54 protein-coding genes and 1 tRNA gene (1 of these 55 running past the window's edge) are annotated in these 57,671 nt (G+C 53.3%); 39 read left to right on the plus strand and 16 right to left on the minus strand.

The features are described from left to right. The first annotated feature begins 637 nt into the window (after positions 1-637). From pstC to BMX00_RS12175, 21 genes are all read left to right on the plus strand, one after another. Positions 638-1,582 (plus strand): phosphate ABC transporter permease subunit PstC, encoded by a 945-nt coding sequence (gene pstC, locus BMX00_RS12070; RefSeq protein WP_090829277.1) that lies wholly within the window; start codon positions 638-640, stop codon positions 1,580-1,582. 98 nt (positions 1,583-1,680) lie between these two features. After that, positions 1,681-2,607, plus strand: coding sequence for a phosphate ABC transporter permease PstA (gene pstA / locus BMX00_RS12075; protein ID WP_090829278.1), 927 nt, complete (start codon positions 1,681-1,683; stop codon positions 2,605-2,607). Continuing rightward, entirely contained in the window at positions 2,601-3,413 is an 813-nt protein-coding gene (pstB, locus tag BMX00_RS12080; protein WP_090829279.1) for a phosphate ABC transporter ATP-binding protein PstB, read from the plus strand. The genes pstA and pstB overlap by 7 nt, the downstream gene beginning before the upstream one ends. Before the next feature lie 607 nt (positions 3,414-4,020). Continuing rightward, positions 4,021-4,791: a triose-phosphate isomerase gene (tpiA, locus tag BMX00_RS12090; RefSeq protein WP_090829332.1), complete on the plus strand. Its 771-nt coding sequence runs from the start codon at positions 4,021-4,023 to the stop codon at positions 4,789-4,791. A 3-nt stretch (positions 4,792-4,794) separates the two neighbouring features. Next, on the plus strand, positions 4,795-5,145 hold the full coding sequence (gene secG / locus BMX00_RS12095) for a preprotein translocase subunit SecG (RefSeq protein WP_090829281.1): 351 nt from the start codon (positions 4,795-4,797) through the stop codon (positions 5,143-5,145). An 82-nt stretch (positions 5,146-5,227) separates the two neighbouring features. Then, positions 5,228-5,312 (plus strand) — tRNA-Leu (locus BMX00_RS12100). Positions 5,313-5,397: 85 nt separating this feature from the next. Next, positions 5,398-5,754, plus strand: a complete 357-nt coding sequence (locus tag BMX00_RS12105; RefSeq protein WP_090829282.1) for an NADH-quinone oxidoreductase subunit A — start codon at positions 5,398-5,400, stop codon at positions 5,752-5,754. A gap of 4 nt (positions 5,755-5,758) precedes the next feature. After that, entirely contained in the window at positions 5,759-6,235 is a 477-nt protein-coding gene (locus BMX00_RS12110; RefSeq protein ID WP_090829283.1) for a NuoB/complex I 20 kDa subunit family protein, read from the plus strand. Between the two features lie 7 nt (positions 6,236-6,242). After that, the gene (locus BMX00_RS12115) at positions 6,243-6,860 is read left to right on the plus strand and encodes an NADH-quinone oxidoreductase subunit C (RefSeq protein WP_090829284.1); all 618 of its coding nucleotides are present in this window, start codon (positions 6,243-6,245) and stop codon (positions 6,858-6,860) included. Positions 6,861-6,947: 87 nt separating this feature from the next. Next, positions 6,948-8,201, plus strand: a complete 1,254-nt coding sequence (locus BMX00_RS12120; RefSeq protein ID WP_090829285.1) for an NADH-quinone oxidoreductase subunit D — start codon at positions 6,948-6,950, stop codon at positions 8,199-8,201. A gap of 37 nt (positions 8,202-8,238) precedes the next feature. Then, positions 8,239-8,715, plus strand: a complete 477-nt coding sequence (gene nuoE, locus BMX00_RS12125; RefSeq protein WP_090829286.1) for an NADH-quinone oxidoreductase subunit NuoE — start codon at positions 8,239-8,241, stop codon at positions 8,713-8,715. Next, positions 8,712-9,989 carry an NADH-quinone oxidoreductase subunit NuoF gene (gene nuoF / locus BMX00_RS12130; RefSeq protein ID WP_090829287.1) on the plus strand — a complete coding sequence of 426 codons (1,278 nt, stop codon included), beginning with the start codon at positions 8,712-8,714 and terminating at the stop codon, positions 9,987-9,989. Before nuoE ends, nuoF begins: the two co-directional genes overlap by 4 nt. Positions 9,990-10,052: 63 nt before the next feature. Next, positions 10,053-12,491, plus strand: a complete 2,439-nt coding sequence (gene nuoG / locus BMX00_RS12135; RefSeq protein WP_090829288.1) for an NADH-quinone oxidoreductase subunit NuoG — start codon at positions 10,053-10,055, stop codon at positions 12,489-12,491. A 19-nt stretch (positions 12,492-12,510) separates the two neighbouring features. After that, positions 12,511-13,611 carry an NADH-quinone oxidoreductase subunit NuoH gene (gene nuoH / locus BMX00_RS12140; protein WP_090829289.1) on the plus strand — a complete coding sequence of 367 codons (1,101 nt, stop codon included), beginning with the start codon at positions 12,511-12,513 and terminating at the stop codon, positions 13,609-13,611. A 28-nt stretch (positions 13,612-13,639) separates the two neighbouring features. Further along, positions 13,640-14,128 carry an NADH-quinone oxidoreductase subunit NuoI gene (gene nuoI / locus BMX00_RS12145; RefSeq protein ID WP_090829290.1) on the plus strand — a complete coding sequence of 163 codons (489 nt, stop codon included), beginning with the start codon at positions 13,640-13,642 and terminating at the stop codon, positions 14,126-14,128. 10 nt (positions 14,129-14,138) lie between these two features. Then, positions 14,139-14,744, plus strand: coding sequence for an NADH-quinone oxidoreductase subunit J (locus BMX00_RS12150; RefSeq protein ID WP_090829291.1), 606 nt, complete (start codon positions 14,139-14,141; stop codon positions 14,742-14,744). 47 nt (positions 14,745-14,791) lie between these two features. Next, positions 14,792-15,097 carry an NADH-quinone oxidoreductase subunit NuoK gene (gene nuoK, locus BMX00_RS12155; RefSeq protein WP_090829292.1) on the plus strand — a complete coding sequence of 102 codons (306 nt, stop codon included), beginning with the start codon at positions 14,792-14,794 and terminating at the stop codon, positions 15,095-15,097. Between the two features lie 78 nt (positions 15,098-15,175). Beyond that, positions 15,176-17,128 (plus strand): NADH-quinone oxidoreductase subunit L, encoded by a 1,953-nt coding sequence (nuoL, locus tag BMX00_RS12160; RefSeq protein WP_090829293.1) that lies wholly within the window; start codon positions 15,176-15,178, stop codon positions 17,126-17,128. 75 nt (positions 17,129-17,203) lie between these two features. After that, entirely contained in the window at positions 17,204-18,688 is a 1,485-nt protein-coding gene (locus tag BMX00_RS12165) for an NADH-quinone oxidoreductase subunit M (protein WP_090829294.1), read from the plus strand. 44 nt (positions 18,689-18,732) lie between these two features. Continuing rightward, positions 18,733-20,181, plus strand: coding sequence for an NADH-quinone oxidoreductase subunit NuoN (gene nuoN, locus BMX00_RS12170; RefSeq protein ID WP_090829295.1), 1,449 nt, complete (start codon positions 18,733-18,735; stop codon positions 20,179-20,181). Between the two features lie 488 nt (positions 20,182-20,669). Beyond that, entirely contained in the window at positions 20,670-21,224 is a 555-nt protein-coding gene (locus tag BMX00_RS12175; RefSeq protein WP_090829333.1) for an SRPBCC family protein, read from the plus strand. Positions 21,225-21,560: 336 nt separating this feature from the next. On the opposite strand, the gene BMX00_RS12180 is transcribed toward BMX00_RS12175, so the two are convergent. Next, complete coding sequence (locus BMX00_RS12180) at positions 21,561-22,670, minus strand: PQQ-dependent sugar dehydrogenase (protein WP_090829334.1); 1,110 nt, start codon at positions 22,668-22,670, stop codon at positions 21,561-21,563. 162 nt (positions 22,671-22,832) lie between these two features. Here BMX00_RS12180 and htpG point away from each other — a divergent pair, with 162 nt between their 5' ends. Further along, on the plus strand, positions 22,833-24,758 hold the full coding sequence (htpG, locus tag BMX00_RS12185) for a molecular chaperone HtpG (protein WP_090829296.1): 1,926 nt from the start codon (positions 22,833-22,835) through the stop codon (positions 24,756-24,758). An 84-nt stretch (positions 24,759-24,842) separates the two neighbouring features. Here htpG and nhaR read toward each other — a convergent pair whose 3' ends face one another. Further along, positions 24,843-25,751, minus strand: a complete 909-nt coding sequence (nhaR, locus tag BMX00_RS12190) for a transcriptional activator NhaR (protein ID WP_090829297.1) — start codon at positions 25,749-25,751, stop codon at positions 24,843-24,845. Positions 25,752-26,051: 300 nt separating this feature from the next. Here nhaR and BMX00_RS12195 point away from each other — a divergent pair, with 300 nt between their 5' ends. The 5 genes from BMX00_RS12195 to slmA all read left to right on the plus strand — a co-directional run bounded on the left by BMX00_RS12195 (position 26,052) and on the right by slmA (position 33,536). Beyond that, positions 26,052-27,485 (plus strand): TolC family protein, encoded by a 1,434-nt coding sequence (locus BMX00_RS12195; protein WP_090829298.1) that lies wholly within the window; start codon positions 26,052-26,054, stop codon positions 27,483-27,485. Continuing rightward, positions 27,482-28,645: an efflux RND transporter periplasmic adaptor subunit gene (locus BMX00_RS12200; protein WP_090829299.1), complete on the plus strand. Its 1,164-nt coding sequence runs from the start codon at positions 27,482-27,484 to the stop codon at positions 28,643-28,645. Before BMX00_RS12195 ends, BMX00_RS12200 begins: the two co-directional genes overlap by 4 nt. A 3-nt stretch (positions 28,646-28,648) precedes the next feature. Next, positions 28,649-31,834, plus strand: coding sequence for an efflux RND transporter permease subunit (locus BMX00_RS12205; protein ID WP_090829300.1), 3,186 nt, complete (start codon positions 28,649-28,651; stop codon positions 31,832-31,834). A gap of 95 nt (positions 31,835-31,929) precedes the next feature. Continuing rightward, positions 31,930-32,817 (plus strand): acetylglutamate kinase, encoded by an 888-nt coding sequence (gene argB / locus BMX00_RS12210; protein ID WP_090829301.1) that lies wholly within the window; start codon positions 31,930-31,932, stop codon positions 32,815-32,817. Positions 32,818-32,891: 74 nt separating this feature from the next. After that, a complete protein-coding gene (slmA, locus tag BMX00_RS12215; RefSeq protein WP_090829302.1) occupies positions 32,892-33,536 on the plus strand; it encodes a nucleoid occlusion factor SlmA in 645 nt (214 codons plus the stop codon). Here slmA and BMX00_RS12220 read toward each other — a convergent pair. From BMX00_RS12220 to gpmA, 4 genes are all read right to left on the minus strand, one after another. Continuing rightward, a complete protein-coding gene (locus BMX00_RS12220) occupies positions 33,529-34,305 on the minus strand; it encodes a HesA/MoeB/ThiF family protein (protein ID WP_090829303.1) in 777 nt (258 codons plus the stop codon). The genes slmA and BMX00_RS12220 overlap by 8 nt on opposite strands. 261 nt (positions 34,306-34,566) lie before the next feature. After that, a complete protein-coding gene (locus BMX00_RS12225) occupies positions 34,567-35,997 on the minus strand; it encodes a S41 family peptidase (protein ID WP_090829304.1) in 1,431 nt (476 codons plus the stop codon). A gap of 34 nt (positions 35,998-36,031) precedes the next feature. Beyond that, on the minus strand, positions 36,032-37,279 hold the full coding sequence (locus tag BMX00_RS12230; protein WP_245728037.1) for a murein hydrolase activator EnvC family protein: 1,248 nt from the start codon (positions 37,277-37,279) through the stop codon (positions 36,032-36,034). Positions 37,280-37,342: 63 nt separating this feature from the next. Further along, entirely contained in the window at positions 37,343-38,098 is a 756-nt protein-coding gene (gene gpmA, locus BMX00_RS12235; RefSeq protein WP_090829306.1) for a 2,3-diphosphoglycerate-dependent phosphoglycerate mutase, read from the minus strand. A 285-nt stretch (positions 38,099-38,383) separates the two neighbouring features. Between gpmA and BMX00_RS12240 the strand changes: the two genes are divergently transcribed. The 5 genes from BMX00_RS12240 to BMX00_RS12260 all read left to right on the plus strand — a co-directional run bounded on the left by BMX00_RS12240 (position 38,384) and on the right by BMX00_RS12260 (position 41,438). Further along, on the plus strand, positions 38,384-38,797 hold the full coding sequence (locus BMX00_RS12240; protein ID WP_090829307.1) for a rhodanese-like domain-containing protein: 414 nt from the start codon (positions 38,384-38,386) through the stop codon (positions 38,795-38,797). A gap of 12 nt (positions 38,798-38,809) precedes the next feature. Continuing rightward, complete coding sequence (grxC, locus tag BMX00_RS12245) at positions 38,810-39,067, plus strand: glutaredoxin 3 (RefSeq protein WP_090829308.1); 258 nt, start codon at positions 38,810-38,812, stop codon at positions 39,065-39,067. A 381-nt stretch (positions 39,068-39,448) separates the two neighbouring features. Continuing rightward, positions 39,449-39,934, plus strand: coding sequence for a protein-export chaperone SecB (secB, locus tag BMX00_RS12250; RefSeq protein ID WP_090829335.1), 486 nt, complete (start codon positions 39,449-39,451; stop codon positions 39,932-39,934). Positions 39,935-39,936: 2 nt separating this feature from the next. Beyond that, on the plus strand, positions 39,937-40,440 hold the full coding sequence (locus BMX00_RS12255) for an SH3 domain-containing protein (protein WP_090829309.1): 504 nt from the start codon (positions 39,937-39,939) through the stop codon (positions 40,438-40,440). Next, a complete protein-coding gene (locus tag BMX00_RS12260) occupies positions 40,437-41,438 on the plus strand; it encodes an NAD(P)H-dependent glycerol-3-phosphate dehydrogenase (protein WP_090829310.1) in 1,002 nt (333 codons plus the stop codon). Before BMX00_RS12255 ends, BMX00_RS12260 begins: the two co-directional genes overlap by 4 nt. 63 nt (positions 41,439-41,501) lie before the next feature. On the opposite strand, the gene BMX00_RS12265 is transcribed toward BMX00_RS12260, so the two are convergent. Both BMX00_RS12265 and BMX00_RS12270 read right to left on the minus strand, forming a co-directional pair. After that, positions 41,502-41,966 (minus strand): tRNA (cytidine(34)-2'-O)-methyltransferase, encoded by a 465-nt coding sequence (locus BMX00_RS12265; protein WP_090829336.1) that lies wholly within the window; start codon positions 41,964-41,966, stop codon positions 41,502-41,504. Between the two features lie 16 nt (positions 41,967-41,982). Further along, a complete protein-coding gene (locus BMX00_RS12270) occupies positions 41,983-42,666 on the minus strand; it encodes a ComFC family protein (RefSeq protein WP_090829311.1) in 684 nt (227 codons plus the stop codon). Positions 42,667-42,839: 173 nt separating this feature from the next. On the opposite strand from BMX00_RS12270, the gene bioB reads away from it, so the two are divergent. Genes bioB through bioD form a run of 5 tightly spaced genes read left to right on the plus strand, consistent with a single transcriptional unit; the run spans position 42,840 to position 47,445 of the window. Further along, positions 42,840-43,871 (plus strand): biotin synthase BioB, encoded by a 1,032-nt coding sequence (gene bioB / locus BMX00_RS12275; protein ID WP_245728038.1) that lies wholly within the window; start codon positions 42,840-42,842, stop codon positions 43,869-43,871. 12 nt (positions 43,872-43,883) lie between these two features. Continuing rightward, positions 43,884-45,083 carry an 8-amino-7-oxononanoate synthase gene (gene bioF / locus BMX00_RS12280; RefSeq protein WP_245728039.1) on the plus strand — a complete coding sequence of 400 codons (1,200 nt, stop codon included), beginning with the start codon at positions 43,884-43,886 and terminating at the stop codon, positions 45,081-45,083. A gap of 16 nt (positions 45,084-45,099) precedes the next feature. Then, positions 45,100-45,879, plus strand: a complete 780-nt coding sequence (bioH, locus tag BMX00_RS12285) for a pimeloyl-ACP methyl ester esterase BioH (protein ID WP_090829312.1) — start codon at positions 45,100-45,102, stop codon at positions 45,877-45,879. 8 nt (positions 45,880-45,887) lie between these two features. Then, entirely contained in the window at positions 45,888-46,763 is an 876-nt protein-coding gene (gene bioC, locus BMX00_RS12290) for a malonyl-ACP O-methyltransferase BioC (RefSeq protein ID WP_090829313.1), read from the plus strand. Positions 46,764-46,773: 10 nt separating this feature from the next. After that, positions 46,774-47,445, plus strand: coding sequence for a dethiobiotin synthase (gene bioD, locus BMX00_RS12295; protein WP_090829314.1), 672 nt, complete (start codon positions 46,774-46,776; stop codon positions 47,443-47,445). Between the two features lie 126 nt (positions 47,446-47,571). Here bioD and BMX00_RS12300 read toward each other — a convergent pair whose 3' ends face one another. Further along, positions 47,572-47,973 carry a phage holin family protein gene (locus tag BMX00_RS12300; protein ID WP_090829315.1) on the minus strand — a complete coding sequence of 134 codons (402 nt, stop codon included), beginning with the start codon at positions 47,971-47,973 and terminating at the stop codon, positions 47,572-47,574. A gap of 394 nt (positions 47,974-48,367) precedes the next feature. Here BMX00_RS12300 and BMX00_RS12305 point away from each other — a divergent pair, with 394 nt between their 5' ends. Both BMX00_RS12305 and BMX00_RS12310 read left to right on the plus strand, forming a co-directional pair. Then, complete coding sequence (locus BMX00_RS12305) at positions 48,368-50,596, plus strand: EAL domain-containing response regulator (protein ID WP_090829316.1); 2,229 nt, start codon at positions 48,368-48,370, stop codon at positions 50,594-50,596. 94 nt (positions 50,597-50,690) lie between these two features. After that, positions 50,691-51,458, plus strand: coding sequence for an MBL fold metallo-hydrolase (locus tag BMX00_RS12310; RefSeq protein WP_090829317.1), 768 nt, complete (start codon positions 50,691-50,693; stop codon positions 51,456-51,458). Positions 51,459-51,587: 129 nt separating this feature from the next. Here the strand turns inward: BMX00_RS12310 and BMX00_RS12315 are convergent, their stop codons facing one another. The 7 genes from BMX00_RS12315 to cysB form a co-directional block, all read right to left on the minus strand. Then, positions 51,588-51,797: a hypothetical protein gene (locus BMX00_RS12315; RefSeq protein ID WP_090829318.1), complete on the minus strand. Its 210-nt coding sequence runs from the start codon at positions 51,795-51,797 to the stop codon at positions 51,588-51,590. 235 nt (positions 51,798-52,032) lie between these two features. Further along, positions 52,033-52,332 carry a hypothetical protein gene (locus BMX00_RS12320; protein WP_090829319.1) on the minus strand — a complete coding sequence of 100 codons (300 nt, stop codon included), beginning with the start codon at positions 52,330-52,332 and terminating at the stop codon, positions 52,033-52,035. Positions 52,333-52,476: 144 nt separating this feature from the next. Further along, positions 52,477-52,689, minus strand: a complete 213-nt coding sequence (locus BMX00_RS12325; protein ID WP_090829320.1) for a hypothetical protein — start codon at positions 52,687-52,689, stop codon at positions 52,477-52,479. A gap of 157 nt (positions 52,690-52,846) precedes the next feature. Further along, positions 52,847-53,071 (minus strand): hypothetical protein, encoded by a 225-nt coding sequence (locus BMX00_RS12330; RefSeq protein WP_090829321.1) that lies wholly within the window; start codon positions 53,069-53,071, stop codon positions 52,847-52,849. Positions 53,072-53,516: 445 nt separating this feature from the next. Then, positions 53,517-54,656: a cupin domain-containing protein gene (locus tag BMX00_RS12335; protein WP_090829322.1), complete on the minus strand. Its 1,140-nt coding sequence runs from the start codon at positions 54,654-54,656 to the stop codon at positions 53,517-53,519. A 191-nt stretch (positions 54,657-54,847) separates the two neighbouring features. Then, positions 54,848-56,704, minus strand: coding sequence for a DNA mismatch repair endonuclease MutL (mutL, locus tag BMX00_RS12340; protein WP_090829323.1), 1,857 nt, complete (start codon positions 56,702-56,704; stop codon positions 54,848-54,850). Between the two features lie 254 nt (positions 56,705-56,958). Continuing rightward, positions 56,959-57,671, minus strand: the 3' portion of a protein-coding gene (gene cysB / locus BMX00_RS12345) for an HTH-type transcriptional regulator CysB (protein ID WP_090829324.1). 220 nt of this gene lie beyond the right edge of the window; 713 of the gene's 933 nt are visible here — the last part of the coding sequence; its start codon lies beyond the right edge, outside the window; the stop codon is at positions 56,959-56,961.

Genomic DNA, 57,671 nt, shown 5'->3' on the forward strand with positions numbered 1-57,671 from the left:
AAGGGGCCACCTGCATCGACTGCCATCAGAACCTGGTACACAAGGAAGTGGCCGAAACCGACCTCAACGAGAGCCGCAAACAGGGCAAGATGGTCATCAAACCCGAAAAGAAGTCCAAGGACGAGGACGAAGACGAGGAATAACTCAATCCGATCGCCTGATCGCCCGGTGGGCGATCGGGTTGTCGCTTTCCCAGTTGAGCAGCTATATCTAATGGATCCAGACGAACAAACGGCTTTTTGAGTTTACCCGGGATCAGGTAAACTTACGCTGATGTAACAAGCTTCGTAGTAAACTCATGTGTCAACCCATATGAGATTCCCTCCGTGTTAATGTTTTCACCAAAATGATGCAGTAGAATCGTCGTGGGTCCGCCTGGGTATTCAATAAAGGGTTCCTTGGCAAACTTTGATGGTTCACTGGTAGAACCTCAGGATCTCGAATTGAGCAGTTTAAACCGGTGACAACAAATTCAAATAATTCAAAAATGAGGCCTTGATCGTTTTCTGGTATTGGCTCGTCCGCGCCAATACTTGAACAGGAGAAGGGAACCGGTCGGTGCTGTTATTCCTCCAGTGTCACAAGACTGTAACATATCCATCATAATATTCAGCCTGCCCGGAATCCTCCTCTTAGAATGCGTTCGCCTGTGATAGCACAGCCTCCTGAAGAAGTCAGCGGGTCAAAAAGACTTGCTTATCGCTATCGCCGTCATTTAGGTGAGCGCTTCATTGAAACCTTGCTGTTTCTGATGGCGTTTGCTTCCGTTGCCATTACCATTGCTATCGTGGCAATGCTGGTAAAGGAGTCCTTTATATTTTTCGAGCATGTCTCGCTCTGGGATTTTCTAACCGATACCCAATGGACACCCCTGTTTGACGATGCACACTACGGCATACTCCCACTAGTTTCGGGTACGGTCGTGAGTTCTGCCGTGGCGTTACTGGTGGCCATTCCGCTCGGAACTATAACGGCCATATATCTCTCCGAGTTTGCGCCTTTTGGGGTGCGCGAAGCAGCCAAGCCATTTCTTGAGCTATTGGGCGGGGTGCCCACCGTCGTGTATGGGTATTTCGCATTATTGTTCGTCACACCGCTGCTACAGAAAATTCTGCCCGAATTGCCTGGTTTCAGTTTATTGTCGGCCGGGCTGGTAATGGGTATCATGATCATTCCGTACGTCAGTTCCATGGCCGAAGATGCCATGCGCGCGGTACCCATGAACCTGCGGGAGGGTTCTTATGCAATGGGCGCCACCCGATTTCAGACTGCCATACGGGTGGTGATGCCCGCCGCATTTTCCGGCATAGCTGCTGCCTATATTCTCGGCATTTCCCGTGCAGTGGGAGAAACCATGGTGGTTGCCGTAGCCGCGGGCATGCAACCTAATCTCACCTGGAACCCAATGGAACCAGCGGCTACCATCACGGCTTATATCGTTCAGGTAAGCCTGGGCGACCTTCCGCATGGTAGCATCGGTTACCAGACGATTTTTGCTGCTGGGCTCACCTTACTGCTATTGACGCTGACATTCAATATTATCGGCCATTTTTTGCGCAAGCGTTACCGCGAAGTGTATTGATCCAATCCTTGCAGTATCTGCCGCTTAAGCCAATGTATTCTCCTTGTTTTTTCAGCACAGTTTACCGATGAACAGATTCCTTTTTTGGGCAGTTGCTGATGAGAGAGGATAAGGGCCTGAGCGAGATTCGCAACATCATCGCGCGCCACAAGCTTTGGGACCTGATCTTCATGATTATTGGCGTATTGGCCCTGATGATTGCGGTACTGACCTTCATGGCGTTGTTCTCTCATATGCTTATCGAAGGATTGCCGCGCTTGTCATGGGATTTCTTTACCTCTTTTCCATCCCGCCGCCCCGGATCAGCAGGAATACTTTCCGCCTGGGTCGGTACGACGCTGGTTATGCTGGTGACAGCGGTAGCGGCTGTTCCGATGGGCATTGGCGCAGGTATTTATCTGGAAGAATACGCACCGAAAAACCTCATCACCGAGATCATCGAAATCAACGTCACCAATCTTGCCGGGGTTCCATCCATTATTTATGGATTGCTGGCATTAGGCCTTTTTGTTCATCAACTGGGATTCGGCCAGAGTATACTTTCGGCAGGCTTGGCGCTGGCGTTACTCATCTTGCCCGTTGTAATCGTAGCGACACGTGAGGCGATACGAGCCATTCCAGTAGTCATTCGCGAGGGCGCCTATGCGCTAGGCGCAACCAAATGGCAAACCGTTTCTGATCATCTACTTCCTTATTCTGCGGCCGGTATCCTGACTGGCGTTATAATTGGCCTGGCCCGCGCGATTGGAGAAACTGCGCCCATCATTACTATTGGGGCGCTGACCTTTATCGCTTTTTTACCGCCCTCTCCCGTACAACCGGAATTTCCTTTTCTGTCTTTCGAATGGCTGATGGCACCGTTTACCGTTATGCCGATCCAGATGTTCAACTGGATATCGCGGCCTGAAGAGGCCTTCCAGGTCAACGCCGCAGCGGCGGGACTCGTACTGGTAGTGATGACCCTTACCATGAATGCACTGGCCATCTATTTGCGCTACCGTATGCGCAAGAATATCAAATGGTAGAGAACCCCGATGAGGGCCACGCGCCTCTTGTGGAGGCCAACACTGCCCGGTATAAATCCGAAGTAAGAAGCTTGAGTTTCTATTATGGTGCATTCTCCGCACTGAAAAACATCAACATGAAATTGCACGAGAAGCAGGTAACCGCATTAATCGGCCCATCCGGATGTGGGAAATCCACTTTTCTGCGCTGCTTTAACCGCATGCACGACCTTTACCCCGGCAACCGGTATGTCGGCGAAATCATTCTGTATCCGGACAATGTAAATATTCTTTCGCGCGATGTCGATCCGATTGAAGTGCGGATGCGCATCAGCATGGTATTTCAGAAACCCAATCCCTTCCCAAAATCCATTTATGAAAATGTTGCGTATGGCCTGCGGGTGCGGGGGATACGCCAGCGCGCGATATTGGACGAAAAGGTGGAGGAGGCTCTGCGGGATGCGGCGTTATGGGATGAAGTGAAAGACCGTCTGAACCAGCTTGCGTTCAATCTTTCAGGGGGTCAGCAGCAACGCCTGTGCATCGCTCGTGCGCTTGCCACTGATCCCGAAATTCTGCTATTTGATGAACCCACCTCCGCGCTTGATCCCATTGCTACAGCCAGCATTGAAGAACTCATTACCGATCTGAAAGATAAAGTAACCATTCTTATCGTTACTCACAATATGCAGCAGGCGGCACGGGTGTCCGATTACACGGCCTATATGTATTTGGGCGAGTTGATCGAATTTGATGTGACTGACACCATCTTCATCAAACCCAAGAACAAACAGACGGAAGATTATATTACCGGACGTTTCGGCTAGGTTTCGACAGGTAAATATCGCCAGGCGCCAACATATCAGTTTTTTGCGTAGAGCGGAGGCTTTCAGCCTCCGAATCCAAATACGGTGGGGGATATTGCCTCACTTTTTTCCTGATAGCTGGCCCCTTTATTTAGCAATCCCCAATCAAACGCGGTCCCGGCACCTGCACTACCCGATCCCCGCTTCCCGGGCCCCTCGGGCGGCGCTTTGGGCGCGACCGCGCAGGGCGGAGCAGTGCCTTCCAAAGGAAGGTGCGACCCCGCAGCGGGATGCAGGCGCCCACAAACGCGGTCCCGGCACCCGACGCTGCCCGATCCCCGCTCCCCGGGCCCCTCGGGCGACGCTTTGGGCGCGACTGCATTGCACTCCTTGGCATCGTAGGCCGAGCTACGGCCTTCGGCCCGCGCCTTGTAATCATCGGATTTAATCCACAATGCGCTGCGGGAGGATCTGTTGAGGGTTCCTTTACTATTTTTTAGGTTCGTTTTTTTTATAGCAGAGTTATGGCAGTCGTTCGATCTCGCCTCGTGATTGACCGCGTATTCATTCACGGGTAACATTCGCAGCTTTTAAAGATTAAGAATAAGGAGCGGCAGCTCTCATGGCTATACGTTCGAAGCTGGTTGCGGGCAATTGGAAAATGCACGGCGGAACAGTGCAGAATCGAAGTCTGTTGACCGCAATTCTCGCTGAAACGGAAGGGTTGAACGGTACAGATGTGGCTGTGTGCGTGCCATATCCCTATCTGCCGCAGGCACAATCCCTATTGCAGGGCACTCATCTTTCCTGGGGTGCCCAGAACCTGAGTCAACACGAAAAAGGTGCTTACACAGGCGAAGTCTCAGCGGCTATGCTGGTGGATTTCAGCTGCCGCTATGTCATTGTCGGACATTCGGAACGGCGTGCATTATATGGAGAAGATAGCCATACCGTAGCGCTTAAGTTCAAGGCGGCTCAGGCGGCCGGTTTGATGCCCATACTGTGCATTGGCGAGACGCTCGACCAGCGCGAGGCCGGTATCACCGAGCATATTGTGGCCGAGCAGTTGGACGCGGTCACGAAATTGATGGGTGTGAATGCCTTGGTCAAGTCAGTACTGGCTTATGAGCCTGTATGGGCGATAGGAACCGGCAAGACCGCCACACCGGATCAGGCTCAGGAGGTACATGCATTTATTCGTAGCAGAATTGCTGCTTACAGCCCTGAAGTCGCTACAGGTTTAAAAATTCTTTACGGCGGCAGTGTCAAGGCAAACAACGCCGCCGAATTATTTGCGAGGCCAGATATCGATGGAGGATTGATCGGCGGTGCTTCGCTCATCGCAGATGAATTCATTGCAATCTGTTGCGCGGCAAAAAACGAGCTCATTTTGGAGTAAGCTTTGGAAACATTCGTCTGGGTATTACACGTCTTATCCGCTATCAGCGTAATTGTTCTGGTTCTGCTTCAGCACGGTAAGGGCGCGGACATGGGCGCCGCCTTTGGCAGCGGTTCGTCCGGCAGCTTATTTGGCGCGAGCGGTTCGGCCAATTTTCTCAGCAGGACGACCGGTGTCCTTGCCGCAGTTTTTTTCATTACCAGCCTCGGGCTTACCTATCTCTCAAGCCATAAAATCGAAGGTGGCGGCGTGATGGACAAGGCAATACCCACGCAGGCTCCTAAAACCGCGGAGCCGATGCCGGCAATTCCGACGGACGAAGGTGCCTCAAAGGCGACGGAAATACCGAAATAGATTTTAATGATGAGTTAATTGAACAATTCATTAAAGCCGCGTTCTAATTAACCAAGCTTCAGACTGGAACTCAAATTTAGCCGCCGACGTGGTGAAATTGGTAGACACGCCGTCTTGAGGGGGCGGTGGCGAAAGCTGTGCGAGTTCGAGTCTCGCCGTCGGCACCAGTTCTATTATAGGGCTGAGAATCAGGGTAGCAGATGCATACAGCATATGATGCCTGGTCTCTAGTCCTTTATTTTTGACTAAAAGATGCTCGAAAATTATTTTCCTATCCTTCTGTTCATTTTCGTTGGACTTGCCGTAGGGGTGGTTCCTATGGCGTTTGGATGGATGTTTGGTCCCAACCGCCCTGATAGCGAGAAACTTTCTCCCTATGAGTGCGGTTTCGAAGCTTTCGAAGATGCGCGCATGAAATTCGACGTGCGGTACTACCTGGTGGCGATCCTGTTCATCTTGTTCGATCTGGAAATTGCGTTCCTGTTTCCCTGGGCAGTGGTATTGAATGAGATCGGCTTGTTCGGTTTTATGGCGATGGTAATTTTTCTGGGCATCCTCGTCGTCGGTTTTATTTACGAATGGACAAAGGGCGCCCTGGAATGGGATTAACCTTATGAGCGCCAACGGCGGAGTGGAAAAAGGGTTTATTACGACGAGCCTGGATAACGTCATTAACTGGGGGCGGACCGGGTCCATGTGGCCTATGACATTCGGCCTGGCATGCTGTGCAGTGGAAATGATGCAGGCCGGTGCTTCACGTTATGACCTCGACCGCTTTGGCGTCGTATTCCGCCCCAGTCCGCGCCAGTCCGACGTGATGATTGTGGCTGGCACCTTGTGCAATAAAATGGCGCCTGCGCTCCGTAAGGTTTATGACCAGATGGCAGAGCCGCGCTGGGTCATCTCCATGGGATCCTGCGCCAATGGTGGGGGCTATTACCATTACTCCTACTCCGTTGTTCGCGGCTGCGATCGCATCGTTCCCGTCGATATTTATGTTCCGGGCTGTCCCCCCACGGCCGAAGCGCTGCTCTACGGTATTATCCAGTTGCAGAATAAGATCCACCGTACCAACACTATTGCGCGTTGAGCCATATATGTCGTCCTCTCGCCTGGAAACGCTCTCCTTTTATCTTCAGAATGTGTTGGCGGATAGGTTTACCAGTCTCGATGAACGGCTTGGTGAGCTCACGATCTCGCTACACCCGGCTGATATGCTTTCCTCCATGCAGATCCTGCGCGATCACCAGGATCTGCATTTTGATATTCTCATCGATTTATGCGGAGTCGATTACTCGACCTATGGCGCCGTATCTGCCTCTGAGAGTGACCGACGAGGTAAACGCTTCGCTGTCGTGTATCACCTGCTATCCGTACGCCATAACCACAGGCTGAGAGTCAGGATATTCGCGGATGATGACGAATTTCCGGTTCTTGATTCGATGATAGGAATATGGCCATCCGCAAACTGGTTCGAGCGCGAAGCATTCGACCTTTACGGCACCGTGTTTACCGGCCATCCGGATCTGCGCCGCATTCTCACGGACTACGGATTCATAGGCAACCCGTTCCGCAAGGACTTCCCGCTGAGCGGTAATGTTGAGATGCGTTATGACCCGGACCAGCAACGGGTGATCTACCAGCCGGTCAGCATCGAACCTCGCCAGATCACGCCGCGTGTCATTCGTGAAGAACATTATGGGGATAGCGAATGAAGTCGGCTTGTCATTATCGTGACTTTGCAGTTCATGCGTTCCACGGAGGGCGTATTCTGAAAGGACTTGTTCACAGGGTTCCCGAGCATGGCTGAGATACGCAACTACACCATGAACTTTGGGCCACAGCATCCGGCAGCGCATGGAGTGCTGCGCCTGGTGCTGGAGCTGGACGGTGAAGTCATTCAACGCGCCGACCCGCATATCGGGCTGCTGCATCGCGCCACCGAAAAGTTGGCAGAGTACAAGACTTACATCCAGTCGGTCCCCTACATGGACAGGCTGGATTACGTCTCGATGATGTGCAACGAACATGCTTATGTAATGGCAATCGAGAAACTGCTTCAGATCGAAGTGCCATTACGAGCCCAGTATATTCGGGTGATGTTCGATGAAATCACACGAATACTCAACCATCTCTTATGGCTGGGCGCCCACGCACTGGACGTCGGTGCGATGACGGTCTTCCTCTATGCGTTCCGGGACCGTGAAGATCTGATGGATTGTTATGAGGCAGTGTCCGGGGCCAGAATGCATGCCGCCTATTATCGTCCAGGTGGAGTTTACCGGGACCTGCCCGACACGATGCCGCAATATCAGGCATCGAAAATCCATGATGAAAAGACCACCAGGGCGCGCAATGAAAATCGCAAGGGCTCGTTGCTGGACTTTATCGAAGATTTTACCAACCGGTTCCCAACGTATGTCGATGAGTATGAGACCCTGCTCACCGATAACCGTATCTGGAAACAGCGCCTGGTGGGTATCGGCGTCGTTTCACCCGAGCGCGCCAAGGCGCTCGGCTTCACGGGTCCAATGCTGCGCGGTTCTGGTGTGGAATGGGATTTGCGGAAGAAGCAGCCTTATGAAGTGTACGACCGGATGGACTTTGATATACCAGTTGGGACCAGTGGCGATTGCTATGACCGGTATCTGGTAAGGATAGAGGAATTTCGTCAATCCAATCGCATTATCAAGCAATGCGTTGAATGGCTGCGCAAGAATCCGGGCCCTGTGATAACTGATAACCATAAGGTTGCGCCACCTGCGCGGGTTGCAATGAAACAAAACATGGAAGAGCTGATTCACCATTTCAAGCTGTTTACCGAGGGCATTCACGTTCCGCCTGGGGAAGTTTATACGGCAGTCGAGCATCCGAAGGGCGAATTTGGTATCTATCTCGTCTCGGATGGCGCCAATATGCCTTATCGGCTAAAAATCAGGGCGCCGGGCTTCGCTCATTTGGCGGCACTCGACGAAATGTCGCGAGGACACATGATTGCCGACGTTGTGGCGATAATCGGTACACAGGATATCGTGTTTGGCGAAATAGACAGATGACAGCGTGTGTTCCATTTAAAGTTAGATGTAAACCGAGATGCTAAAGGCTGAATCCTTAAAAAAAATAGATCACGAAATCGCTAAATATCCCGCGGATCAGAAACAATCCGCGGTCATGTCAGCGCTCGCCATCGCTCAGGATGAGAAAGGCTGGCTGGCGACCGAAACCATGGATTTTATCGCCCACTATCTTGAGATGCCTCCAATCGCGGTGTATGAAGTGGCGACGTTTTACAATATGTACAATCTCCAGCCTCTGGGCGAATACAAGATCACCGTTTGCACCAACCTTCCGTGCGCCCTTTCCGGGGCGAACCAGGCTGTAGCGCATATTCAGCAAAAGCTGGGCATCGGTTTCAATGAAACGACCATGGACGGCAAATTTACCTTGAAAGAAGGGGAATGCATGGGAGCATGCGGCGATGCACCGGTGCTCCTCGTCAATAACAAGCGCATGTGCAGCTTCATGTCCAGCGGCAAGATCGATCAGTTATTGGATGAGTTGAGCCAATGACCCAACCGACTCAAATACTTCTGGCTGGGGTGAACCCGGCCGATCCGGACAATTGGCGGCTCAAGAGTTATGAGCAGCGCGAAGGTTACGCCGCGCTGAGAAAAATCTTGAGTGAAAAGATCCCTCCGGAAAAAGTCATTGAGGAAGTCAAGAAGTCGGCGTTGCGTGGGCGTGGCGGCGCCGGTTTCCCGACCGGGCTGAAGTGGAGCTTCATGCCCAAGCAATATGAGGGCGATAAATACCTCGTGTGCAATTCCGATGAGGGTGAACCGGGAACGTTCAAAGACCGCGACATCATGCGCCATAACCCGCACCTTCTGATTGAGGGCATGCTTATAGGCGCCTACGCGATGGGTATCCGGACAGGCTACAACTATGTGCATGGCGAGATCTGGGATACTTACGAGCGCATGGAAGAGGCAGTGGATGAAGCCCGTGACGCGGGATACCTCGGGCCCAATATATTGGGTTCCGATTTCAGTTTCCAGTTATACAATCATCATGGTTACGGCGCTTATATATGTGGTGAGGAAACTGCGCTGCTCGAATCCCTGGAAGGCAAGAAAGGGCAACCGCGTTTCAAGCCGCCTTTCCCGGCGAGCTTCGGGCTATACGGTAAACCCACTACCATTAACAATACTGAAACATTCGCTTCCGTACCCTGGATCATTCGCCATGGTGGCGAAAAATTTCTGCAACTTGGCAAGCCCAACAATGGAGGCACCAAGCTCTTTTCTGTTTCCGGCCATGTCAACAAGCCGGGCAATTATGAAATCCCGCTGGGCACCCCTTTCGCAACATTGCTTGAAATGGCGGGGGGCATGCGGGGCGGGCGCAAGCTCAAAGGGTGTATTCCGGGTGGCTCATCCATGCCAGTATTACCCGGCGATGTCATGATGCAAACGGACATGGATTACGATTCGATCGCGAAAGCGGGATCCATGCTGGGTTCCGGCGCGGTCATCATCATGGACGATACCACCTGCATGGTGAGAGCGCTTGAACGGCTATCCTATTTTTATTTTGAAGAGTCTTGCGGCCAGTGTACACCCTGCCGGGAAGGCACAGGCTGGTTATACCGCGTCGTGCACCGGATTGAGACCGGTAAGGGACGAATGGAAGACCTGGATCTGCTCAATAACGTTGCGGACAATATTCAGGGGCGCACCATCTGTGCGCTGGGCGACGCGGCCGCCATGCCGGTACGCGCCATGATTCAGCATTTTCGCGACGAATTTGCATACCATATCGAGCATAAGAAATGTATGGTGTAAAGGAATCTCCGAAGTGCTTCCTCCTTGTCCACATCAGCCCGTTAGCCCGAGAGCGTATTACAAATGATTAATTTCGAAATCGACGGTAAAGTGGTATCCGTGCCCAAGAATGGCACCGTCATGGATGGCGCCAACCAGCTGGGTATATACATCCCGCATTTTTGCTATCACAAGAAATTATCGATTGCAGCAAATTGCCGCATGTGCCTGGTGCAAGTCGAGAAAGCGCCCAAGCCTTTACCTGCCTGCGCGACGCCCGCCATGGAAGGCATGAAAGTATTCACGCACTCCGGACAAGCCGTAACGGCGCAAAAAGGCGTGATGGAATTTCTGCTCATCAATCATCCGCTGGATTGCCCCATTTGCGATCAGGGCGGCGAATGTCAATTGCAGGACCTGGCCGTGGGCTATGGCGCGAGCTCATCACGTTATACGGAAGCCAAGCGGGTGGTTGCAAACAAGAACCTGGGTCCGCTCATTTCCACCGATATGACGCGCTGTATTCATTGCACCCGTTGCGTCCGTTTTGGCCAGGAAATCGCGGGCATCATGGAACTGGGTATGGCTGGGCGAGGCGAGCATGCTGAAATCCTCTCCTTCGTAGGGAGGACGGTGGATTCCGAACTATCCGGCAATGTGATCGATCTTTGTCCAGTAGGTGCGCTCGTCAGCAAGCCTTTCCGGTATTCAGCCCGAACATGGGAATTATCGCGCAGAAAATCCATAAGTCCCCACTGCGGTCTCGGGTCCAATCTGATTGTCCAGGTGAAGCAGAACCGTGTTATGCGTGTACTGCCGCGTGAGAACGAGGTAATAAACGAGTGCTGGTTGTCGGACAAGGATCGCTTCTCTTATGAGGGGTTGAACTCCGAAGAGCGCTTGAGCAAACCCATGATCAGGCGCGACGGCGAGTGGCAGGAATGCAATTGGCAAACAGCATTGGAATTCGTTGCCAATGGGCTGAAGGCCGTCAAGGAAAAGTACGGTGCGCAACGTATCGGCGCGCTGGCTTCTGCGCATAGCACGCTAGAAGAGCTCCATCTGCTTCAGAAATTAATGCGGGGATTTGGCAGCGCAAATGTGGATCACCGCCTGAGGCAATCCGATTTTCGCGCGGATGGGCATTTACTGGGCGTGCCGTGGCTGGGGATGAGCATTGCCGAGCTTTCCCGGCTGAGGTCCGTGCTGATCATCGGCAGTACATTGCGCAAGGATCATCCGCTCATCGCGCAGCGTTTGCGCCAGGCCGTGAAGCAGGGCGCGCAATTGAATTTGATCAATCCAGTCGATGATGACCTGCTTACCAAGGTGGCAAACCGCGCCATTGTAGCGCCCGCAGCAATGGTGTCGCTGCTGGCGCAGGTCCTGAAAGCGGCTGCCGAGTTGCGGGGTGTGGAAATTCCTGGGGCAGTGGAAGATGCGGTGAGCCAACTGGAGGTGACTGATGTTGCCCGCGCCATGGCGGCCAGCCTCATCGATATTAAGCCTTCTGCCATCCTTCTCGGCAATCTGGCGCAGCATCATCCGCGCTATGGAGACATTCATGCGCTGGCGCAGCACCTCGCGCAAATCGCCGAAGCGCAGTTTGGCGTTTTAGGCGAGGCGGCCAACAGCGTGGGCGCATATATTGCCCGGGCCATTCCGGATCCCCATATCCAGCAAGCGCCCGCCGCCAACCCATCGTCCCAGCCCGAATTAAAGGGCATGAACGCCCAGCAAATGCTCGGGATAAGCGAAACCGGGGCTGTGGCTGATCCCTGCCAGGCATATGTACTGCTGAACCTGGAACCGGAACTGGATAGCTATAATTCCCAGCAAACTGTGAAGGCATTGGATGCGGCGGAGCTGGTGGTGATGATGGGGGCATATAAAAGCCCGCATGCACTGAGTCGAAATTATGCAGACGTATTGCTGCCCATTGCGCCGTTTACGGAAACGTCCGGTACTTTCATCAATACCGAAGGCCGGGTGCAGATTTTTAATGGCGTAGTTGCACCGCTTGGGGAGACGCGTCCAGCATGGAAAGTTCTTCGGGTACTGGGGAATATGCTTGGGCTTGATGGCTTTGATTACGACGCGCCGGAGCAGGTCCGCGCAGAAATTTTTCCGGATGAAAGCGAGGTCAGCAGGTTACTGGATAACAATCTGAGGGGTTTTGCCGTAGAGAGCACCGAGGCCCCGGAGGGGACGACGAGCGGGGAAATCCAGCGCATCGGAGAGGTTCCGATTTACCAGGCCGATCCTATCGTGAGGCGTGCGGGATCGCTGCAGCGCACGCACGATGCCGCCGCACCGGTCGCATGGATGGCAGGTGCGCTGATGGACAGGCTTGGCGTAAGGCTGGGTGACAGCGTCAGGGTGAAGCAGGGAGGGGGAGTGGTGCAACTCGCGGCGGCCCGCGACGATAAGCTGCCCGCTGATTGCGCGCGCGTTGCAGCTGCGCATCCTTTGACTGCCGCACTGGGCGATATGTTCGGGCCCATTGAAATAGAAAAATTATAATGGAAGAGCAGGGTTTTTGATGGAACACGCCCAACAACTATTTGGAAATCTTTTTGGTCCTGAGTGGGGACCGGCGCTTTTCCTCGTGGCGAAGAACGTCCTGTTGATTGTCGCGATTGTATTGCCGTTGATGCTCGCCGTGGCTTATCTCACGTTTGCTGAACGCAAAATTATCGGCTATATGCAGTTGCGGGTCGGACCCAACCGCGTAACGTTCTTCGGCATTCCGTGGCTGGGTGGCTGGGGCCAACCCATCGCCGATGCGGTCAAGGCGGTGATGAAGGAAATCATCATTCCCAGCGGCGCCAATAAATTTCTGTTTGTGCTGGCGCCGGTGCTTACGTTCGCGCCTGCGCTGGCGGCATGGGCTGTCGTGCCTTTCTCCCCGGAGGTCGTGCTGGCGGATATCAATGCCGGCCTGCTCTATATTCTGGCCATGACTTCAATGGGAGTCTACGGAGTCATCATAGCGGGCTGGGCGTCCAATTCCAAATATGCGTTCCTCGGTGCGATGCGTTCCGCCGCGCAGGTGGTGTCGTATGAGCTTGCGATGGGTTTCGCATTGGTATGCGTGCTGATGATGTCGCACAGCCTGAATCTGGGGGACATCGTCAGGGGCCAGCAGGGTAGCAGCTTCATCAATTGGTATCTTATCCCGCTGTTTCCCATGTTCCTGGTGTATTTCATTTCAGGCGTAGCCGAAACCAACCGTGCTCCGTTTGATGTGGCCGAAGGTGAATCGGAGATTGTCGCCGGGTTCCACGTTGAGTATTCCGGCATGGCCTTCACGGTATTCTTCCTGGCGGAATACTCCAACATGATTCTGGTGGCCACACTGGCCAGCATCATATTCCTGGGTGGGTGGTTGCCACCGCTCGATATGGCGCCGTTTACCCTGGTCCCCGGTTTTATCTGGCTATTGCTGAAGATATCGTTTTTACTGTTTTGTTTTCTCTGGTTCCGCGCCACCTTTCCTCGCTACCGCTATGACCAGATCATGCGTCTGGGCTGGAAGGTGTTCATACCGATCACGCTTGTCTGGATACTGCTCATAGGCGTGGTAATGCAATTTCCGCCCTCGATGCGGAATGCGTTTCCATTGAGTTTGTGGTTCCACTGAGGCAGGCACTGAGAGACAGGAGAAGGCCATGAATCGTATCAAGGATTTTTTCCGTACCTTCCTGCTTTTTGAACTGGTCAAGGGGATGATGTTGACCGGCCGTTACCTGTTTGCGCGTAAAATAACGGTGCATTTCCCCGAGGAAAAAACGCCGCAGTCTCCCCGTTTCCGTGGGCTCCATGCGCTGCGCCGTTATCCCAATGGAGAAGAGCGTTGCATCGCCTGCAAACTTTGCGAAGCGGTCTGTCCCGCACTGGCGATTACCATCGAATCCGAGCAGCGCGATGACGGGACCCGCCGCACGACGCGCTACGACATTGATCTTACCAAATGCATATTTTGTGGTTTCTGCGAGGAGTCCTGTCCCGTGGACTCCATCGTCGAAACGCGCATCCTTGAATATCATGGAGAGAAACGCGGTGATCTGATCTATACCAAGCCGATGTTGCTGGCGGTGGGAGATCGGTATGAGGAACAGATAGCGAAGGACCGGGCAGCTGACGCGGGCTACCGGTGATCGAGTACACATGAGTTTCGAAGATATCATTTTTTATTTTTTTTCGGCGGTGCTGGTTTCATCGGCGCTGGGCGTCATCACTGCCCGCAACCCCGTGCATTCCGCGCTGTTATTGGTATTGGCCTTTTTTACCTCTGCGGGGCTGTGGTTACTGCTGGAAGCAGAGTTTCTCGCGATCACGCTGGTGCTGGTCTATGTCGGCGCGGTAATGGTGCTGTTCCTGTTCGTGGTCATGATGCTGGATATCAACCTTGATCAACTACGCGAGGGATTCTGGAAGTGGTTCCCGTTTGGTGCGTTTCTCGCGTTACTGATGGCGGGTGAGATGGCGATGGTGCTGATGGGTAAACAGTTTGGAGCCGACGAAATGCCAGCTCCGCCATCGCGGGGTGCAGATTACAGCAATACCAAGGAATTAGGCCGCCTGATCTACACCGAATATGTTTATGCATTCGAGCTGGCGGCCGTGATTCTGCTGGTAGCAATCGTGGCCGCCATTGCGCTGACGCTGCGGCGCCGTACCGGCATCAAATCGCCCGATGTCGCCCAGCAGGTGGCGGTCAAGCGTAAAGACCGCGTGCGGATGGTATCGATGCCATCTGAAAAGAAAGAATAAAAGCAATTACTGGTCAATTGAAATTGGCCTGAAAAGAGGGTGTTAGCTTGGTTTCATTATCCCATTACCTTGTCTTAGGGGCGATTCTGTTCGCCATCAGCATTGTCGGCATTTTCCTCAACAGGAAAAATGTGATTATCCTGTTGATGGCGATCGAGCTGATGCTGTTGGCGGTAAACATGAATTTCATCGCATTCTCTCATTATCTCCAGGACGTATCGGGGCAGATTTTCGTATTTTTCATTTTGACCGTGGCGGCGGCTGAGTCAGCCATTGGCCTGGCGATACTCGTAGTGTTATTTCGCAACCTGCGCACGATCAATGTCGACGATTTGGACAACCTGAAAGGGTAATGGGTAAATAGTGGGATAAAGCGGGTGCAAGCCCGAACGTGATAGCGAGCGGGTTAAGAAAAAGAAAAGCCGGATTTTATGACTGAGATGCAAAAACTTTATCTGTTGGTGCCGCTGGCGCCCCTGGCGGGCGCGCTTATAGCCGGATTGTTTGGCCGCCTGATCGGGCCGGCCTGGAGCCATCGCGCCACCATAGCGTTAATGCTTGTGTGCGTTGCCGCATCCGTTACCGTCTTTATGGATGTGCTGAAAGGCAATGTCTATAACGGCACCGTTTACACCTGGATGACCTCCGGCGATACTCGGTTCGAGGTTGGATTTCTGATCGATCAGCTCACGGCCACGATGATGGTAGTGGTCAGCTTCGTTTCGCTGATGGTTCATATCTACACCATCGGTTACATGCATGGTGATCCCGGCTATCAGCGTTTTTTCAGCTATATCTCGCTTTTCACCTTCTCGATGCTGATGCTGGTGATGTCCAATAACTTCCTTCAGCTTTTCTTCGGCTGGGAGGCGGTAGGGCTGGTTTCGTATCTGCTTATTGGTTTCTGGTACACCCGGCCCACCGCAATTTACGCGAACTTGAAGGCGTTCCTGGTCAATCGCGTGGGTGATTTCGGTTTTCTTCTCGGTATCGGTTTGGTACTGACGTATTTTGGCACGCTGGATTACGCGGCGGTATTCGCCCAGGCTCCACAGGCCGCAGCGCAGACCATCGAAATCATACCCGGCTCGCGGTGGGAGTTATTGTCGCCGATCTGTATCCTCCTGTTTGTTGGCGCGATGGGTAAATCCGCACAGTTTCCCCTGCACGTATGGCTGCCCGACTCGATGGAGGGGCCAACCCCCATCTCCGCCCTGATTCACGCCGCTACTATGGTAACGGCGGGAATTTTCATGGTCGCCCGCATGTCTCCATTGTTCGAGTTAAGCGAGGCGGCCCTGTCGGTGATACTCGTGATCGGCGGCATCACGACGCTATTCATGGCGCTGGTAGCGGTTGTGCAGAACGACATCAAGCGCGTCGTGGCATATTCGACGCTATCCCAGCTGGGTTACATGACGGTGGCGCTGGGCGCCTCGGCTTATTCCGCTGGCATTTTCCATCTGATGACGCATGCTTTTTTCAAGGCGGTGCTGTTTCTGGGCGCGGGCTCTGTCATTATCGCCATGCATCACGAGCAGGACATGCGGAAAATGGGCGGGCTCAAGAAATATATGCCCGTTACATACTGGACGATGTTTATCGCGGCGCTGGCAAGTGCCGGTGTTCCCGGTTTCTCCGGTTTCTTTTCCAAGGATGCCATTATTGAAGCGGTACACTTCGCTACCCTTCCCGGCGCGGGCTTTGCTTATTTCTGCGCGGTGACCACAGTCTTCGTCACCGCTTTTTACACATTCCGACTGCTGTTCATGACTTTCCATGGCAAGCCTCGAATGGATCATCATACCGAAGAGCATCTGCATGAATCGCCCTGGGTCGTGACATTGCCCCTCGTCATCCTGGCAACGGCTTCCATCGGCGCGGGCTGGCTGATCGAGCCCATGCTGTTCGGAGGCTATTTCGGTAATGCCATACACATTTTGCCCCAGCATGAGGCAATCGCAAAAATGGCGGCGGAGTTTCATGGCATAGGCGGAATGATGGCGCATGCCTTCACGACTTTGCCGTTCTGGTTCTCGGCGGGCGGCATTTTCGCCGCATGGTATTTATACATGGTTAGAACTAATTTGCCGGCGAGAATCAGGCAAGCCGCCGGCCCGCTCTATACCATCCTCGATCGCAAATATTTCATCGATGAATTGTACTCATGGCTCTTTGCGGGGGGTGCGCTCGCCGTCGGACGCGGGTTGTGGAAATACGGGGATGTGATAGTGATTGATGGATTTTTCGTCAACGGCTCGGCGCGTGTGGTGGCCGCAACCGCGATGTTGATGCGGCGCTTCCAGTCCGGCTATATCTATCACTATGCGTTTACCATGATCGTCGGCGTATTTGTATTGATGAGCGTATGGTTGTTCGTGTAAGACAACAATAAAAAGCAATATTATCGAAAGTGCGGCATTGGCGTCTTCATGCCCGAAGAATAAAACGGAATAAACATGTTGTTTGGCTTTCCCCTATTAAGTCTGGTCATCTGGTTGCCTATTCTTGCCGGTGTGGGCGTATTGGCAACCGGCGGCGATCGTAATGCCCAGACGGCACGATGGATCGCGCTTGCGGGAGCGGTAGCGGGCTTCCTGGTGGCGATTCCGCTTTACACGCGCTTCGACCCGTTGACGAACGCCATGCAGTTCGTCGAATACAGCCCTTGGATCGAGCACTTCAACATACACTACCATCTGGGCATCGATGGCATTGCCATGCCACTGATTCTGCTCAATTGCTTTACCACTCCCCTGGTTGTAATCGCCGGTTGGCAGGTGATAAGCAAGCGGGTATCCCAATATATGGGCGCGTTTCTTATTATGTCCGGGATCGTGAACGGTGTGTTCTCGTCACTCGATGCGATTCTGTTCTATATCTTCTGGGAAGCATCCCTGATCCCGATGTTCCTCATTGTCGGCGTGTGGGGTGGGCCCAACCGCGTGTATGCGGCCATCAAGTTTTTCCTTTACACGCTGCTGGGTTCCCTGCTCATGCTGGTCGCGTTCATTTATCTGTATCAGGTTTCCGGTGGCAGTTTTTCGATATTGGATTATCACAGGCTGCCGCTGCCGCTTGCGCCGCAAATACTGATATTTATCGCTTTCCTGCTGGCTTTTGCGGTAAAAGTGCCAATGTGGCCGGTTCACACCTGGCTGCCGGACGCCCACGTGGAGGCGCCGACCGGCGGATCGGTGGTGCTGGCGGCAATCCTGCTGAAACTCGGCGGTTACGGCTTCCTGCGTTTCTCGCTTCCCATCGTGCCGGATGCGAGCCATTATCTGTCGGACATAATGATCGCGCTATCCCTGGTCGCGGTCGTGTATATAGGATTCATCGCCCTCGTGCAGGCGGACATGAAAAAGCTCATCGCTTATTCATCGGTATCACACATGGGGTTCGTCACGCTCGGCTTCTTCCTGTTCAATGCATACGGGGTGGAAGGCGCGATGGTGCAGATGATCTCGCACGGGTTTATCTCCGGCGCAATGTTCCTGTGCGTGGGGGTAATGTATGACAGGCTGCATTCACGGCAGATTGCCGATTATGGCGGTGTGGCCAATAAAATGCCTGTCTTCGCGGCATTTTTCATGCTGTTTGCCATGGCAAACTCGGGATTGCCCGGTACCAGTGGTTTCGTCGGGGAATTCATCGTCATCATGGCTGCCATCAAAGTAAATTTCTGGTATGGGTTTTTTGCCGGCATCACGCTGATCACCGGGGCTGCCTACACGCTCTGGATGTACAAGCGCGTGGTATTTGGCGCGGTGGCGCACCCCAGCGTCGAGGAGATGAACGACATCAATGGACGTGAGATTCTGGTACTCGCAATTCTGGCACTGGCGGTACTGTGGATGGGCCTTTATCCGCTGCCATTAATGGAAGTCATGCATACCACAGTGGATGATTTGCTGGCGCACGTCGCTCGCAGCAAATTGTAGCGTAATGGAATAAATGAGCTGAGCCTGCCTGTCCGAGGATGATAATGAATTTTTTGCAGCCTGATTTCGCCCCTGCCTATCCAGAGATATTTCTGTTGCTGATGGTTTGCGTGGTGTTATTGGCCGATCTCGCCTGGGGTGAGGAAAAACCTCATCTTGCTTATCTGCTTTCGCAGTTTGCGCTGCTCGGCTGTGTGCTGATTACGTTCGCGACCTCGGCGCCAGGCGTGGTGTATACATTCTCCGGCATGTTCGTGGATGATGCCCTGGCCGACATACTGAAGATGATGGTATATGTCACGGTGTCCGTAGTGCTGGTGTATTCGCGAACCTATATTTCCACGCGTGGCATGCTCAACGGGGAATTCTTCAGCCTGGCGTTGTTTGCGACGCTCGGCATGATGGTCATGATTTCCGCAAGCCATTTTCTGACACTCTACCTGGGGCTGGAACTTCTGTCGCTGTCACTTTATGCCATGGTTGCACTGCGGCGCGATTCGGTAGGGGCTACCGAGGCCGCAATCAAGTTTTTTGTCCTTGGCGCGCTGGCTTCGGGTTTTTTGCTTTATGGCATGTCCATGATATATGGGGCGACCGGGTCCCTTAATATTGCACGCGTAACCGAAGTGATTCAGACCGGCGCCATGAGCCACACCGTATTGGTAGTGGGAGTGGTGTTCATTGTTGCCGGCATCAGTTTCAAGCTGAGTGCGGCGCCGTTTCACATGTGGGCTCCCGATGTATATGAGGGCGCATCCACCGCGGTTGTATTATTTATAGGCTCCGCGCCCAAACTAGCTGCTTTCGGCTTTATCATGCGTTTGCTCGCGGAAGGCTTGGGGTCTATGGTGGCCGATTGGCAGGGAATGCTTATTATTCTGGCAGTCATGTCGATGCTGATCGGCAATATTGCCGCTATTGCCCAGACCAATATCAAGCGCATGCTGGCGTATTCCACGATCTCCCACATGGGTTTCGTACTGCTCGGCGTTTTAAGCGGCGACGGGAATGGATACAGCTCATCAATGTTTTACGTAGTAGTTTATGTGCTGATGACTCTGGGCACCTTTGGCATGATCATGCTTTTGTCACGAGCGGGCTTCGAGGCCGATAAGCTGGAGGACTTCAAAGGGCTCAACCGGCGTAATCCCTGGTATGCTTTTATCATGTTGCTGCTGATGTTTTCGATGGCCGGCATTCCACCAACCGTAGGCATTTACGCAAAACTTTCGGTGCTGCAGGCCGTGCTCAATGCGGGATACATCTGGCTGGCGGTAGTGGCGGTCCTGCTTTCCCTGATCGGCGTGTTTTATTATCTTCGCATCGTTAAACTGATGTATTTCGACGAACCTGAGACCGATGCACTTATTTTGCCCCAGGGCGACGTTAAACTGCTGCTAAGCGCGAACGGTCTGGCGGTGCTTGCTTTTGGATTTTTTCCCCAGGCGCTGATGGCCTGGTGCGCATACGCCATTCGACACTCATCCATATAGGCGTATTGCGTCGTTCCCGGCGGATGCGGCGATGCAGCTCCTAGCCGATGGGTTGGGGTAAAGTAGGCGCCGCCTCGTTCGAAGCTCACACTTCCAGGCCAGGGCCTCGCCCCTCGCCCCGCGTCTTTCTCTCCTAAGTTCAGGTAGTCCAGCGGATACATAAAAGAGCTGAGCAGGCCGGAAGAATGCAAAAGTGTTCCAGAAACTTATCGATTGAGTTCCTCCAAGGCTGGCGATTGCGAGTAATGTTTCCTGGAAGTGTTGGCCTGAATTAAGTCAGACGCGATTTCACATACAGTGCCGGATTTCATCCCAACTGAATCGTGCTCCAAGGACCAAAATGTGCCAGTAGCGATCATTCGGGTAAGGGTGAAAAACTGGTAGCATGAAACTCACGTGTTTGAAGACGAAAAATTGAGAGCACCTCACTCTTCTGTCTGCCAATGAGAAAAACTTCCTTCTTGCTACTCATGTGGTCGGTGCTATTTATGACGGCGGCACTTGCAGATCCACGGCAGGATAAGGATATTGACGTTAAGGTGCACATCGCAGGGGAAAGCGTTATTGTTGACGTAACCTTTGCTGTTCCGGCCACCCGACAGGAAGTCTGGGTCGTGCTGACTGACTTTGAACACATGGCTGATTTTGTCTCCAACCTGAAGGAGAGCAAGGTAGTCAGTACTTCGGGAAACACGCTGAAGATTTTCCAGCGCGGCACTGCAACGTACGGCCCGATCAGTTTTCCCTTTGAGTCAACACGGGAAATACGGTTGATCCCGTTCGAGAAAATCCGTTCGCATATGATCAGTGGCAACATGCGCATGATGGACGGAACGACGCAGTTGATCGATGAAGGTGGGCAAACTCGGATTATCTATCATACCGATACCATTCAAGAGCGCTGGATTCCTCCAATAATAGGAAAGGTTTTCATCGAGCATGAAATTCGGAAGCAATTCCATGAAATGCGGAATGAAATAATCAAGAGAAAACGGGCCTCCGCTTCTTCGACACCAACCCGAAGCTCGGCGCGCGGAATTTGATGATACTTTCCTGCTGGTCGAGCGGGAAAAGGTGAATCTTGGACGTCCGTTATGTGCCACGAGCAGACATTGGTTAAATGCAAGGTTTGGGGCGGATAAATAAGCACGTAGCTATCGGTTATTACATATATGCTGACCGATAAATCCTGGGAAATATCGTATAATTAATAGTTTACAGCGGATATGTGCTTCTCCTATTTTAATAGGATGGGTCGGTAGTCCGTATAAAATAACTATGGTTCAACAAACCTATACTCTCTCCCAGATGGACAACTACCAAGCTCCGAAACCTGGGAAAACCTACATAAGTCCCCTGGAGCACCTGTTCCGCAGGTTCTAAGGTTTCTTGTAGCTGATGCGATATATCGCCCCCGCGAAATCGTCGGAAACCAGCAACGCCCCGTCGGGCATAACCAGCACATCGACGGGCCTGCCCCACGCGTTTTCATTTTCCAGCCAGCCTTCCGCGAACACCTCCTGTTTGACCACCTTGCTGTTCTTTAGCCGCACGAGCTTGACGCGGTAGCCGATCTTGTTTCGGCGATTCCAGGAGCCATGTTCGGCAACAAAAATATTATTTTGGTATTCTTTGGGAAACATTTTACCGGTGTAGAAGCGCATGCCCAAGGCGGCCACATGAGGCTCGAATTTGGCTTCGGGTGGCGTAGTCTTGCTGCAATCGCGTTTTGCGCCGAATTTGGGGTCGGGGATATCGCTGCCATGGCAATACGGATAACCAAAATGCATGCCTTTGCGCGGTGCGCGGTTGAGTTCATCAGGAGGAAGGTTGTCACCCATCCAATCTCTGCCGTTATCGGTGAACCATAATTCCTTTGTTTCAGGATGCCAATCGAAACCTACCGTATTCCTCACCCCCTGCGCGTAGACCTCATGGCCTGTTCCATCCGGCTTCATACGCGAGATCAATGCAAAAGTCTCGGGCGGAGGTTCGCATATATTGCAGGGTGCGCCGACGGGTGCATACAGCAGACCATCGGGCCCAAAAGCGATGAATTTTCCACCGTGATGCTTCTCGGCTGGGTAAATATCGCTTACGACTACCGGCTTTCCGGGCTGATCCAGCTTTCCTTCGATGTCATCGAAACGCAGTATGCGGTTGACTGCGGAGACATATAGTGCCCCATCCTTGAATGCCACGCCTATCGGCAGAGTGAGTCCCTCGGCGATGGTTCTAACCTGGCGTTTTCCATCGGTTTCCGTTATGGCGTACACCTTGCCTTCAGACATGGAACCGGCAAATACAGTACCGTTTTTTCCAACTGCCAACTCTCGCGCGTTGGGTACCTCCGCCCATAGCTCAATCGAAAAACCGGCAGGGAGTTTAATTTTTTCCAGTGGCAGCGGACCAGATTGCGCAGAAGCGGGCGATACGAAATTAAGCAGGCCGATCGCGGCAAAGCGGATGAGGATTTTCATAGGGGACATATCATTGATGTGAAACCGGTTTATAGGCCATGCATAAATCGAATGGATAAAAATGGATAAGAATGGGAACACGATCGCATTTTCCTCTATTTTCCTCTGTAACCTACCTTGAAAATTTCCAATCCGCCCTTACTATTTTATCCGGATCTTTTAGGAGGAAACATGCAAGCCACAACTACGAAAGAACACTTAAGTTTTCAAACTGAAGTCAAGCAATTGCTCAAGCTGATGATTCATTCCTTGTATAGCAACAAGGAAATTTTTTTGCGCGAGCTGATTTCCAACGCATCCGATGCGGCCGATAAGTTGCGCTTCGAGGCGTTAACCGATGGAGCACTGTACGAATCCGATTCAGACCTGAAGATCCGCGTGAGCTACGACACGAAGGAGCGGACCATTACCATTGCCGATAATGGGATCGGTATGTCACGGCAAGAGGTGATCGATCATATAGGTACGATTGCGAAGTCAGGCACTCGCGAATTCTTCAGTTCGTTAACCGGCGATCAGGCCAAGGATGCGCACCTGATCGGGCAGTTCGGCGTTGGCTTCTATTCAGCGTTTATCGCCGCCGACAAGGTGACGCTCATCACGCGCCGCGCGGGGTTGACGCCCGAGCATGGCGTTCGCTGGGAGTCCCAGGGCGAGGGCGATTATACGCTTGAGACAGTGGAGAAAACAGACCGGGGCACTCAAGTTACGTTACATCTGCGCGAGGGCGAGGATGATCTGCTGAACGGCTGGCGGCTGCGAGCCATCATTCGCAAGTATTCCGACCACATCACGCTCCCGATCGTGATGAAAAAAGAGGAATGGTCGCAAGAAAAGAACGAGAATACGATCACCGGCGAAGACGAAACTGTCAATCAGGCGAGCGCACTCTGGGCGCGGCCTAAAAGCGAGATCACTCCGGAACAGTATGAGGAATTTTACAAGCACGTCGCACATGATTTCGAACCACCACTGGCCTACGTGCACGCCAGGGTGGAAGGCAAGCAGGAATATACCCAGTTACTCTATGTCCCCTCCAAAGCGCCCTTTGACTTGTTTGACCGCGAGCAGCGCCACGGCATCAAGCTCTATGTGCGGCGGGTATTCATCATGGATGACGCCAAACAATTGCTCCCGAACTATTTGCGTTTCGTGCGCGGAGTGATTGATTCCAACGATTTACCCCTGAACGTTTCGCGTGAAATATTGCAGGAATCGAAGGATATCGATGCCATACGCGCGGGCGCAGTGAAGAAGGTGTTGGGATTATTGGAAGATCTGGCTCAAAGTGAGCAGGAGGAGGAGAAGGCCAAATACAAGACCTTCTGGAAGGAATTTGGCCAAGTGATGAAGGAAGGAGTCGGCGAAGATTACGCTAACCGCGAACGCATAGCGAAGCTGTTACGTTTCGTTTCAACTCACACCGGGTCGGACGAGCAGACCGTGTCGCTGGCCGATTATATCGGCCGTATGAAAGAAGGGCAGGACAAGATTTATTTTATTACCGCCGATAGCCTCAAGGCGGCAAGGAGCAGTCCACACCTCGAAATTTTCCGCAAGAAAGGCATTGAAGTCTTATTGCTGTCCGATCGCGTAGACGAGTGGCTGGTTGCGCATCTGACCGAGTTTGAAGGCAAGCACCTGCAATCCGTGGCAAAAGGCAGTCTTGACCTGGGCAAGTTGGAGGATGAGGCAGAGAAGAAGGAGCAGGACAAGGAAGCAGATGAATACAAGGAGCTTACTGAAAAAATAAAGGGCGTTCTCGGAGAACAGGTGAAGGACGTTCGTGTAACGTTGCGCCTTACAGAATCTCCGGCGTGTCTTGTAGCGGATAGCCATGACATGAGCGGAAATTTGGAGCGATTGCTTAAGTCGGCCGGGCAGAAAGTGAACCATAGCAAGCCCATCCTGGAAATCAACCCTTATCATCCCATGATACAGCGCTTGAAATACGAACAGGAGCACTTCGCCGACTGGAGCCATATCCTGTTCGATCAGGCATTATTGGCGGAAGGAGGCCAGCTTGATGATCCAGCCAGTTTCGTCAAAAGAATCAACGAGTTGCTATTCCTTACGCCTGTATCTGCAAATGAATAAGAAGCGGCGGATAACGGGTGGGGAACGAGGGCGAAGAAGGAGCGAAACACGACAAGATATATTTTCATCTTGTCGGGGCAGACATTAACGCGCATACAGGTTGCCGAACAGTTCCTTTTGGGCAGCGTCATTGATGGCAACGACGGCTGGGTGCGTCAACCGCCGTTCCATTGAAATAGCATAGAACTGCTCGGTGACCTCGTCTGTTTGGCCGATAACGATAGCGCCATGCTCGCGCCGCACTTCGTCGGCTATTACGGACGGCGCAATAAAAATACCGGTGCCGGCCTGCCCGAAAGCCTGCATGAGCGCGCTATCGTCGAATTCCCCCACGATGCGCGGCCGGATCTGATGAATATCGAACCAGCGCATGAGTGGCGCTCGCACAGCCGCCTCCTTGCCCGGGATGAGCAACGGCGCGACATCCAGGATGCCGGGCCATTTCTCGCTGAATTGAGCCGCAAGCCGTGGCTCGGCAAAAAATGTAATGCCGCACTCGCCGAGTTTATGGCTGTAGCCTTTTACGTTGGTTCCGGCCGGCATGGGCCGGTCAGCGAGTACCAGATCAAGCCGCTGGATCGCCAGTTCCACCAATAAACGCGCAAGCTTGTCTTCCCGGCAGACGATGCGCACTGGCTCGGCAAGTTCCATCGCCGGGGTTAGCAGGCGGTAGGCGATCGATTTGGGGACGGCATCGTCGACTCCCACGCGGAACTGAATGGATCGGCTTTCGGGCCGGTTGCGCAGGGCCTCTTCCAGCTCACTGCCTATCTGAAAAACCTCGTCAGCGTAAGATAGCGCGAGCCGGCCAGTTTCAGTCAGCTCAAGACGCCTGCCGACGCGCAAGAAAAGCGCGACGCCAAGCGCCTCTTCCAACAGGCCAATTTGGCCGCTCAAGGTTTGTGGCGTAAGATTCAATCGCTCGCTTGCACGAATAATGCTGCCGGCCTTGGCGACCGCCCAGAAATAGTGCAGCTGCTTATAGTTGAGCATCGGGCTTCCCCACTTTATTTTTATAATTCGGAAAAACCGATTATACCATCAGCGAGATATGGCTTTTCTTGATGCAAATTCTCATTTAAACTCATCAAAACATTAGCACCGATGGCTCTTTTGGAAGGGCTAGGGTGTTGTGGCTTCTCGATATTTGACAACTTTTGTGGTTACGGCGGTCATGTGCCTCTTCTAGCCTCTCCTTCTCACCGCCCTTACCAAATCCGAGCTATATGTATGAGTTTTCAGATCATTCCCGGCGATCGAAGTAAGCAACTCGGGAATATATCAAGGTAGTACATGCAAACAGCAACTCTCTGCCGGGTTTTACTGAGCCAAATCCTCCTTTTGCCATTTGGGGCTGGCTTAGCTCAACAAACTACGACTATACCGATAATCACCGCACCACCCGTTGCACCACCGGTTTCTGAACTCGGGCCCGCTGTACCTTTTACCTTTTCGCCTTCGCCTCCTTCTCAACGCGCCACCAAGCCCGGCGAAATTCCGCCCATTGCCATACCGGGTGCTTCTCCCCCCGCTCCGGTATCGCCTGGCGCGCTCTCCATCGAGGACCTGCAGCGATTGGGATTGCGGGCCAACGGCCTCGTGCGTGCAGCGCAATCCCAGGTGGATGCTGCCGAGGCGGGTGTGATCGGCGCCGCAGCCTACCCTAATCCGCAAGTGACGGTGGCGGGCGGCCCTCAGCACGCGCGCGTTCCTGCCGGATTGCCAGCCAACTATCATCGTCAGGTAACGGTCGCCCAGACCATCGAAAATCCATTCTTACGAAGTGCGCGTATCGGGTCCGCCGAAGCGGGGGTGGATGCCAGTCGCGCAGGCTTTGATCAGGTACGCGCGGACCTGGCGGCGCAATTGCGGGTACGTGCATATGAGCTGTTACTGCGCCAGGAAATAGCGCGCATGGAAGGCAGTGTTGTCGACCTGATGGAGGAGGTGAGACGGCGTATCAAGGTCGGTGTGGGAGTCGGCGAGACGGCGCGTTTCGAGTTGGTCCGAGCCGATGCGGAAGTATTAAACGCAGCCAGCCGAAAAGAGGCAGCACTGCTCAATGCACAACGGGCCCGGGTCGCGCTGATGCAGTTTACCGCAGGCGGCTTAAAGCCTGATTTCGAGATAAACGCTTCCCTGTTCGATCCAGTCAACCTGCCTGCGCTTGAGGAATTGCGTCAGGAGGTTCCGGCTGTCAACCCGGATGTGTTGCGTTTGCAAGCTGAATCGGACCGGGCTCGTCTGCGAATCGATCAGGAACGCGCTACGGTACTGCCTTCGATGCAGGTCTTGTACAGCAATTTTCAGGAATTCCAATATACCTCCAATCTGGTGGGGTTGAACGTAACCATTCCTATTTTTTATCGCCGCCGCGGCGAAATCGACGCCGCAGTTGCGGAATCCGCGCGAGTGCGGGAGACGCTGGAATATCGCCGGTATGAAATTGGCCAATTGCTCGAATCGGCCTGGCAGGCCTTGCAGATTGCGAAGCGCAGGGTGGAGATGTTCGAGGGAGGGATAATCAAGGAGGCCGAGTCGGCGCTGCGTATTGCCGAAGCTGCTTATCGTTTCGGGGAGCGCGGCCTGATCGATGTACTGGATACTCAGCGTGTGTTGCGGGGAATACTGGCAGACTCATTGCAGGCACGTTTTGATTTACAGGCGGCCGCCGCCGAAATCGACCGCCTGCGCGCATATTATCCCAAGGAGCAACCGCTCGAATGAAGTCTAAAAAATTGATCACGGGTTGCATTTTAATTCTCGCCTCATTTATAGCTGCGTGCAATGGCGGGGAGCAACCGGCGTCCCAAAAAGAGGAGGGTGCGCAACAGGAGCCGGTCGATGTAAACGTCGTTATCCTCGATCGTGACAAAATGCAGCGCATCAGGATCGGAAAACCCACGCTGGTCAATCTCGCCGATAAGCTGCAGGTGCCCAGCCAGGTCGAGGTGGACGAGCACCGGCTCGTCCGCGTGGGCGCCAATGTCACCGGCCGCATTGTCGAGGTCTATGCCATGCTGGGAGACAACGTTGGCGCCGGAGACCCCTTGGCTCGCCTGGCGAGCCCTGAGTTGACACAGGCGCAATTGGCTTATCTGCGCGCGTCATCACGGACCAAGCTGGCCGAAAAAGCAGCCGAGCGCGCTCATCATTTGCTTGCTGCCGACGTTATCGCTGTCGCTGAAGTGGAACGGCGCGAATCGGAGTTGCAGGTAGCCCGTGCCGAGCTGGGCGCCGCAATGGATCAGTTGCGCCTGCTGGGGGTGGATAGCGGTGCGTTGAAGGAGTTGGCAAAAGAGGGCCATATCATCCCGTCAGTTGCGATCAAGTCGTCGAAGGGTGGAATCGTCATCGAGCGAAATGTCGCCATCGGCCAGGTGGTACAGCCCTCCGATCAGTTATTTCAGATAGCTGATCTTTCCTCGGTATGGGTAATCGGTGATGTTCCGGAGCAAATTGCCGGCAATGTGCGCGTCGGGCAACATGTGGAAATCCACGTTCCGGCATTGGGTGATATGAGTTTCGACGGCCTCATCATTTTCGTGGCGGATACGGTCAACCCCTTGACTCGCACCGTAATGGTGCGGACAGTGGTGGAAAATCCCCAGCGCAAGCTCAAGCCTTCGATGCTTGCCACCATGCACATCACCGATAATCCGGCTAAAAGCCTGGTTGTGCCGGAAGGCGCCGTGGTTCGGGAAGGTAACCAGGATTATGTATTTCTCGCTCAGGGCGACAACCGATTTCTCCGTGTGCCTGTCGAGCTGGGTCCCGAAGTGGCCGACATGCGTCCAATACTGAAGGGGCTTACCATCGATCAAAGCATCGTGGTCGACGGAGCCTTTCATCTGGACAACGAGCGCAAGCTCGCCGAGATGGGTTAGGCGATGCTTGCGGCAATTGTACGCACCATGCTCAGGCAGCGCCTGCTCGTGGTGGTCGTCGCGCTGGCGCTTTGCGTCGCCGGCATCTTTGCGGCGCAGAAGCTGACTGTCGACGCGTTCCCCGATGTAACCAATATTCAGGTGCAGGTCGCCACCGAGGCGATAGGCCGGAGTCCCGAGGAGATTGAGCGGCTGGTCACGGTTCCGGTCGAAATCGCCATGACCGGTTTGCCAGGGCTCGTGGAGATGCGCTCCCTGAACAAGAGCGGTCTGTCGATCATTACTCTGGTGTTTACCGATCGGACCGACGTGTACTTCGCTCGTCAGCTGGTGATGGAACGGCTGATTGAGGTATCCAACAGAATGCCTCCTGGCATCAGACCAGTGCTCGGGCCCGTGTCCACGGGTTTGGGCGAAGTATACCAATACACCCTCGACCATCCCAGTGATGGTCAGCGCGCGCTCACTGTCGAGGAGCTGACCGAGCGTCGAACGGTGCAAGACTGGGTCGTGCGGCCGATGCTGCGCTCGATCCAGGGAGTGGCGGAAATCAATTCCATTGGTGGGTTCGCCAAGCAGTACCACGTGCTCGTCAATCCGAACCGGCTGCGCCACTACGACCTCACCCTGGCGCAGGTTGACCGTGCTATTGCCAGCAACAACGCGAATGCGAGCGGCAATATCCTGACGATGCATGCGGAGCAGTACCTGATCCGTGGCGTGGGCTTGATCCGTACGCTGGAAGATATCAGCAATATCGTCATTAAAGAAGTGGACGGGGTGCCGGTGTTCGTCCGTGACGTGGCTGAGGTCAAGTTCGGCACCGAGGTGCGCCAGGGTGCCAGCATCAAGGATGGCTATACCGAAGCGGTCGCGGGCATAGTAATGATGTTGCGCGGCGGAAATGCCAAAGAGATAGTCGGGCGGGTAAAGGAAAAAGTTGCCGAGATCAACGAGCGCAAGCTGTTGCCGGGAGGGCTCCAGATCGTGCCTTTTTATGACCGTACCGTCATGGTGGATGCCGCGCTGGAGTCGGTATACCGCGTGTTGATCGAGGCCATGATCTTCGTAATTCTGGTAATGGTCGTCCTGCTGGGTAACTTGCGCGTGAGCCTGGTCGTGTGTGCGACACTCGTCATCACGCCGCTGGTCACTTTTATGATCATGAACTATCTGGGGATTCCAGCCAATCTGATGTCGCTAGGCGGCCTGACAATAGCCATCGGGCTGATGGTGGACCCTACTGTGGTGGTGGTTGAAAATATCTTCCTACGTCTGAGCCATGCGCACGGCACGGGCGAGCCAAAGATCGAGACCATTGCGAAGGCGGCAGCCGAGGTGGGTTCCCCGGTTATTTATGGCATTATCATCATCGTCCTGGTATTCCTGCCGCTGATGACGCTGCAAGGCATGGAAGGCAAGATGTTCAGTCCGCTTGCTGTCACCATCTCCATCGCACTTATGGTGGCGCTGGTTGTTTCGGTACTGTTGTCGCCGGTGCTGTGCGACTACGGCCTGAAGGGCGGCAGCGAGGAGGATACCAAAATCGTGGTCTTCCTCAAGGCTCTTTACCTGCGCCTGCTTTATTTAGCATTAAGGAACCCGAAGGGTACCGCGTTGGTGTCAATAGGCTCTCTTTTGCTGGCGGTAGGTTTGTATCCCTTGCTAGGTAAATCCTTCATTCCGATTATGAGGGAGGGCGCGGTAACGCCCGTGATCATCCGTGTACCCTCGATTTCGCTGGACGAATCGATCAAACTGGAAACTGAGGCAATGAAAATGATCGCCGAGTTGCCGGGCGTGCAAGGTGTGGTATCCAAGCTCGGCCGTGGTGAATCGCCTGCCGATCCGGCGTCACAGAACGAGTCGGATCCCATCGTGAACCTGGACCCGGAATCCGGCCGCACTCAGGAAGAGATCGAAGAGGATATCCGCAAGCGTCTCGCGATCCTGCCCGGTGTTCAGATTGTATTGTCGCAGCCCATTGCACAGCGCGTGGACGAGATGGTGACCGGAGTGCGCTCACAGCTCGCCATAAAAATTTTCGGCGATGACCTGGAAGAGTTGCGCAAGCTGTCGGAACAGGTGGCACGTATTGTAAAATCCGTGCGCGGTGCGCGAGATCTGCGCATCGAGCGGTTGTCCGGACAGCATTCGCTGACCATTGACATCGACCGCCGCGCCATCGCTCGCCACGGGCTCAATGTTGCAGACGTGAACGAGCTCATCGAAACCGCTATTGGCGGCAAGGCAGTCACCCAGGTATTCGAGGGCGAGCGGCGCTTTACGCTCCTCCTGCGTTTTCCAGAGCAGTTCCGTCATGACGTCGAGGCTATCCGCGATCTTCTGCTGCGCCCGCCCGGCACGGCTGGCCCGGGTGGCGCTCTTGCCCGCGGCGGTATGCTGGTGCCGCTGAGCGCGGTGGCGGATATCAAGGTTATCGATGGTCCGGCGCAAGTTTCGCGCGAATTTGCCAAACGCCGCGTGGTGGTTGGCGCCAATGTGCATAACCGGGACTTGGGCGGATTCGTTGCCGAAATACAGGAGCGCCTGGCGAAGGAAGTCAAGCTGCCGACCGGATACTATTTTGTGTGGGGGGGACAATTTGAGAATATGGAGCGCGCTATGGCGACACTCGGAGTGGTTGTACCCATTACCTTTTCCGCAATCTTCTTCCTGTTGTTCATGTTGTTCGGTTCGGTCAAGCTTGCCACGCTCATCTTTCTGGCCTTGCCATTCGCGTCTGTCGGTGGTGTTATCGGTCTTTTCATCACTGGCGAATATCTATCGGTACCCGCGACGGTAGGTTTCATCGCGGTGTGGGGCGTTGCAATATTGAACGGCGTGGTATTGATTTCCTTTATCAAGGAATTGCGAGAGCAGGGGTTGAGCGTCGACGAAGCGGTAAAACACAGTTGCGAGGCGCGGTTCCGTCCCGTATTGATAACTGCCGCGGCTACGATACTGGGTCTGGCGCCATTCCTGATTGCTACCGGCCTCGGCTCCGAAGTGCAGAAGCCGCTAGCCATCGTGGTGATCTGTGGACTGATCACAGCGACCGTGATGACGAAAGTGGTGGTGCCCATGTTGTACCGCTATTTCGACCCATTACCTGATGTGCCTAACAATAGCATTCCCAGGACGACTGGCGTTTCCGCTCCGGGCCTGGATGCGCAGGGTAAGATTTAGGAGGAATTCCAGCCTCGAGCACGCGCTCAAGAATAAGGGTTTTTCCGCGCCTGCGATCTCAAATAAGCTAATTAAAAGTTCATAGCGAATAATTTATGCCTTTATCCTCGTCGACCGCAAAAGATAAAGCCAGAATCCTGGCTGAAGCGCTGCCCTACATCCGTCGTTTTCATGGCAAAACCATTGTCATTAAATATGGCGGCAATGCCATGATCGAGAAAAACCTCAAACAGGGCTTCGCCCGCGATGTGGTATTGTTGAAACTGGTGGGAATGAACCCGGTAATTGTTCATGGCGGCGGTCCCCAGATTGACGATATGCTGAAACGGATCGGCAAGCATGGCGAGTTCATCCAGGGAATGCGCGTGACCGACGCGGAAACAATGAATGTGGTGGAAATGGTGCTGGGGGGCGTGGTCAATAAAGAAATTGTCAATCTCATCAATCAGCAAGGAGGCTTGGCGGTAGGCCTGACAGGTAAGGACGGCAATTTTATTTGCGCAAAAAAAATGCTTATGCAAAACAAGGAAAATGCCGGTGAATGGATCGATATCGGCCAGGTTGGGGAAATCGAAAGCATCAATCCGGCGCTGATTGAGCACCTTGAAACACGCGATTTCATTCCGGTGATTGCTCCCATTGGGGTGGGTAAAAATGGCGAATCCTACAATATCAATGCCGATTTGGTGGCGGGCGAACTGGCCAGGGTATTGTGCGCGGAGAAACTGGTCCTGCTTACCAATACGCCCGGCGTACTCGACAGGAATGGCAATTTGCTTACCGGACTGACGGCGCAGAGGGTGGACGAGTTGGTGGCCGATGGCACCATTTCGGGAGGCATGATACCCAAAATCAGTTCAGCGTTGGATGCGGTCAAACGGGGGGTCAAATCCTGTCATATTGTCGATGGACGCGTGGAGCACGGGTTGCTCCTGGAAGTGCTGACGGATGAGGGTGTCGGAACCCTGATCAAAGCGAACTGAAGCAGGCGCCAGTACGGGTACATGCATGGTTGTTATTAATATCGGAACGGCAGAATTAGCGAGCTGAGAAATCCATGCCAGGCAGACCCGGCGAAAGAAAAGACCAAATCCTGCAAGTTCTGGCAGAAATGCTGGAAAGTCCCCGAGCGGAAAAAATCACCACGGCGGCGCTGGCGGCCAAGCTCGGTGTTTCCGAGGCCGCGCTCTACCGGCACTTCGCCAGCAAGGCTCAGATGTTCGAGGGATTGATCGAATTCATCGAAAAAACCCTGTTCTGCCTCATCAACAAGCTGACGGGCGAAGAGAAAAGCGGCATCAAACAGGTCGAAGGCATCGTATCGTTATTACTCGGTTTCGCGAAGAAAAACCCAGGCATGACACGGGTACTGATCGGGGATGCGCTGGTGAACGAGAATGATCGTCTGCAAATACGCATCAATCAACTGCATGACCGCCTTGAGGCGACATTGAAACAAGTGCTGCGCTTCGCAGCCAGCGAGAAGGAACTCGCGGCAGATATGGATGTTTCAGCTCAGGCAAACCTGCTGATGTGTTACGTAGCGGGTCGCTGGCACCAGTTTGCGAAAAGCGGCTTCAAGCGCGATCCGATGGAATATTGGGAAGCCCAGAGCGGGCAGTTGTTCCTGCGCGAGGCGTTCACGCACGCTGCTTCGGCGTCTGACCGAAATGTCGAGGTGCCCAATTATCCGGTTATTTAGGGTATTCGGCCGTTTCTTCAGCCATCGGTCCGCAGACCCTGCAGGATGCATCCTTATTCAGCGTTACTGAACGCCACCTCATAGTCAGCCCGTCGAGCAACAGCAAACGGCCATTCAGCGTTTGTCCAATATTCAGCAGAATTTTTAACGTTTCAGTAGCCTGCACACATCCGACAATTCCCACCAGGGGAGCAAATACGCCCATCACTGCACAGCGCATGTCCTGATCTTCCCCGTCAGCGGGAAACAGGCAGTGATAGCAAGGGCTGTGTGCATGGCGCAGGTCGAATACGGCCACCTGTCCATCGAAGCGCACTACCGCGCCCGATATCAGCGGCTTCTTCAGGATGGTACAGACACGATTGATGGCGTATCGGGTGGGGAAGTTATCGCTGGCATCGACCACGGCATCGGCGTCCGTCGCCAATGCAAGTAACCGCTCCTCGTCCATACGCTCGTTCAGCGCCATCACCTCAACTTCGGGATTGAGGCCCCCAAGGTTTTTTTTTGCGGAATCTGCCTTAGGTATGCCAACGCGATCGGTGCTGTGGGCGATTTGCCGCTGAAGGTTGGTCAGGTCAACCTTGTCATTGTCGCAAATGGTCAGTCTACCTACACCGCTTGCAGCAAGGTATATTGCGGCGGGAGAGCCCAAGCCACCGGCGCCGACTATCAGCACATGTGATCTAAGTAAAGCTTGCTGCCCCTGTATGCCGATTTGGGGCAACAGGATATGCCGGCTGTAGCGCAGCAGCTGTTTGTCGTTCATTGTAGCGGCACGGCTATTGGAGAACCGGGCGGGATATCGGTACTCCCAGCCGGGATGCAACAGCAGCTTATGGATTGGTTTGCGCTACAAATAGATATAAATAAGATATAAATATGGCCCCGATGGGTATGCGGCGCAAAGTGAAACTCATTGCGCCGCACCATTATCGTACTATCCGGGCTCAGATAATCTTTCAGTTTCTGAAAGGGTGACCGTAGACATGTCGTTCAGACGGTCTTCCTCGTTGACAACAGTTCAGGCTCAGTTGGCGATTTTTGCGGAGTTTTTCTTTGCCGCGCCTTCCTTGAAATAATTCATGGCCTGGGTCAGCAGCAAATCACCGCTTGAACCGAATTCGGCAGGTGGTTCACGTTTTTTGTTTTTATCCTCTTCTACCTCGGGTTTTGGCGGTTTGATAACCGGCTTCGGCGCGTTCTTCACTGCCTCAAGGTCAAGCTTCATTTCTTCCGCCTTTCCATTGGACAGATGACGATCCAGATCGGCTTCGCGCAAACGCTCGGACTCGTCTTTCGCGGATTCGTCCAGAATGTCAGGCGTAATTCCTTTAGCCTGGATGGCTTGGCCATTTGGCGTAAAATAACGTGCTGTGGTGAGCTTGATAGCCGTGTTATTGCCCAGCGGCAAAATGGTTTGTACTGATCCCTTGCCGAAAGTTTGTGTGCCCATCACGATGGAACGCTTGTGATCCTGTAACGCGCCGGCGACAATTTCCGAAGCGGAAGCAGAACCGGCATTCACCAGCGTAACCATCGGCACGGTTTTGATTGCCGACGGCAGCCGCTTCAGATAATCATTCTTTGTGTCGCGCAAGTAGAATTCGGGGCTGGCTTTCAGCTTCATCTTGGCGTCGTCGGTGCGGCCATCGGTATATACGACGAGCGAGTTAGCTGGCAGAAAGGCAGCCGAAACCGCTACCGCCCCGTTCAGCAATCCTCCCGGATCGTTGCGTAGATCCAGCACCAAGCCCTTCATCGGCACGGGACTCTCCTTGAATAATTTATCGATGGCCTTGGTCAGATTTTCGCCGGTTTGCTCCTGAAACTGGGTAATCCGTATATATGCATATCCAGGCTCGATCATTTTGGATTTGACGCTTTGGATCTTGATGACTGCGCGCACCAGCTGAAACACCATGGGTTTGGTCTCGCCCTTCCGCAATATCGTAAGGGTGATCGGGGTGTTGGGTTTTCCGCGCATCCGTTTGATCGCGTCCGTGAGAGACAGTCCCTTGACAGCCGTCTCGTCCAGCTTGACGATCAGGTCGCCGGGTTTGATTCCAGCGCGAAACGCAGGAGTATCCTCGATTGGCGAAATGACTTTGACGAAGCCGTCTTCCATGCTTACTTCTATGCCCAGTCCGCCAAATTCCCCCTGTGTTCCGATTTGCAGTTCCTTGAATGCGTCCACGTCGAGATAGGCTGAATGTGGATCGAGACCGGTCAACATTCCATTGATGGCCTCGGTGATCAGTTTTTTATCTTCGACCGGTTCGACGTAATCGCTTTTGATACGGCCGAATACCTCAGTGAATGCACGTAACTCTTCAACCGGAAGAGGGTGCTGGACTTCCTGGGTTTCCTTATTGGCGACAGCAGAAAAATTGAGGCTGAGCATTACGCCAGCGATCGCGCCGAAAATCACCAAGCCGAATTGCCGCATTTTGTTACCCATTAAACTCTCCACACTATCAATTTTGTTGCGTTTCTCATTTTATTCTGACCCAGATCAAAGGGTCAAACGGTTTGCCTTGATGGCGTAATTCAAAGTATAGACCCGCATCCGGGTCGATACCGCTGCTATTGCCCACACTCGCGATCGTATCGCCGCTGCGGACGGAGTCGCCGACCTGCTTGTGAATGGTTTCGTTATTGCCGTAGAGGCTCATGTAACTGCCGCCATGATCCACAATCAGAAGATTGCCGAATCCTCTCAGCCAATCGGCGAAAACTATTCGTCCAGTCGCGATGGCTTTCACATCCTCGCCGACAGCCGAACGGATGAACAATCCTTTCCATGTAAGACCCCCATCAGCGCGTGGACTACCAAAACGGTTGGCAAGTTCCCCACGCACCGGCAAACTCAGACGGCCTTTCAATGCCGAGAACGGTCTCCCGTCCGTCGATGCGTCAGGTAAGCTGTCATTGCTCAGGGAGGCAGGGGGGGCGGGCGGAGTACGGCGATTCTTGCGCGCGAGCAACTTGGCGAGTTTTTCAACCAGGCGGGAAAGCCGCTCTTCGTCTTGCTTGAGTTTGCTGATTTCCCGCCGCTGTTGGTCAGCCTGCAGTGAAATACGTGCGAGCAAATTTGCATGCTCGGTTTTTTCGCGTTCAAGTTCCTTTTTGGATTCAGCTTGTCTAGCCTGGATCACCGCCAGTTCCGCACTCTTCTCGCGGCTTTCGCGCGTGAGCGAGTCCAACTGTTGAAGATTCACGCGAAGCGTGCCAATGCCTTCCATTCGCGCACGAGAGAGATAACCATAATAATACATATTGCGCGCAATCTGGTTGGGTTCCTGTTGATTCAGTAAAAGCCCCAGGTATTCTTTTTGCCCGCTTCCAGCTATATACTGCCGGTAGAGTAACTTGCTCAGTTGCGACTGTTGCGCTTCGATATTCTTTGCCACCTGTTCGGATTGCGCTTGTAATTGGCTGCGTTTATCGCTGGCCTTGCGCTGCTCCTGTCCTAGCGTGCTCAATCTGCGGTTGGCAACACTGATGGCTCGCTCGGAATGGCGCAGGGCATCCGCCACTTCCGACTTCGACTCTTCCGTATCCGTCAGTTCCTTCTGCAGCGTTTCGATCCGGCTGCGTAGCTGTTTCAAGTCTTCCTTATCAACCCTTGGTGCGGCGGAGAGCGTATGAGGGAATTGTGCCAGCATGAGTGCGCAAGCCGGGATAAACTTGCGAAGTGTACCTAACCATAAGCCGGTAGCGTTCAAGAATGTGATTTTCAAGATATCGCCAATGAAGAAATCGAATCCCTTGGCGTAATGCCGACTACCTGGAAGCGACCGGGCTCACTGCTGAGGTAAAATCTTCCCCTGGTTCGCCACGGCCTGCATGGCCTGCTCGATCTTTGCCTGATCGCCAAGATAGTAATTCCGGATGGGTTTCAGGTTGTCATCAAGCTCATACACCAGCGGAACTCCTGTGGGTATATTCAGTTCGAGGACCTCCTGTTCGGAAAGATTATCGAGATACTTGACAAGTGCTCTCAGCGAGTTTCCATGGGCGCAAATGAGTATGCGTTGCCCCGCTTGGACCTGGGGCGCAACGGTTTCGTTCCAGTAGGGTAGAAACCTGGCCACGGTATCTTCCAGGCACTCAGTCAGCGGTAAGTCTTCCGGAGCCAAGTTGCGATAACGGGGATCACGTCCAGGGTAGCGATCATCCTCGGGGGTTAGCGCGGGCGGCCTGATACTGTAGCTGCGCCGCCAGATCCGTACCTGCTCTTCGCCATATTTAAGTGCGGTCTCAACCTTGTTCAGGCCCTGCAGCGCCCCGTAATGCCGCTCATTCAATCGCCAGGATAAATAGATGGGAATCCACATCCGATCCATTTCGTCCAGCGCAATCCAGAGTGTACGAATCGCACGTTTCAATACCGAGGTGTAGGCGGCATCGAACTCAAACCCGCTTTCGCGCAGCAACCGGCCGGAGTAGCTGGCTTCTTGCAGACCTTTCGGAGATAAATCGACATCGGTCCAGCCAGTAAAACGATTCTCCTTATTCCATGTGCTTTCTCCATGGCGCAGGAGAACGAGCTTTTTCATATCGTTCTTTACAAAAAGGATGAGATTTTACGTGAAGTAATCTGAAATTCCATAGTAATTTTAATGCATTTTGCGCCCGGGCGCAGCATGCGATAGAAGCAGGATGACTTGCGGGGACTTTTTTATTAATGTTGAGGAACTTCTGGACAAGTCAGAGGCCACTCCGGCTTATGAAGTTTCAAACTGTTGCCCGCTGCTCCCTTGATTTGAAGCTGCAGCCGGAACGACAGAATTCCGCAACATACGCGTCTCTGATAAAATCGCCTGTTGAGAAACGGAGAGAGCATGGAAGCGACTTTTTTTCAGAATAATATTGCCCTGATCGTTGCCGCCGCCGCGAGTGGCGGTATTTTGCTATGGCAGCTGCTGCGCCGGCCCCGCCATGAGATAGGCACAATGGTGGCAGTTCAACTTATCAATTATAAGGATGGATTGGTATTGGATGTGCGCGAGGGAAGTGAATACGCGTCGGGCCACATACCCAACTCGAAGCATATCCCTGCGGATAAGCTTGAAGAGCGGTTGTCTGAACTGGAAAAATTCAAGGACCGGCCGATCGTCATGATACATCGCAGCGGCGTTAACACTACGGGTAAAGCTGGCTCGATCTTGCGTAGCCATGGGTTTGCGCACGTGCACGATCTTGCAGGCGGTATCGACGTATGGCGGCAGGCAAATTTGCCTATAGTGAAGAAATGAGCAGGTCTATCTATGACTAAGGTTATCATGTATTCCACCGCTTTTTGCCCCTACTGCGTAATGGCGGAGCGCATGCTGCGCGCGCGCGGCGTGACGGAAATCGAAAAGATCCGTGTTGATCTGGAGCCTGCGCGCCGCGCCGAGATGATGGAAAAAACCGGACGCCGCACGGTTCCTCAAATATTCATCGGCGGCACTCACGTTGGCGGTTACGACGACCTGGCGAAGCTTGACCGCAGCGATGGATTAATGAAATTGCTGGCGGCGTGATGCTGGAGCTGGGGAATCCCTGATTTTACCCACAATGCGTTCATGGAGACTTGCTAAAAGGTTCCAGGGAACGGCAAGCTGGCAATGGTGAGCCAGGCAATCTCAGGGATTAGGCAGCGCCTGTGCCAAAAAACGTGGTACCGCGTGAAACGCGGCACTGCGGCTAGGGGGGAATTCCATACTGTGCGATGCGCTTCGCTTGATGGCGCCTTATGCCTGATATCTTATGTCTTATACAGGGTATATCCCCACCAAGGGAGCTTGTCTGATTTGCCTCGGGCGCATGGTTTTCCAAAACCGTTGCTCACAGCGGTCAAAATAATAACCGCAAAATAATATCTATCATCAACCACGCCCATTTGATTACTTATGGAAACCGATATGAATAACCAGCAGCAGCAACCCGTGTTCAGCATCGAAAAGATTTACGTCAAGGATTTGTCCCTGGAAATTCCAAATGCGCCCAGAATTTTTCTTGAGCGGGAAACACCGGAGGTGAATATTCAGCTCCATACCAAGGGCGAGCGTGTCGACGAAGGTATGTATGAAGTCGTGTTGACGATAACGGTCACCGCGAAGGTCAAGGATAAGACCATGTTTCTGGTGGAAGTACAGCAGGCAGGTATTTTCCAGATTCGCCATGTGCCGGAAGCGGATATGGACCCCGTACTGGGTATTGCCTGTCCCAATATTATTTTTCCTTACTTGCGTGAAAGCGTTTCGGATATCGTTACCCGTGCCGGATTTCATGCGGTTATTTTAAATCCGGTAAATTTTGAAGCGCTCTACCATCAAGGAAAGCAACAGGCCGAGAAAAGTGCCACGCCAGGGGAAACAGCTGAAGAGCCACAAAAAGTAACGCATTAAAAATGAAATATGCTCAAGCGCTGCTTGCATACCGGCGTCACCTGATCAGGCTGATCTTCTATAGCCGGGTTGCGGCAGTGGCCGGAACTGCGGTGTTGACCTATCCGGTAGCTGCGTTCGCCGCGCTGGAGTTTTTTTCGATAAAGGACAACGCGGTCGTCATGTATGACGCGCCATCACTCAAAGCCGATAAATTATATGTAGCGAGTCGACATCTCCCGGTAGAGGCGGTGGTGAAGGTCGAAGGCTGGGTCAAGGTACGCGATAGCGGCGGCACCCTCGCCTGGGTAGAAGAAAAGGAATTAAGCGAGAAGCGTTACGTAATCGTTACTGCGCCACAGGCAGAAGCCTACCAGGCTGCCAATGTAAACTCTCCGCTGGTATTCCAGGCCCAGCAAAATGTGGTGATGGAACTGCTGGAGCCCGCCGCAAATGGTTGGGTCAAGGTGCGGCACCGTGACGGTCAGGTCGGTTACATCAGGACGAATCAGGTCTGGGGTTCATGAGGATCGCCGTTCTGGGTGCTGGCGCATGGGGCACCGCGCTGGCCATCAGCCTCGGCGTCAACCCTAACTCTTCCCATCAGGTGATTTTGTGGACGCGAGACCCGGAACATCTTGCCGAGCTTGCTTCGCAGCGTATCAACCGGCGCTACTTTCCCGCCTTTGCCCTGCCTGATTCTCTGCGGTTGACCTCAACGCTGGCCGCTGCTGTTGAGTTTGCGGAACTCGCCTTGGTCGTTGTACCCACTGCGGGTTTACGTGAGACCCTGCGTGGCATTGCTGCTTGCGGAAAGGCCATACCCATAGTGTGGGGTTGCAAGGGATTCGAGATGCAATCCGCCAAGCTGCCTCACCAGGTAGCCCAGGAGGAATACGCCGGCGTGGCGCCTTGCGCCGTATTGTCGGGGCCCAGCTTCGCTCAGGAGGTCGCGCAGGGCCTCCCCACTGCTTTGACGCTGGCATCCTATAACGAAGAATTCGCCAAGCATGTCGCCGCGCAATTGCACACCCCGCGGCTGCGTGTCTATTCATGCAACGACATCATCGGCGTGGAGACGGGCGGGGCGGTAAAGAATGTCATATCCATCGCCGCGGGTATTTCCGACGGCATGGGTTTTGGCCACAATGCCCGAGCCGCGCTGATTACGCGGGGTTTGGCGGAGATGGCGCGGCTCGGCCTGAGGCTCGGCGGCCGAATGGAAACATTCATGGGTTTAACGGGTGCGGGTGACCTGATACTCACCTGTACCGGCGATCTGTCGCGCAACCGCCGAGTGGGCCTGATGCTTGCGGCAGGCCACCCTTTACCGGGCATCCTGCGGGCACTGGGACACACAGCCGAGGGGGTGCATACGGCGGCGGAAGTACTACGGCTAAGCCGGGACCTGAAAGTTGAGATGCCGATCACAAAAGCGATAAGCAGCATACTTCATGACGGCGTGCCGGCAAGGCTAGCGGTGGAGGCGCTGCTCAACCGCGAACCCAAGACGGAAAATTACTGAGCCGGATTGCTGATCGAATATTATCGAGAGCGTTCGGTTGTAACCAGATATCTTCATACTGTTCTACTGGCCATTCTCGAACATCATCTGCCGCCACGCTTCATAGATCACCACTGCGACCGTGTTGGATAAATTGAGGCTGCGGCTTCCGGCGACCATGGGCACGCGTATGCGGCACTGTGGCGAGATGCTTTCCAATATAGCGGCCGGTAACCCGCGGCTCTCCGGCCCGAATAAAAACGCATCTCCGCTCGCATACCTGGCTAAATCGTAGCGTTGCTTTCCCTTGGTTGAGACGGCGAAAATCCGGCGGCCCTGCATACGCGTGGTGCAGTCCTGCCAGTTTTCATAAATGGACAGGCTGGCAAATTCATGATAGTCCAGCCCGGCGCGCATTAATTGCTTGTCTTCCAGAGCAAATCCCAACGGCTTGACGAGATGCAAGTTTGCACCGGTATTGGCGCAAAGCCGTATGATGTTACCGGTATTGGGCGGTATTTCGGGTTGATAAAGGATTACATCCAAAATGTTGATCCGTGGAAGCTCATGAGGCGGATGGAAGCGCACCAGGTAGCGTTCTGGCGACCACCCATCCACTCACACGGGCAGCCCCGCGTCTACGCAAGACTTTCGCCAATTCATTCAAGGTGGCACCCGTGGTCATCACATCATCCAGCACAGCGATATGCTTGCCTTCCAGGTCGGCTTCACAGGTAAAGGCGCCTCGGATATTTCGTTCGCGTTCTTTCCATGGCAGTACAGTTTGTGAAGGGGTATCCCTGATGCGCTGACAGACATCAGGCAGCAACATGACTCCGGTATTTTTAGAAACATGGCGAGCGATTTCCAGTGCCTGATTGAATCCCCGTTCACGCAGCCTGACAGGGTGCAGCGGCATGGGCACGACGCATTCCGGTAACTCAACGGGGCCTATTCGCGCGATCAGCAAATCGGCCAGAACACGTGCCATGGCAAGGTTAGCCCGATACTTGAGCCCCTGAAGCAATGCGTCTACCGGAAAAGCGTATTCAAACGCTGCAATGCTGCGATCGAATGCAGGCGGGTGTGCAAGGCAGGCACCACAGACTTGCGATCCCTTCACGGGTAGCGCACATACCATACAGATGTCTGTAGGTAAGTGAGGCAGGCTATCGCGGCAGGGACGGCAAAAATCACCATCCGAAGTGGCCTCGCAGAGCAGGCACTTCTTCCTGAACCAGGACTGCATAACATTTAATCCGTTGTTCAATAATGCCAGCTAAAAAATTGACATCGGTAGCGGAATCCCCGATGATTTGGCTTAAGCCCGGATGAGCTGGGTTCCTACCCAGCAGGCATTGTAGCGCAGGCACGAACAACCACAACCATATGATGAAAAGCATGCCAAACGAGGGGTACAGTATGAGCCAGCTTCATCCCAACACGACTGAGAATGGGGAAATGCACTCAGGCAGCACGGGTGGCAAGCAGGCTGCGGATATTGCTGGCGCGGCGCCCGAGCTGCCACACTGGAGCGTTGGAGCAATTCATGCATTGCTGAACTTGCCGTTCAGCGACTTGATTTATCGCGCGCAATGGGTTCATCGGCAGCATCACGATGCCAATGCCGTGCAGTTGTCCACGCTGATTTCGGTCAAGACGGGGGGCTGTCCGGAGGATTGTGGTTATTGTCCCCAGGCGGCGCGTTTTCACACGAATGTCGATAACCAGGATATGTTGCAGCTCGGCGAGGTGGTTGAGTCCGCTGCCGCAGCCAAGGCACAGGGGGCCACGCGTTTCTGCATGGGCGCCGCGTGGCGCGGGCCCAAACAGCGAGACATCGAAAAAATGGTAGAAATGGTTAGCGCCGTAAAAGCGCTGGGGCTTGAAACCTGTGCCACGTTAGGCATGTTGAAGCCAGGACAGGCCGAGCAGCTGCGCGAAGCGGGACTCGATTACTACAACCATAACCTTGATACATCGCCTGAATTTTATGGTGAGATTATCACCACCCGCGGTTATCAGGACCGACTGGACACTTTGGAAAAAGTGCGTGACGCAGGGATCAATGTATGTTGCGGCGGCATCGTTGGCATGGGGGAATCGCGCCATGCCCGTGCCGGCCTGATCGCTCAACTGGCTAATCTCGATCCCTACCCCGAATCCGTTCCCATCAATCATCTGGTGCAGGTGGAAGGCACGCCATTGCATGGCACGGCGTCACTGGACCCGCTGGAATTCGTGCGAACGATCGCGGCCGCGCGCATTACCATGCCCAAAGCAATGGTAAGGCTGTCGGCGGGCAGGCGGGAAATGTCGGATGCGGTGCAGGCGCTGTGTTTTCTTGCCGGGGCCAACTCAATCTTCTACGGCGATAAATTGCTTACCACCGGCAATCCCGAGGCTGAACGAGACAAATCCCTGTTCGATAAGCTGGGGCTTCGTTCAATATAGATCCTCACAGCCGTGTCCAACCTGGTTACCGGAACGAACAATGATTTAATCGAACAGCTAAGCGAGCAACTGCACAGCCGCGAGAAGAAGAATCTGTTCCGCCGCCGTCTGACCCTGGAAAGTCCGCAACATGCCCATGTTTCGATTGCCGGACGTGAATACCTCGCGTTTTGCAGCAATGATTATCTCGGCCTCGCGGCTCATCCGGAATTGATCGCGGCAGCATGTGAAGGCGCCAGGCGATACGGAATTGGTGCAGGCGCCTCCCATCTCATCAGTGGGCACTCTTCCGCACATCATGCGTTGGAACAAGCGCTGGCACGATTCACAGGGTTGCCTCGCGCGTTGCTGTTTTCCACCGGGTATATGGCAAACGCGGGGGCGGTGACCGCGCTGATGGGCCGCGGCGATGCGATATTTTGCGACAAGCTCAATCATGCCTCACTCAACGACGCTGTGCTGCTTTCACGCGCCAAGTTCAGCCGCTACAGCCGTGGTCCCCATCTTGATCTGGCTGCGCTGGAGCGACAACTGGCTGCATCGCATGCCAGGCGCAAACTGGTATTGACCGATGCCGTGTTCAGCATGGATGGGCACATCGCGCCTGCCGCTCGCCTGCTGGAACTATGCGAAAAATATAACGCCTGGCTGATGCTTGACGATGCGCATGGCTTTGGCGTGCTTGGGTCGCAGGGGCGGGGAACCATGGCTCATTTCAATATCCGTTCGCCGCGCATCATTTATATGGCGACGCTCGGCAAGGCGGCAGGCGTATCCGGCGCTTTCGTCGCCGCACAGCCGGAGATTATCGAAGCTCTTATTCAGCATGCGCGAAGCTATATTTATACCACTGCGGCTCCGCCGCTGTTAGCCCACACTTTATTGAAAAGCCTGGAGTTGATCGAGGAAGAAGAATGGCGGCGTGAAAAGCTGGTACAGCTTGCCGCAGCCCTCAAGCGCGAATTGCAATCATTGCGCTGGCGGTTGCTACCCTCGGCCACACCTATACAACCCCTTATCATCGGTGAGAATGACCAGGCTGTGCGAATCAGCGAAGCATTAAGCGCAAGCGGAATTCTGGTTCCCGCGATTCGTCCGCCTACAGTTCCCCGAGGGACGGCACGGCTACGGATTTCATTGTCTGCTTCGCACACAATGGAGGACGTTGCGCGGCTGGGAGAAGCGTTGAGAGAGCTGGATCGTAGCGTTTAATATTATTCATGCAACGATGAGCCTTCACATTGAATCTTTTGGCGCAGGCTGCGGCCCAAACTTGGTTTTGCTGCATGGATGGGCCATGCACAGCGGTGTCTGGCGCGGTGTGCGTGATCGTCTGGCGCGGCATTTCCATCTGCACCTGGTGGATTTACCGGGCCACGGATTCAGTCCCGCTTGCACATCGGATTCGCAAGTGGGCACACTGGATCGCATGCCCGAATCCGTAGCGCGAATTCTGCCCGAAAGCTGCATTGTTTGCGGTTGGTCGCTGGGCGGAGAGATAGCGATTGAACTTGCGTTGCGCGAGCCGATGCGTGTCAAAAAACTCGCGTTGATTTCAACGACACCCTGTTTCGTTAAACGTGAAGACTGGCTATGGGGAATGGAAACTTCAATGCTGCAATTGTTCGCGCAGAATTTGAAGCGCGATTATGCGACCACCATGAAACGGTTTCTCACCTTGCAGGTGAGCGGCGGCAGCGATAGTTCGTCAACGCTGTCGCAGTTGCGCAAGAGTTTGGCTGAACGAAGGGACCCGGATGAAGCTGCATTGGAAGCTGGGTTACAGATTCTGCTTACCAGCGATGTGCGTGAGAAACTCAAATATATCGAGCAACCGGTATTGGTGATACACGGAGAACATGACGTGATCACTCATCCGGACGCAGCGAAATGGATGAACAAACAATTACGGGAATCGAAACTGATAATGCTGCCGCGTTGCGGTCACGCGCCTTTTCTGTCTCACCCTGATCAATTTATAAAAGGCATAGTGCAGCTGTCCAGGTAAATGTTTCAATGAATTACGACCATATTATCGATAAACGCCGGGTGAGGAACGCCTTCGAACGAGCCGCCGCCCATTACGACCAAGCGGCCATCCTGCAACGAGAAGTGTGCAACCGGATGCTGTCACGCCTCGATTATATAAAGTATGCTCCGGATGTCATTCTCGACGCTGGCAGTGGCACGGGGTATGGTACGCGGAAACTGCTCATGCATTATCCCGCTGCCAGGATGCTGGCAATAGATATTGCAATGTCGATGCATTTGCAGGCACGTCCCCCGGTTTCATGGTGGAAACAGCTGACAACTCGCGGGAACCAGACCCTCTATGTGAGCGGAGACATGGAGCAGATGCCTTTCAAGGATGCCTGCGCTGGCCTGGTGTGGTCGAATCTGGCCCTGCAATGGTGCAACGACCTCAAACAAACAATAACCGAGGTGCACCGCGTCCTTCAAATTAACGGCTTATTCATGTTCAGCACATTCGGTCCCGATACCCTGAAAGAGTTGCGCCAGGCTTTTCGTGGCGTCGATCAATACACTCATGTCAACCGGTTTACGGATATGCACGATATCGGGGACATGCTGGTGCACAGCGGGTTTGCCACGCCTGTGATGGATATGGAATATATCACGCTCACCTATGACGACGTAACGAGCATGATGCAGGATCTCAAAGCTATCGGTGCTCACAATGCGACCGAGGGGAGACGGCGCAGTTTGACCGGAAAAACCACATGGCAAAATGCGATTAACCGCTATGAGACCTTACGGAAAGAAGGAAAGCTTCCGGCGACCTTTGAAGTGATTTACGGCCACGCCTGGAAGCCGCAGCCGCGAACGCCCATCATTACGCCCGAGCTCAGACGACAACTCGGCCTTATATAATCCTTCCTTTATGCCGTCAGGATATTTCGTTACCGGCACCGGCACAGGTGTAGGCAAAACTCTGGTGAGTTGTGCCTTGCTGTACGCGTTTCGCGCATGTGGCAAGTCGGTAGTAGGCATGAAGCCTGTTGCGGTGGGTTGCGAGAACGGCAGATGGATGGACGTGGAGATGCTTAGCGTGGCAAGCGATGTCAAAGCTCCGCGTGAACTGATCAATCCTTATGCACTGGTTGCGCCGATCGCCCCGCATATCGCGGCGAAACAGTCGGGCATTCTAATCGATATCCTGACCATCCGCCGCGCCTGCCGCGAATTGCAGAAAATTGCCGATATTGTTATCGTCGAGGGCGCCGGTGGTTTTCTTGTGCCGCTCAACGAGCGTGAGGATATCAGCCACATGACGAAGGCTTTGGGTTTGCCGGTTATCCTCGTTGTAGGGATGCAGCTAGGCTGTCTTAATCAGGCGCTATTGACCGCCCAGGCGGTGCGCGCAGCCGGGCTGCCGCTCGCGGGATGGGTCGCGAACCGTATCGATGTTCACATGGCGGCATTTGATGAAAATGTGTTCACGTTGGAGCAGCGGCTGGGTTGTCCGCTGCTGGGCGTGCTGCCATTCGATCACGACGCCGATCCTCAACAAATGTCGTTGCTGCTGAATATTGCAGGGATGGGAGCAGGCTGATGCATGGCGATACGAAGAGTTGATGCACGATAAGAGCGTTGGGAGCCGGCTGCCGTACTTATCTATTTGACTGGACACGTCTTTTCATTGCAATAGTCACCCTTTTCTGTTGAATTACACACTCAATCAAACCATCACGCCCTGATTCGCCGGAACATTAAGCAGGCTGTTGTCATATTGGAACAGCAGCGAGCCTACCAGCAGGCTTATAATAGTGACGACGATACTGGCGAAAAACGCTGTCCAAAAGCCCGAAACCCTGAACCCGGGGACAAGCGCGGACACCAGAAGCATCATCAGGGCATTTATGACGAACAGAAACAGCCCAAAAGTGATGAGCGTCAGGGGGATTGTCAAAACGATTACGACCGGTCTGATCACTGCGTTGGCAAGACCGAGCAGAATTGCCGACAAGATCAATGATTTTTTGTTGGAAAATGAGATCCCGTGAAACATGAAGCTCACGAGCCAGAGTGAAAACGCGGTTATTCCGCAATGGGCCAGAAATTCAGTCAAGTTATGCAGCATAGGCCGGCCCGGATTTATTCAATCTCTAGAATATCGTACAATTTATTGTTAATCAGACGGACTTTACGCCCGGTTTTTTTTGGAACATTCCATGCCGCCGGCTTATCGGCAAATTTTACATTAGATATGGTTGTCTTCCCGCACTAAACGGGCCAAATGAGTGGAAACAGTACCTTAATTAATTGGCACGAATTCTGCTTTGAGCGTAGCATAATGCAGGCGCATAAAAAACTGATGCACGGGAATGTACGGGAATATTGATTTCGCCTCGATCTATCGATGGTAATCCTCGGCTGTTCATCCGGAAGTGTGCCTTGATAAGTGGCAAACACATTGCCAAAAAGTGGCAAGTTGCGAAAGCTAAAAATCTAGCCCAATAAAATTTAGGAACTCGATGTCCTTTTCTCCCGATATTTTCAATGCGAAAATCCTGGTCGTAGACGATAGGGAGAATAACGTTGAACTGATCCGAAGCATACTTCGCGCGGCCGGTTATGTTTCAGTTTCCTCGACAACGAATCCGCTCGAAGTGTGCAACCTTCACCGCGCGAAGCGGTACGATCTCATCCTGCTCGATATGATGATGCCCAAAATGGACGGATTCCGGGTTATGGAGGGGTTAAGGGAAATTGAGGAAATCGAGCCCGGCGAATCTCTTCCCGTCCTGGTCATTACTGCCCAGGTGGAGCATAAGAAGCGGGCGTTGCAAGCAGGCGCAAAAGGTTTTATCAGCAAGCCTTATGATAGGCTCGAGGTGTTGACCCATATTCGCGATGTTCTGGAAATCAGGCTGCTGCAGAAAGAGTTGCAGCAATCTATGGCAGGTCGGAAAAATATGCTCAGCGAGCGGACGGCTCCCCTGCGTGAAACCGAAGAGTTGTTCGATCAGCTTGCGGATAATCTTCCACAGGTTTTCTGGATCTGGGATGTCAAAGATAAAACATTCCGCTATATCAACCCGGCATGGGAAAAAATGACCGGCCGTCAGGTTGCTCCTGGCGACCGACTGGAGAAATTTCTTGAGGCGGTTCATCCGGAGGATAAACAGCGGGTAATCCATGAGTCGAAAGAGTTACCGTATGGCGGCGTGGATCATGATTATCGTTTGCTGTCATCGGATAACTCCGTACGCTGGGTCCATTCCCGTACTTTTCCGATCAAGGATGCGATGGGGGTGCATCGCGTGGTAGGGATCATGGATGACATTACGCACCGCAAGGAGGCCGACCAGCGACTGCTGCGGCTTGCCCATTATGATGCGCTTACCAGTCTTCCCAATCGGACCCTGTTTTATGAGTCGCTCAGGAAGATGATCAAGCAGGCCGAAACGAATCACCGCACCATCTCCGTGTTGTATCTCGATATCGACAATTTCAAAGGTATTAACGATACGTTGGGGCACGCTGTTGGGGATGAGGTATTGCGCCAATTCAGCCTCCGATTACTGGATTGCCTGCGTGTGAGGGATATGGTTGCAAGGCTGGGAGGGGATGAGTTTGGGTGCATTCTGGTTACTCCTGATGGTTCAGGAAATGCGGGCGTCGTCGCAAGCAAGATAAGAGCAGCGTTGCGCCAGCCTTTCGAAGTCCAGAAAAATATGATTGCGGTAACGGCGAGCATGGGAATCAGTGTGTACCCGGCTGATTCGCTCGACGCGGACACCTTGGTTAAAAACGGCGATATCGCCATGTGCCGGTCTAAAAAGGCAGGCAGAGATACCTACCGTTTCTTTACTGCGGAAATGAACGCACGGGCAATCCGGAAGCTGGAACAGGAAAATGCACTACGGAATGCGCTCGAGCGTAATGAATTCGTTTTACATTACCAGCCCAAGGTCGAACTGCACAAGGGAGAGATCACGGGGGTCGAGGCTCTGATACGGTGGAATCGTCCCGGATATGGCTTTGTTCCGCCTTCGGAGTTTATTCCCGTCCTGGAACAGACCGGGCTGATTAATCAGGTCGGAACATGGGTTATCGAGACCGCTTGCAAGCAAATCGCCGAGTGGAGGCATGGGGGAATCGGAGAGATGCCGATATCGGTAAATGTATCGGGACGACAGTTTTCCCAGATCACGCTAAACCGGGACGTTATCCGGATTACCGAAGAAAATGGCGTACATCCGCAATTGCTCGAATTTGAATTACAGACGGAAAGAGCTTTAAGAGAAAACAGCATCGATTCCGATTTGCTGGAATTGGAGCTAACGGAAAGTTCGCTGATGACGCATGCAAAAAAAACGGTCGGCGTCCTCAAGAGATTGAAAATGCTCGGTATCCGAATTTCAATCGATGATTTCGGTACCGGTTATTCCAGTCTCGCCTACGTAAAGCGCTTCCCTATTGATGTGCTTAAAATCGACCGTGCGTTTATTATGAATGTCACCACCAACCCTGCAGACGCTGCAATTACTACCGCGATCATTGACATGGCCCACAGCCTGGACGTCAAGGTTGTAGCTGAGGGCGTGGAAACGGTTGAACAGCTTGTTTTTTTACGCGAGCGAGGATGCGATGAAATTCAGGGCTATTATTTTGCGCGCCCACTCCCCTCGACTGAGATATCCAGGCTGCTTTTGAATGGCAAGGAGCGTCTCAGGCTAGCGCAATCCCTGGCCTCGTAGCGGCATGTTCAGCCGTATTCAGGCTTGTTCTCAACAATAAGTTCGCGATTGCTGTATAACACTTTTTCTCATTTTATTTTTTGTCAGTATCAGTATGCGTTTTGCCTGCCTGGGTAGCGGTTCACGTGGAAACGGTCTTGTGGTTGAGGTGGCGGATACAAGATTATTGCTGGATTGCGGATTTACGCTTAAGGAAACAATTATTCGTCTTTCCCGGCTCGGACTTGAGCCCGATACAATAGACGGAATTGTCGTGACTCACGAGCACGACGACCATATCGGCGGCGTGGCGCGGTTTGCGCGCAAGTTCGGTGTCCCGGTATGGTTAACGCATGGCACTCTGCGTAGTGTGGAGAAGATATTCGGGCCGTTGTCAGAGGTAAACGTTATAGATGGCTACCAGCGCTTCTCTATTGATGGTATCGAGATCGAGCCTTATCCTGTTCCGCACGACGCCCACGAGCCGGCGCAATTTGTATTCAGCGATGGTGCATTGCGATTAGGCGTGTTGACAGATACCGGATGCTCGACGCCCCATATCGAGGCGACCCTGAGAAATTGCCATGCTTTGGTATTGGAGTGTAACCACGATGCGCAGTTGCTCGCAAACAGCGATTACCCATGGAGCCTCAAGCAGCGCGTTGGTGGGCGCTTTGGACACCTTGAGAACGCTGCCTCAGCGGAACTCCTGGCAAATCTCGATTGCAGCCGTCTTCAACACGTTATTGCGGCTCATCTGAGCCAAAAAAATAATACCCCACTGCTTGCGCAAACCATGTTGAGCAGCGTGCTGAATTGCGGAACAGACTGGATTGGGGTTGCGAGCCAAGACGATGGTTTTGGTTGGCGCCAACTCATCTGAACTCATCTGCTTTCTCGGAAAGCAAGAAAATGGCGATAAAAAAACCGCTCCGTAGAGCGGCTTTCGTTGAGGCTGGGTTACGGGTCACTTTACGGCCCAGCCTTTAGCGTTACTATATTCACGCCTTACTTATTTTTTGGCTGCATCGCCGCTGGCACTCTCAGGGGCGGTTGATCCGCCAGGAGCTGCCGGAGCGGCTGGAGCTGATCCAGCGGCACCTTGTTGCTTGGTTATTTTGGCGAAGTTATCTTTTTCCTGCTCGGGAAGCGCCTGGTTCGGCTTACCACAGGCAGTCATGGTGAGTGCCACCAAGGTAGCAGAGAGGAGCGTGAGTCTCATTAGTCAATTCCTGTAAAAAGTATAAAAAGAAGTGGTAGAGCTATACTATAGTATATAGTGAAAATGCTTGATCCTTCAACCCTGGACGGACCTCGAACACGTCTCTCACCTTCGAACAGTAAGCATGTTCTGGCCCCGGTGATATATATTAATTTGCGCCTCTCAACCCAAGTATGGGTTTTAGGCAATAAAAAAGCCATCCACACGGATGGCTTTTTTGCTTATACAACTGTTCTCAATGACCTTCCGGAATGGCGCTTTGACCCGGCTTTACGGGGTTGCCATTGCCATCGAGGGCATGACCTGGCAGAACGGCTTTACCAGCATATTCATCCTCCTCACTCTTCGGTGCGGCGGCGGTTTTGTCAGCGGGAGCTGAGGACGGACCGGTTGCAGCACGCTCCTGATCCAACGTTGTTCCTTCTTCGGTTCTGGTTCCGTAGGTGGTGGAATTTTCGGGCATTGCCTGTTTGGGTCTATCACATGCTGTCAGGCTAAGGGCCACTAAAGCGGCCGCGAGGACTGAATATTTCATATGGGGCTTCCTTAATAAAGTATAAAGAGATTGTAGCAGGCGACAGTATATAGCAAAAGCATGCAAATTTACGCTTAAAAGTGTAATTTTGCCGCTAACCGAGGTGAGAACCTAGCATAACGTTATACTAAAGCACTAACTATGCTATTTATGGGGTTCTTCCTTCTTGACACCAGCGCCGCTTGTACCAGCTTGAGATTCAGCTCCCCCTTCCTTGTCAAGCTCGTCAAATTTCGGAGCGGAGTCACGCTCAGCCATTGCAGAGGGAGGCGGCTTATCCATTGGATGTTTTTTATATTCACAAGCAGACAGCATCAACGCTGCCAACGAAACAGCGAGGATCGAGGAGTATTTCATTATTCAATCATCCTAAAAGTCATTACTAAAAAACCGTAATATAACATAAAAGCGTTAAGTCATAAAAATCTGAAAGTGAATTGATCCGCTGCGCTTTACATCGGTCTTGACCAAAAAAATGCCGTCCCGAAGGACGGCTTTTTTCAGAATTGCCTGGTTACGGCTTGGGTTGTTGTTGTGAGGACTCATTTCTTTTATTTGCCTCCGCTTCAGCTTTCTGGGCTGCTTCGATGTCAGCATCACTGACTTGCCCTTCACGTTTTTCCCATAGGCTGGGGGGATATTGTCCCGGCTTTCCTTCTCCGGGCTTATGCTCTTTCATCTGATCACATGCGGTAAGTGTTAGTGATGCCAAGGCGATAGCGAGGAGCGAGTACTTCATTTTTTTAATCTCCTTATAAGAAGTTATAACGAACCACCAAAAAATTATAGATGAGTTTCGGCCATTCAAAATCTGAGAAACCACTATATCGTAATAGCCACTATCTTAATAGCAGAATTCAGAAATGTTGTCTAGTCGTTGTATCCCACAGCCATAAATGGTAGCGGGAAATCGGCTGGGCATGGGGCTTCCCAGAGCATCGCCAAAACGCTAGCTGAACATTATGAAGCATTGCCAAACAAGAAAGCTGCCAGCTTCACTCAAGCTCGTCAAAAAGGGAAGTCAAACAACCAGGGAAGTCAAACAACCAATCCATTGGATCATAAAACCCTGACCAGGTTCCGCGCAACATGCAGCGACGACTGTGAGGAATGCTATTCAGCCGCTTGCTGCTTGGTCGACACGGACGAGTGTGGTGTCGAAAAAAACGCCGAACCCGCGGGTCTTAGAAGACCATGCTCTCAGTGGTGGATAACTCAACATAACCATTTAGATACCATTGATAAAGCAGTGCGAGGCTCTCCTTATCAAGGTTTTCCACCATTGGTAAAGCAAAATGATCAGCAAGGTTTTCCAATACACGGCGGGCTGCAGCTCCCACCGTATAAGATTCACCATTTATAAAAATTCGTTTTTTCTTCCCTAGCATGCGGCTTTTCAGGTTGAGCTCCAGTCCCGTCTGAGCAACCTGATACGCGAAGTCTTGCTCGCCCACAGGATGTGATGGAGGTGTAAAAAAAACATGAGGCTTGGGCTCGGTGAGATAAATGCCCATAAAGTGTTCCACATCGCTACGGCTCCATCTGATCTTGCCGAGCGCCGCGCCTGCCTGCCGCAACATTGCGGCACTGATACGTCCTGGGTGGGGCTGCAATCTGATATCCGGGTCACAATACATTCCATTGATGGCGCTGTGGTCTTGCAGATATATAAGAAACTGGGTGGCCAGTTCCTGGTAACTGGGCGCCCGAAAGCCGATCGAATAAGTCATGCAGGGGTCCTTTGCCACGCCGTTGTGTGCATAGCCGGGCGGCAGATATAGCATATCGCCCGGCTCCAGCACCCAATCCTGCTCCGGTTTGAAATCCTGCAGAATTTTCAAAGGCGCATCCGCAATCAGTGTTTTTTGCCGCTGTGCAGATATCTGCCAATGTCTGCGCCCCATGCCCTGCAGCAGGAAAACATCATATGAGTCGAAATGCGGTCCGACTCCACCCTCCTCAGGAGCATAGCTGACCATCAGGTCATCCAGTCGCGAGTGGGGGATAAAATTGAATTTAAGAAGCAAGTTGCGGGCCGAGGGTAGAAAGTGGTTGACGTCCTGTACCAGCAAAGTCCAATTTTTTTTTTGCAGGCGGGGAAAGGTACGAGGTGAAAAAGGACCGTGCCGGACTTGCCATTTACCCTGGCTTTGCATAATAAGCCGTGATTGCGCATCATCATGGCGGGCTAGCTCGATAAGACCTTCCCGGCTCAGCAGTCCGTGAAAGCCGGGCAGAGCACCGCGTACCAACAGAGGTTTTTTCTGCCAATAATCGCGGAGAAACTTTTTAGGCGAGAGGCCTCCCAGCAACTCCAGCTTCATATTTACCTAAGCGTATAAGGATGGAGTATAAGAACCGAGTATAAGGACAGTTGCTACGATGGGATGCGCAAATGAACCAAAGGCCAAAAAGCAGTTACCATTCCAAAACGCATCAGCGATGTATCGCAACGAGAGAACCAGAGTAAGCAATAATGGGATGTAAGTTCAAGTTCCAGCGGCGGGCTTCATTCTTATTTGCCTCGCATGAACATCTTGTCGAGATCTGCAAGACTGATTTCAAACCAGGTTGGTCTACCATGGTTGCATTGGCCGGCGCGTTCGGTTACTTCCATCTCGCGCAACAGCGCATTCATTTCCGGAATAGTCAACATCCGGTTGGCGCGAACCGCACCGTGACATGCCATAGTTGAAAGGAGCTCGTTGCGCCTGCTGGTCAATGCCTGGCTGGCGCCGAATTCCCGGATGTCGCTCAGCACGTCGCGCGCCAGCTTTACCACATCGGCATTCTTGAGTGCGACTGGCACTGACCGTACCACCAGCATGGTTGGGGAGAAGGTAGAGATTTCAAACCCGAGCTCGCTCAAACTGTCACTGTTTTCCTCAGCGGTCACAATGTCCAGGCTATCCGCATAAAAAGTAGCCGGAATGAGCAGGGGCTGCATGGCGAGCGTGTGATTATCCAGCGCTGATTTGAGTTTCTCATACAAGAGACGCTCGTGCGCAGCGTGCATATCCACGATGAGCAGACCACGGTCATTCTGCGACAGAATATAAATGCCGCGGAGCTGACCCAGCGCAAATCCCAGCGGCGGAACTTCAGGTTCTTTAGCGCGTGTTCCTGCTGTGTGGATGTCCAATACTGTCTGCGCCGATTTTAGGCCGTCGTCCTCGACGCCGAAGAGGGCGGAATAGAATGCTTGGGGTTGTGCCGCTGCCGGAGGCTCAGGCGAGATGTAGGACTTTAAAGACATGACGCCTTGTCGGGGGTAACCGGAAAATTCGGCGCCTGCCTTTTCATTGATGGCCATATCCGTGTTTCCTCGGTCGTTCGGTTTGTGCTCCTGATCGCCGGTTGCCAGGACTGAGCCTCTGGATGCCGGTTGTCCCGTTGCCAGCGCCTTGTCGATTGCATGAAACACAAACTGATGCAGTGCTCGCGGATCGCGAAACCTTACCTCGATTTTCGTAGGATGCACATTTGCATCCACGCTTTCCGCTTTCATTTCAAGGAACAGTACAAAGGCCGGGTAGCGGTCCAGATGAAGCACATCCCGATAGGCTTCGCGTAGCGCATGAGTAATCAGCTTGTCGCGCACGAATCGGCCATTGACAAAGAAATATTGGGCATCGCGCGAAGCGCGTGAATAAGCCGGTAACGCGGCTGAGCCCCACAACCGCAAATCCGCCGCCTGTTCATCGATAAGGACCGATGTCTGGCTGAACTCATCGCCCAATACTGCCGCAATTCGCGACCTTGGGTCCGCCGCGCGCAAGTGGCGGCGCACGGTTCCGTTATGTTGCAGAGTAAAACCGATGTCTGGGCGCGACAATGCGATACGCTTGAATGTTTCCTCGCAATAGGAAAATTCGGTGGCTTCGGTTTTCAAAAATTTTCGGCGGGCAGGGGTGTTGAAGTAGAGGTCATGCATTTCGACCGTGGTGCCAGAAGCAAGTGCCACGGGCTCTGGCGGCGAGAGGCGGCCACTCTCCGCTTGTACTTTCCATGCGTGTTTTTGCTCCGCTCTGCGGCTCGCAAGCGTCAATCGCGAGACTGCGGCAATACTTGCCAAAGCTTCGCCACGAAAACCCAGGCTTACCACCTGTTGCAAATCTTCCAATGTACTGATTTTACTGGTCGCATGCCGGGCGAGGGCAAGCGGGATATCCTCTTTTGAAATTCCTGTGCCGTTATCCATTACACGGATCAGCTTGATTCCCCCTTGCACGAGCTGCACCGTGATGTCAGCTGCGCCAGCATCCACGCTGTTTTCCAGCATTTCCTTAAGTGCCGAGGCTGGGCGCTCCACCACCTCTCCGGCGGCGATCTGGCTGATGAGCAGGTCGGGGAGCAGCTTGATTGCATTCATGAGGCATTTTTCCAGTAAAGCTCTTAGCGGCATTATAACGCCTTGGGTTGCACCGATCGCCATGGGGAATCGTTCAACCTACATCCGGCAGTTGTAAGCGCGAGATGGCTTTATGAATCATGGACCCCCACTACATAGGCCCCCAAAGCAAAAAAGCGGCCAGCTGGCAAAGACAGATTTTAATGCCGGGCGAGCACACTCCGGTCCCGAGACCTTGTTTTAGGCCTTGGCTATGAGTGTGGCTGTGAGTATGGCTATGAATGCTCTTTATCTTTCATAGCAATCTTGATTGCGACGTGGTCAAGGTGAGGGGCGAAAATTTCGATGAAATCGTAAACATATCCGCGCAAATAGCTATTGCGGCCGATACCGATACGGGTCGTACTCGGTTCAAACAGGTGGCTTGCATCGATGGACCGCAGATGCTTGTCGCGCTTGGGGTCAAACGCCATCTGCGCCACGATGCCGATGCCCAGCCCCAATTCCACGTAGGTCTTGATTACATCCGCGTCTATGGCCGTTAGCACGACATTGGGAACCAGCTTCTTCGCATCGAACGCCTGGTTGATCTTGGAACGGCCGGTGAAAGCAAAGTCATACGTAATAATAGGGTATTGAGCGATTGCTTCCAGCGTCAATTTCTCAAGTCTGAGCAGAGGATGACGCGGAGGAACTACCACGCAACGGTTCCACTGATAGCATGGCAGCATCACGAGCTCATCAAAAAGTTCGATGGCCTCGGTAGCGATCGCGATATCGGCTACGCCCGATGTGACCAGTTCCGATATCTGCGTCGGACTGCCCTGACGCAAGATCAGCTTCACCTTGGGATAACGTGCGGTAAAATGCTTGATGGCGGAGGGCAGCGCATAGCGCGCCTGGGTATGGGTCGTAGCGATAGTGAGCGAGCCGATGGCTTCGTTGGCGAATTCCTGACCGACCTGCTTCAGGTTTTTCGCATCTCTGA

It is taken from the genome of Nitrosovibrio tenuis (genome assembly GCF_900109785.1).
GTDB classification, from domain to species: domain Bacteria; phylum Pseudomonadota; class Gammaproteobacteria; order Burkholderiales; family Nitrosomonadaceae; genus Nitrosospira; species Nitrosospira tenuis_A.

Excerpts from the sequence above, each read along its gene's own strand:
- BMX00_RS12330 (WP_090829321.1), bottom strand. The coding sequence starts at position 53,071 with ATGAAGTACTCGCTCCTCGCTATCGCCTTGGCATCACTAACACTTACC.
- nuoG (WP_090829288.1), top strand. The coding sequence starts at position 10,053 with ATGATTAATTTCGAAATCGACGGTAAAGTGGTATCCGTGCCCAAGAAT.
- BMX00_RS12320 (WP_090829319.1), bottom strand. The coding sequence starts at position 52,332 with ATGAAATATTCAGTCCTCGCGGCCGCTTTAGTGGCCCTTAGCCTGACA.
- pstC (WP_090829277.1), top strand. The coding sequence starts at position 638 with ATGCGTTCGCCTGTGATAGCACAGCCTCCTGAAGAAGTCAGCGGGTCA.
- BMX00_RS12200 (WP_090829299.1), top strand. The coding sequence starts at position 27,482 with ATGAAGTCTAAAAAATTGATCACGGGTTGCATTTTAATTCTCGCCTCA.
- BMX00_RS12105 (WP_090829282.1), top strand. The coding sequence starts at position 5,398 with ATGCTCGAAAATTATTTTCCTATCCTTCTGTTCATTTTCGTTGGACTT.
- BMX00_RS12310 (WP_090829317.1), top strand. The coding sequence starts at position 50,691 with ATGCGTTTTGCCTGCCTGGGTAGCGGTTCACGTGGAAACGGTCTTGTG.
- BMX00_RS12150 (WP_090829291.1), top strand. The coding sequence starts at position 14,139 with ATGAGTTTCGAAGATATCATTTTTTATTTTTTTTCGGCGGTGCTGGTT.
- BMX00_RS12225 (WP_090829304.1), bottom strand. The coding sequence starts at position 35,997 with ATGGGTAACAAAATGCGGCAATTCGGCTTGGTGATTTTCGGCGCGATC.
- bioC (WP_090829313.1), top strand. The coding sequence starts at position 45,888 with ATGAATTACGACCATATTATCGATAAACGCCGGGTGAGGAACGCCTTC.
- secB (WP_090829335.1), top strand. The coding sequence starts at position 39,449 with ATGAATAACCAGCAGCAGCAACCCGTGTTCAGCATCGAAAAGATTTAC.
- nuoF (WP_090829287.1), top strand. The coding sequence starts at position 8,712 with ATGACCCAACCGACTCAAATACTTCTGGCTGGGGTGAACCCGGCCGAT.
- bioH (WP_090829312.1), top strand. The coding sequence starts at position 45,100 with ATGAGCCTTCACATTGAATCTTTTGGCGCAGGCTGCGGCCCAAACTTG.
- BMX00_RS12240 (WP_090829307.1), top strand. The coding sequence starts at position 38,384 with ATGGAAGCGACTTTTTTTCAGAATAATATTGCCCTGATCGTTGCCGCC.
- pstB (WP_090829279.1), top strand. The coding sequence starts at position 2,601 with ATGGTAGAGAACCCCGATGAGGGCCACGCGCCTCTTGTGGAGGCCAAC.
- nuoH (WP_090829289.1), top strand. The coding sequence starts at position 12,511 with ATGGAACACGCCCAACAACTATTTGGAAATCTTTTTGGTCCTGAGTGG.
- nhaR (WP_090829297.1), bottom strand. The coding sequence starts at position 25,751 with ATGCTCAACTATAAGCAGCTGCACTATTTCTGGGCGGTCGCCAAGGCC.
- mutL (WP_090829323.1), bottom strand. The coding sequence starts at position 56,704 with ATGAATGCAATCAAGCTGCTCCCCGACCTGCTCATCAGCCAGATCGCC.
- BMX00_RS12315 (WP_090829318.1), bottom strand. The coding sequence starts at position 51,797 with ATGAGACTCACGCTCCTCTCTGCTACCTTGGTGGCACTCACCATGACT.
- BMX00_RS12120 (WP_090829285.1), top strand. The coding sequence starts at position 6,948 with ATGGCTGAGATACGCAACTACACCATGAACTTTGGGCCACAGCATCCG.
- BMX00_RS12335 (WP_090829322.1), bottom strand. The coding sequence starts at position 54,656 with ATGAAGCTGGAGTTGCTGGGAGGCCTCTCGCCTAAAAAGTTTCTCCGC.
- nuoL (WP_090829293.1), top strand. The coding sequence starts at position 15,176 with ATGACTGAGATGCAAAAACTTTATCTGTTGGTGCCGCTGGCGCCCCTG.
- BMX00_RS12175 (WP_090829333.1), top strand. The coding sequence starts at position 20,670 with ATGACGGCGGCACTTGCAGATCCACGGCAGGATAAGGATATTGACGTT.
- BMX00_RS12115 (WP_090829284.1), top strand. The coding sequence starts at position 6,243 with ATGTCGTCCTCTCGCCTGGAAACGCTCTCCTTTTATCTTCAGAATGTG.
- BMX00_RS12195 (WP_090829298.1), top strand. The coding sequence starts at position 26,052 with ATGCAAACAGCAACTCTCTGCCGGGTTTTACTGAGCCAAATCCTCCTT.
- pstA (WP_090829278.1), top strand. The coding sequence starts at position 1,681 with ATGAGAGAGGATAAGGGCCTGAGCGAGATTCGCAACATCATCGCGCGC.
- nuoN (WP_090829295.1), top strand. The coding sequence starts at position 18,733 with ATGAATTTTTTGCAGCCTGATTTCGCCCCTGCCTATCCAGAGATATTT.
- BMX00_RS12180 (WP_090829334.1), bottom strand. The coding sequence starts at position 22,670 with ATGTCCCCTATGAAAATCCTCATCCGCTTTGCCGCGATCGGCCTGCTT.
- BMX00_RS12220 (WP_090829303.1), bottom strand. The coding sequence starts at position 34,305 with ATGAACGACAAACAGCTGCTGCGCTACAGCCGGCATATCCTGTTGCCC.
- htpG (WP_090829296.1), top strand. The coding sequence starts at position 22,833 with ATGCAAGCCACAACTACGAAAGAACACTTAAGTTTTCAAACTGAAGTC.
- nuoE (WP_090829286.1), top strand. The coding sequence starts at position 8,239 with ATGCTAAAGGCTGAATCCTTAAAAAAAATAGATCACGAAATCGCTAAA.
- bioD (WP_090829314.1), top strand. The coding sequence starts at position 46,774 with ATGCCGTCAGGATATTTCGTTACCGGCACCGGCACAGGTGTAGGCAAA.
- BMX00_RS12165 (WP_090829294.1), top strand. The coding sequence starts at position 17,204 with ATGTTGTTTGGCTTTCCCCTATTAAGTCTGGTCATCTGGTTGCCTATT.
- BMX00_RS12325 (WP_090829320.1), bottom strand. The coding sequence starts at position 52,689 with ATGAAATACTCCTCGATCCTCGCTGTTTCGTTGGCAGCGTTGATGCTG.
- BMX00_RS12300 (WP_090829315.1), bottom strand. The coding sequence starts at position 47,973 with ATGCTGCATAACTTGACTGAATTTCTGGCCCATTGCGGAATAACCGCG.
- BMX00_RS12205 (WP_090829300.1), top strand. The coding sequence starts at position 28,649 with ATGCTTGCGGCAATTGTACGCACCATGCTCAGGCAGCGCCTGCTCGTG.
- BMX00_RS12305 (WP_090829316.1), top strand. The coding sequence starts at position 48,368 with ATGTCCTTTTCTCCCGATATTTTCAATGCGAAAATCCTGGTCGTAGAC.
- argB (WP_090829301.1), top strand. The coding sequence starts at position 31,930 with ATGCCTTTATCCTCGTCGACCGCAAAAGATAAAGCCAGAATCCTGGCT.
- BMX00_RS12110 (WP_090829283.1), top strand. The coding sequence starts at position 5,759 with ATGAGCGCCAACGGCGGAGTGGAAAAAGGGTTTATTACGACGAGCCTG.
- BMX00_RS12260 (WP_090829310.1), top strand. The coding sequence starts at position 40,437 with ATGAGGATCGCCGTTCTGGGTGCTGGCGCATGGGGCACCGCGCTGGCC.
- BMX00_RS12255 (WP_090829309.1), top strand. The coding sequence starts at position 39,937 with ATGAAATATGCTCAAGCGCTGCTTGCATACCGGCGTCACCTGATCAGG.
- BMX00_RS12270 (WP_090829311.1), bottom strand. The coding sequence starts at position 42,666 with ATGCAGTCCTGGTTCAGGAAGAAGTGCCTGCTCTGCGAGGCCACTTCG.
- grxC (WP_090829308.1), top strand. The coding sequence starts at position 38,810 with ATGACTAAGGTTATCATGTATTCCACCGCTTTTTGCCCCTACTGCGTA.
- nuoI (WP_090829290.1), top strand. The coding sequence starts at position 13,640 with ATGAATCGTATCAAGGATTTTTTCCGTACCTTCCTGCTTTTTGAACTG.
- slmA (WP_090829302.1), top strand. The coding sequence starts at position 32,892 with ATGCCAGGCAGACCCGGCGAAAGAAAAGACCAAATCCTGCAAGTTCTG.
- gpmA (WP_090829306.1), bottom strand. The coding sequence starts at position 38,098 with ATGAAAAAGCTCGTTCTCCTGCGCCATGGAGAAAGCACATGGAATAAG.
- bioB (WP_245728038.1), top strand. The coding sequence starts at position 42,840 with ATGAGCCAGCTTCATCCCAACACGACTGAGAATGGGGAAATGCACTCA.